This is a genomic window from Thalassotalea mangrovi (assembly GCF_005116735.1).
Classification (GTDB): domain Bacteria; phylum Pseudomonadota; class Gammaproteobacteria; order Enterobacterales; family Alteromonadaceae; genus Thalassotalea_A; species Thalassotalea_A mangrovi.
Map to the genome: position 1 here is coordinate 57,672 of NZ_SWDB01000001.1, position 46,420 is coordinate 104,091.

The 46,420-nt window shown below is 47.1% G+C and carries 46 protein-coding genes and 1 other RNA gene (1 of these 47 running past the window's edge); 24 read left to right on the forward strand and 23 right to left on the reverse strand.

Annotation, left to right across the window (positions count from 1 at the left end):
* The 5 genes from rng to E8M12_RS00285 form a co-directional block, all read left to right on the forward strand.
* A protein-coding gene (gene rng, locus E8M12_RS00265; protein ID WP_136734065.1) for a ribonuclease G crosses the window boundary here: on the forward strand, positions 1–728 show its final stretch. The gene continues 739 nt to the left of window position 1, outside the view; the window shows 728 of its 1,467 coding nt (coding positions 740–1,467); its start codon lies off the left edge, out of view; it ends in the stop codon at positions 726–728.
* On the forward strand, positions 728–4,669 hold the full coding sequence (locus tag E8M12_RS00270; protein WP_136734066.1) for a YhdP family protein: 3,942 nt from the start codon (positions 728–730) through the stop codon (positions 4,667–4,669). Before rng ends, E8M12_RS00270 begins: the two co-directional genes overlap by 1 nt.
* Positions 4,669–5,523: a carbon-nitrogen hydrolase family protein gene (locus E8M12_RS00275; RefSeq protein WP_306416203.1), complete on the forward strand. Its 855-nt coding sequence runs from the start codon at positions 4,669–4,671 to the stop codon at positions 5,521–5,523. Before E8M12_RS00270 ends, E8M12_RS00275 begins: the two co-directional genes overlap by 1 nt.
* Positions 5,524–5,730: 207 nt before the next feature.
* Positions 5,731–7,170, forward strand: coding sequence for a metalloprotease TldD (gene tldD, locus E8M12_RS00280; RefSeq protein WP_136734068.1), 1,440 nt, complete (start codon positions 5,731–5,733; stop codon positions 7,168–7,170).
* A gap of 430 nt (positions 7,171–7,600) precedes the next feature.
* Entirely contained in the window at positions 7,601–7,930 is a 330-nt protein-coding gene (locus tag E8M12_RS00285) for a hypothetical protein (RefSeq protein ID WP_136734069.1), read from the forward strand.
* Between the two features lie 22 nt (positions 7,931–7,952).
* Here E8M12_RS00285 and yjgA read toward each other — a convergent pair whose 3' ends face one another.
* Positions 7,953–8,477, reverse strand: coding sequence for a ribosome biogenesis factor YjgA (gene yjgA, locus E8M12_RS00290; protein WP_136734070.1), 525 nt, complete (start codon positions 8,475–8,477; stop codon positions 7,953–7,955).
* A 124-nt stretch (positions 8,478–8,601) separates the two neighbouring features.
* Here yjgA and pmbA point away from each other — a divergent pair, with 124 nt between their 5' ends.
* Positions 8,602–9,945 carry a metalloprotease PmbA gene (gene pmbA, locus E8M12_RS00295; protein ID WP_136734071.1) on the forward strand — a complete coding sequence of 448 codons (1,344 nt, stop codon included), beginning with the start codon at positions 8,602–8,604 and terminating at the stop codon, positions 9,943–9,945.
* 107 nt (positions 9,946–10,052) lie between these two features.
* Here pmbA and E8M12_RS00300 read toward each other — a convergent pair whose 3' ends face one another.
* The 13 genes from E8M12_RS00300 to E8M12_RS00360 form a co-directional block, all read right to left on the reverse strand.
* On the reverse strand, positions 10,053–10,316 hold the full coding sequence (locus E8M12_RS00300) for a hypothetical protein (RefSeq protein ID WP_136734072.1): 264 nt from the start codon (positions 10,314–10,316) through the stop codon (positions 10,053–10,055).
* 17 nt (positions 10,317–10,333) lie between these two features.
* A complete protein-coding gene (gene mgtE / locus E8M12_RS00305) occupies positions 10,334–11,695 on the reverse strand; it encodes a magnesium transporter (RefSeq protein ID WP_136734073.1) in 1,362 nt (453 codons plus the stop codon).
* A 166-nt stretch (positions 11,696–11,861) separates the two neighbouring features.
* Complete coding sequence (locus E8M12_RS00310) at positions 11,862–12,137, reverse strand: HPr family phosphocarrier protein (protein ID WP_136734074.1); 276 nt, start codon at positions 12,135–12,137, stop codon at positions 11,862–11,864.
* On the reverse strand, positions 12,134–12,982 hold the full coding sequence (rapZ, locus tag E8M12_RS00315) for an RNase adapter RapZ (protein ID WP_136734075.1): 849 nt from the start codon (positions 12,980–12,982) through the stop codon (positions 12,134–12,136). Before rapZ ends, E8M12_RS00310 begins: the two co-directional genes overlap by 4 nt.
* Positions 12,983–12,990: 8 nt before the next feature.
* Entirely contained in the window at positions 12,991–13,446 is a 456-nt protein-coding gene (gene ptsN / locus E8M12_RS00320) for a PTS IIA-like nitrogen regulatory protein PtsN (protein WP_136734076.1), read from the reverse strand.
* Between the two features lie 13 nt (positions 13,447–13,459).
* The gene (hpf, locus tag E8M12_RS00325; RefSeq protein ID WP_136734077.1) at positions 13,460–13,747 is read right to left on the reverse strand and encodes a ribosome hibernation promoting factor; all 288 of its coding nucleotides are present in this window, start codon (positions 13,745–13,747) and stop codon (positions 13,460–13,462) included.
* Between the two features lie 25 nt (positions 13,748–13,772).
* A complete protein-coding gene (locus tag E8M12_RS00330; protein ID WP_136734078.1) occupies positions 13,773–15,251 on the reverse strand; it encodes an RNA polymerase factor sigma-54 in 1,479 nt (492 codons plus the stop codon).
* 49 nt (positions 15,252–15,300) lie between these two features.
* Positions 15,301–16,029 (reverse strand): LPS export ABC transporter ATP-binding protein, encoded by a 729-nt coding sequence (gene lptB / locus E8M12_RS00335; protein WP_136734079.1) that lies wholly within the window; start codon positions 16,027–16,029, stop codon positions 15,301–15,303.
* 1 nt (position 16,030) lies between these two features.
* Entirely contained in the window at positions 16,031–16,606 is a 576-nt protein-coding gene (gene lptA / locus E8M12_RS00340) for a lipopolysaccharide transport periplasmic protein LptA (RefSeq protein ID WP_169302992.1), read from the reverse strand.
* A complete protein-coding gene (lptC, locus tag E8M12_RS00345) occupies positions 16,578–17,138 on the reverse strand; it encodes an LPS export ABC transporter periplasmic protein LptC (RefSeq protein WP_136734081.1) in 561 nt (186 codons plus the stop codon). Before lptC ends, lptA begins: the two co-directional genes overlap by 29 nt.
* Positions 17,135–17,695, reverse strand: a complete 561-nt coding sequence (kdsC, locus tag E8M12_RS00350; protein ID WP_136734082.1) for a 3-deoxy-manno-octulosonate-8-phosphatase KdsC — start codon at positions 17,693–17,695, stop codon at positions 17,135–17,137. Before kdsC ends, lptC begins: the two co-directional genes overlap by 4 nt.
* A 2-nt stretch (positions 17,696–17,697) precedes the next feature.
* On the reverse strand, positions 17,698–18,672 hold the full coding sequence (locus E8M12_RS00355) for a KpsF/GutQ family sugar-phosphate isomerase (protein ID WP_136734083.1): 975 nt from the start codon (positions 18,670–18,672) through the stop codon (positions 17,698–17,700).
* A 25-nt stretch (positions 18,673–18,697) separates the two neighbouring features.
* Positions 18,698–19,675, reverse strand: a complete 978-nt coding sequence (locus E8M12_RS00360) for a calcium/sodium antiporter (protein WP_136734084.1) — start codon at positions 19,673–19,675, stop codon at positions 18,698–18,700.
* Between the two features lie 466 nt (positions 19,676–20,141).
* Here E8M12_RS00360 and E8M12_RS00365 point away from each other — a divergent pair, with 466 nt between their 5' ends.
* From E8M12_RS00365 to murA, 8 genes are all read left to right on the forward strand, one after another.
* The gene (locus tag E8M12_RS00365; protein WP_136734085.1) at positions 20,142–20,903 is read left to right on the forward strand and encodes an outer membrane protein OmpK; all 762 of its coding nucleotides are present in this window, start codon (positions 20,142–20,144) and stop codon (positions 20,901–20,903) included.
* 230 nt (positions 20,904–21,133) lie between these two features.
* Positions 21,134–21,934, forward strand: coding sequence for an ATP-binding cassette domain-containing protein (locus E8M12_RS00370; RefSeq protein WP_136734086.1), 801 nt, complete (start codon positions 21,134–21,136; stop codon positions 21,932–21,934).
* Entirely contained in the window at positions 21,934–22,713 is a 780-nt protein-coding gene (gene mlaE / locus E8M12_RS00375) for a lipid asymmetry maintenance ABC transporter permease subunit MlaE (RefSeq protein ID WP_136734087.1), read from the forward strand. Before E8M12_RS00370 ends, mlaE begins: the two co-directional genes overlap by 1 nt.
* 59 nt (positions 22,714–22,772) lie before the next feature.
* Positions 22,773–23,249, forward strand: coding sequence for an outer membrane lipid asymmetry maintenance protein MlaD (gene mlaD, locus E8M12_RS00380; protein ID WP_136734088.1), 477 nt, complete (start codon positions 22,773–22,775; stop codon positions 23,247–23,249).
* 9 nt (positions 23,250–23,258) lie between these two features.
* A complete protein-coding gene (locus E8M12_RS00385) occupies positions 23,259–23,936 on the forward strand; it encodes an ABC transporter substrate-binding protein (RefSeq protein ID WP_136734089.1) in 678 nt (225 codons plus the stop codon).
* The gene (locus E8M12_RS00390; RefSeq protein WP_136734090.1) at positions 23,936–24,247 is read left to right on the forward strand and encodes an STAS domain-containing protein; all 312 of its coding nucleotides are present in this window, start codon (positions 23,936–23,938) and stop codon (positions 24,245–24,247) included. Before E8M12_RS00385 ends, E8M12_RS00390 begins: the two co-directional genes overlap by 1 nt.
* Positions 24,248–24,262: 15 nt before the next feature.
* Positions 24,263–24,520, forward strand: a complete 258-nt coding sequence (locus tag E8M12_RS00395) for a BolA family protein (protein WP_136734091.1) — start codon at positions 24,263–24,265, stop codon at positions 24,518–24,520.
* 24 nt (positions 24,521–24,544) lie between these two features.
* Positions 24,545–25,804 carry a UDP-N-acetylglucosamine 1-carboxyvinyltransferase gene (gene murA, locus E8M12_RS00400; protein WP_136734092.1) on the forward strand — a complete coding sequence of 420 codons (1,260 nt, stop codon included), beginning with the start codon at positions 24,545–24,547 and terminating at the stop codon, positions 25,802–25,804.
* Between the two features lie 82 nt (positions 25,805–25,886).
* On the opposite strand, the gene E8M12_RS00405 is transcribed toward murA, so the two are convergent.
* The 3 genes from E8M12_RS00405 to E8M12_RS00415 all read right to left on the reverse strand — a co-directional run bounded on the left by E8M12_RS00405 (position 25,887) and on the right by E8M12_RS00415 (position 29,094).
* A complete protein-coding gene (locus tag E8M12_RS00405) occupies positions 25,887–26,948 on the reverse strand; it encodes a trypsin-like peptidase domain-containing protein (RefSeq protein ID WP_136734093.1) in 1,062 nt (353 codons plus the stop codon).
* A gap of 134 nt (positions 26,949–27,082) precedes the next feature.
* Positions 27,083–28,435, reverse strand: a complete 1,353-nt coding sequence (locus E8M12_RS00410) for a Do family serine endopeptidase (protein WP_136734094.1) — start codon at positions 28,433–28,435, stop codon at positions 27,083–27,085.
* Between the two features lie 242 nt (positions 28,436–28,677).
* A complete protein-coding gene (locus tag E8M12_RS00415) occupies positions 28,678–29,094 on the reverse strand; it encodes a Z-ring associated ZapG family protein (protein ID WP_136734095.1) in 417 nt (138 codons plus the stop codon).
* Between the two features lie 156 nt (positions 29,095–29,250).
* Here E8M12_RS00415 and zapE point away from each other — a divergent pair, with 156 nt between their 5' ends.
* The 8 genes from zapE (at position 29,251) to E8M12_RS00455 (ending at position 35,887) form a co-directional block, all read left to right on the forward strand.
* Positions 29,251–30,366 (forward strand): cell division protein ZapE, encoded by a 1,116-nt coding sequence (gene zapE, locus E8M12_RS00420; protein ID WP_136734096.1) that lies wholly within the window; start codon positions 29,251–29,253, stop codon positions 30,364–30,366.
* A gap of 285 nt (positions 30,367–30,651) precedes the next feature.
* Positions 30,652–31,080, forward strand: a complete 429-nt coding sequence (gene rplM / locus E8M12_RS00425) for a 50S ribosomal protein L13 (RefSeq protein WP_136734097.1) — start codon at positions 30,652–30,654, stop codon at positions 31,078–31,080.
* A gap of 3 nt (positions 31,081–31,083) precedes the next feature.
* Positions 31,084–31,476: a 30S ribosomal protein S9 gene (gene rpsI, locus E8M12_RS00430; RefSeq protein ID WP_136734098.1), complete on the forward strand. Its 393-nt coding sequence runs from the start codon at positions 31,084–31,086 to the stop codon at positions 31,474–31,476.
* Positions 31,477–32,076: 600 nt separating this feature from the next.
* Positions 32,077–32,667, forward strand: coding sequence for a ubiquinol-cytochrome c reductase iron-sulfur subunit (petA, locus tag E8M12_RS00435; protein ID WP_136734099.1), 591 nt, complete (start codon positions 32,077–32,079; stop codon positions 32,665–32,667).
* Positions 32,667–33,929: a cytochrome b gene (locus tag E8M12_RS00440; RefSeq protein WP_136734100.1), complete on the forward strand. Its 1,263-nt coding sequence runs from the start codon at positions 32,667–32,669 to the stop codon at positions 33,927–33,929. Before petA ends, E8M12_RS00440 begins: the two co-directional genes overlap by 1 nt.
* A gap of 2 nt (positions 33,930–33,931) precedes the next feature.
* Positions 33,932–34,687, forward strand: coding sequence for a cytochrome c1 (locus E8M12_RS00445; RefSeq protein ID WP_136734101.1), 756 nt, complete (start codon positions 33,932–33,934; stop codon positions 34,685–34,687).
* A gap of 136 nt (positions 34,688–34,823) precedes the next feature.
* Positions 34,824–35,465: a stringent starvation protein SspA gene (gene sspA / locus E8M12_RS00450; RefSeq protein WP_136734102.1), complete on the forward strand. Its 642-nt coding sequence runs from the start codon at positions 34,824–34,826 to the stop codon at positions 35,463–35,465.
* A 23-nt stretch (positions 35,466–35,488) separates the two neighbouring features.
* Entirely contained in the window at positions 35,489–35,887 is a 399-nt protein-coding gene (locus E8M12_RS00455) for a ClpXP protease specificity-enhancing factor (RefSeq protein WP_136734103.1), read from the forward strand.
* An 80-nt stretch (positions 35,888–35,967) separates the two neighbouring features.
* On the opposite strand, the gene E8M12_RS00460 is transcribed toward E8M12_RS00455, so the two are convergent.
* From E8M12_RS00460 to E8M12_RS00475, 4 genes are read right to left on the reverse strand one after another with little or no spacing between them, the layout of a single operon-like run.
* Positions 35,968–36,534, reverse strand: a complete 567-nt coding sequence (locus tag E8M12_RS00460) for a BON domain-containing protein (protein ID WP_136734104.1) — start codon at positions 36,532–36,534, stop codon at positions 35,968–35,970.
* 52 nt (positions 36,535–36,586) lie between these two features.
* On the reverse strand, positions 36,587–37,177 hold the full coding sequence (locus tag E8M12_RS00465) for a phosphoheptose isomerase (protein ID WP_136734105.1): 591 nt from the start codon (positions 37,175–37,177) through the stop codon (positions 36,587–36,589).
* Positions 37,178–37,179: 2 nt separating this feature from the next.
* The gene (locus E8M12_RS00470) at positions 37,180–37,584 is read right to left on the reverse strand and encodes a YraN family protein (RefSeq protein WP_136734106.1); all 405 of its coding nucleotides are present in this window, start codon (positions 37,582–37,584) and stop codon (positions 37,180–37,182) included.
* Positions 37,547–39,382, reverse strand: coding sequence for a penicillin-binding protein activator (locus E8M12_RS00475; protein ID WP_136734107.1), 1,836 nt, complete (start codon positions 39,380–39,382; stop codon positions 37,547–37,549). The genes E8M12_RS00470 and E8M12_RS00475 overlap by 38 nt, the downstream gene beginning before the upstream one ends.
* A gap of 226 nt (positions 39,383–39,608) precedes the next feature.
* Here E8M12_RS00475 and rsmI point away from each other — a divergent pair, with 226 nt between their 5' ends.
* Positions 39,609–40,463, forward strand: a complete 855-nt coding sequence (gene rsmI, locus E8M12_RS00480) for a 16S rRNA (cytidine(1402)-2'-O)-methyltransferase (protein ID WP_136734108.1) — start codon at positions 39,609–39,611, stop codon at positions 40,461–40,463.
* An 86-nt stretch (positions 40,464–40,549) separates the two neighbouring features.
* Positions 40,550–40,921, forward strand: an RNA gene (gene rnpB / locus E8M12_RS00485) — RNase P RNA component class A.
* Between the two features lie 74 nt (positions 40,922–40,995).
* On the opposite strand, the gene E8M12_RS00490 is transcribed toward rnpB, so the two are convergent.
* Together E8M12_RS00490 and E8M12_RS00495 are read right to left on the reverse strand one after the other, a co-directional pair.
* Positions 40,996–46,080, reverse strand: coding sequence for a PAS domain S-box protein (locus tag E8M12_RS00490; RefSeq protein ID WP_136734109.1), 5,085 nt, complete (start codon positions 46,078–46,080; stop codon positions 40,996–40,998).
* 142 nt (positions 46,081–46,222) lie between these two features.
* Positions 46,223–46,420, reverse strand: a 198-nt coding sequence (locus tag E8M12_RS00495; protein ID WP_497583344.1) for a phosphoglucose isomerase-related protein, incomplete at its 5' end; no start/stop codon positions are given.

Here is a 46,420-nt window from a genome sequence, read left to right on the forward strand (position 1 = left end):
AATTCGTGCCCGAGATGTCGTCGATCATTGAGTACTATCCGGGGGAACGGCCGATCTTTGATCTGTTCGATGTGGAAAACGAAATTCAGCGCGCTTTGCAGCGCAAAGTCGAGCTTAAATCCGGTGGCTATCTAATCATCGACCAGACTGAGGCGATGACCACCATCGATATCAACACCGGTGCATTTGTCGGCCACCGTAATCTCGAACAAACCATTTTTAATACCAATATTGAGGCGACGCAGGCAATTGCCAGGCAGTTAAGGTTAAGAAACCTGGGCGGGATTATTATTGTCGATTTCATCGATATGTCGAACCCGGAACATAAAAAGCGGGTATTGAACAGTTTAGAACTGGCCATGTCTAAGGATAAGGTAAAGTATTCGGTTAGCGGGTTTTCGTCGTTAGGTCTAGTGGAAATGACTCGCAAGCGTACCAGGGAAAGTCTTGAACATGTGTTATGTTCACAATGCCCGGTATGTGACGGCCGTGGTAATATGAAAACCGTTGAGACGGTCTGTTTTGAAATACTCCGGGAGATCGTCCGGGTGAATCGTGCCTACGATGCGGATAAATTTATTGTGTATGCCTCGCCTGCGGTCAGCGAATCTTTGAATGAAGATGAGTATCATCATCTGGCGGAACTGGAAGTGTTTATCGGTAAACAGATAAAGGTGAAATCAGAAGCCCTGTATAACCAGGAACAATTTGACGTGGTAATGATGTAGTGAAAGGCGTTAAACGTTGGCTCAGTATCTGGCTCAACCGCCTGTATAAAACACTGGCAGTATTGCTGGTATTGTTCGCCGTGCTATTTAGTGCAGCGCGCATCTTTTTGCCTTACGCTCATACTTATAAAGCCAGCCTTGAACGCTATGCTAATGAACTTTATGAGGGCGAGATTGCTATCGGTGAGCTCTCTGCCGGTTGGAAAAATTTCGGCCCGGCGCTGGTGATCCGAGACGTCAATGTTTCTCAGGATAGCGCATTGGATCTTCACATCGAACAGATTGATGTATCCCTCGATATTATTAACAGTATCCGCCTGCGATCCCTGATTGCCAGTAATTTCAACCTCGACGGTGCACAACTGCAGGTAAATCCGCAACAACTGGTGGCGAAAAAACCGGCCCAGGCAAACACCGACATTCAAACCATCCTTGATCTGTTTTTACAAAAAACCAGTCGCTTTACTGTCGAGAATAGCCAGTTTATTGTCGATAAAGGCGAGCAACAGCACACCTTTGAAATATCCAAAATGGCTTGGCTGAATGAGGGGCGGGAGCATCGCGGCGTTGGTGACATTCATTTACAGGGGTTCACCGACAACTCCGCTAAGCTACTGATAAAGTTGCGTTCTGGTACCGATAAAGGGTTAGCTGGCAATATGTATTTGCAGGCCAGTAACCTTGATATTACGCCGTTTTTAGATTCATTCCTGGGGGAGCGCGGTAGTGAGCTGGACTCGAATATTAATTTTCAGTCCTGGTTTGAGCTGGCACATGGTCAGATAAGTGCAATGCGACTGGTCTTTGGTGAAAATACCCTGCAATGGCAACATCCGAAAACACCAATGACAATGACGCTGAATCAGGGGCAAATTGACTGGCAACGCCTGGGCACGGGCACCAGTTTCCGATTGCGGACATCGGACTTAGTATTAAATGTCGATGAACAGCCATTTGATCCAGTACAGGTTTTGATGTTGCAGCAACAGGGCGTTCAGCACACTTACATTCCCCACCTATCGGTCTTACAGTGGAGCCAGTTATTGCCGCTGACTGAAGGCTTATTTGAACAGTATGAACTTGTCCAGGCATTGCAACTCAAAGGCGATATTGAACAGATTCATCTTCAGACGCGTCCCAATTATCAGCTGGCATCGCTTAAGGCGCAGGACGTTAGCTGGAAAAATGCCGGTTCGATCCCGGGTATTGAAAATTTTCATGGTGCGGTGTCGCGGGTTAACGAGCGCTGGTTTGCTTCCGTAACCAGCAGCGATAGCGAATTGAATTTCGGCGGCCATTTTGCCAGGCCAATCCCGATCACTGAATTCAGTGCGGATGCTGAATTCGTTATGGCTGAAGATCGCTGGCAGTTACAGGCTAATACCCTGCAATTGCGTTCGGATGAAATTGATCTGCAAGGGAAAATGACCCTGGGGAACCTGGCCCAGCCTGAACTGGGAATGAACCTGGCAGTAAAAGTTAACAGTGGTGATGTGAGTCGAGCAAAGTATTACCTGCCTCTGCAGGTCACGTCTGCGCCGCTGGTCAACTATCTTAATCAAGCGATTTATTACGGCAACCTCAGCGATGCCTCGGTGTTATTTAACGGCGCGTTTAAGGACTTTCCTTTTACCGATAATTCTGGTGTGTTTGTTGTAGATGCTGACATTCAGCAGAGTAAATACCAGTTTCATCAAGACTGGCCAGCCATCGAAAATTTAACCGCGAACCTCAATTTCACCAATAATTCCATGTTGATCACTGCTCTCGATGGTGAACTGGCGGGCATTAAAACCCATGATGTGCAAGTGGCGATTCCCCAGTTGAAGAGCGAAGCGTCAATGTTAACGGTGCGTACGCCAGTGACTGCCAGTGGCCAGCAACTCACTGAATTAATGGAACAAAGCCCGTTAAGTGGTAGCGTCGGCGAAACCTTGTCATTTATAAACCCTAGGGGGCATGTAAGTGGTCACTTCTCCCTGGACCTGCCACTTACTGATACCAGCAAAGCAGTAGCGAAAGGCGATATTAGTTTTAGCGATTTACAGGCTAAACTGAATGCACCGGATATGGACTTTCGCAATATTCGCGGTCGCCTCAGTTTTGAAAACTCTGCGATCAAAGCACAGCAGTTGCAGCTTGACTGGCGAGACTTGCCGATGACCCTGGATGTCGACGGCCGCATCGAAGATAACTTTTATCAGGTAGATATTGGCCTTGCTGGTAACTGGCAGGCTGAACACTATCAAAAGGAAATTCCACAAGCGTTACAGCAATACCTAAACGGTCCTCTTAACTGGCAAGGGGACTTATCCCTGTTTATGCCCGAACAAGGGCAGTTTAGTTACAAGCTCAACATAAGCTCAGATTTACAGCAGGCTGATTTACGCTTGCCGCAGCCTTATCGTAAACGTGTTGGCACGTCACTGCCTCTGACGGCCAAGGCGAGTGGCCGGGTAACTAACTCAAATATCGAGCTTCAGGTTGGCGATGAGCTTAACTTCTTTGGTGAGTTATTGCATGAACAGGTACGTTTCAAGCGAGCTCATTTGATCCTCGGTCGGGAAAAAATGTTTCTTCCGCTGGAAGGATTTCATATCACCACCGACTTGCAACAGATCGAGTTGCAGCCCTGGTATGCCCTGGTTAACGATATCCTGACCAGTATTCCAGATGGTTCGGGTGATACCACGGCTCCAAGTTTTATTCAGGCCCCGGAACGGATTCGCGGCAATATCGGCAAGCTTTCACTGTTTCGCCAGACACTTAATGATGTGTCATTCAACCTGGTTGACAAAGAATCCTGGTGGCTGTTGCAACTGAATTCTGACGAAGCCCGAAGTCGGGTAAGATTCCATCATGATTTTGCTCGCCAGGGGCTGGAAATTGACGCCGACTTTATTCATCTGCTTGAGAACACACCGGAAACGGAAGAGCAACTGCAACGGGAAATCGCGGTGTTAGAAGAAGCTGTCAGTGAGATCAGTTTGTTACCGGCGGATCTACCTAAAATCCTGTTCAAATGTAGTAGTTGCCAGTACCAGAACCTGGATCTGGGACAGGTTAACTTTTCCCTGAACAAGGGAGGCACTAATGTCGCCACACTGGAGTCGTTCACTGCACAGCGCAAGGGCTTTAGGGTAGACCTGTCAGGACAATGGCTGGTCAATGACGAAAGTAACATCACCAATATCGATGGCAAGGTGAGCGCCAACGACCTCGGAGCCGAGATGAAACGCCTTGGATTTGGATCAGAAATCCGTGACAGTGGCATTGATAGTAGTTTTAGTTTCAACTGGCAGGGTGGCCCGCAAAACTTTTCTGTGGAAAACCTCAACGGTAAAATTGGTGCCCGTCTCGATGATGGTTACCTGGCTGACGTGGATGATAAAGGCGCGCGCCTGCTGGCAATTTTCAGCATCCAGTCGCTGGTTCGTAAACTGGCCCTGGACTTTCGGGATGTATTCTCCAAAGGGATGTTTTATAACGAGATTAAGGGTGACTTTGTTCTTAGTGATGGTGTGATATTTACCGATAACCTGCGTATGGATGGGGTTGCCGGCAATGTATCAATTCGCGGTAACACGAATTTATTGAACGAGTCTCTGGATTACCGGATGTCGTTTGCACCGAAAATCACCTCGTCTATCCCGATTATTCTGGCTTTTGCCATTAATCCAGCAGCCGGTTTCGGTGCCATGGTTGTTGACGAAGTTCTGCAAAAATCAGAAGTGATATCGGTAATAAATTTTGAATTGACCGGGACGATTGAAGAACCGGTGTTTAAAGAAGTGGAGCGAAAAAGCCGGCGTTTGAAGGTCGAAAAACAGCCTGTGGATGGAGCAGCCTCATCACCAAAAATATCATCAAAGTCCGAGAGCAACCCGGCTGAGGATAAGAGACAACTGACTGAACAGCCGCATCAGGGTGATGGTGGATAATGTATTTGTCAGCACTGCAAATGACATCGGTTCCTGATGTCGATGCGAACTTTGCCAGTATCGATCGATTATTAACGGCAGCAACCGCTAATGTTCCGCAAGGAGAGCCCCATTTAGTGGTGTTACCTGAGTGCTGTTTGTTTTTCGGCGGTGCTGAGAAAGCCCAATTACAGCTGGCTGAACCTTTGGGCGAGTTTAGTTTGGGGTCGATGCAATATCGCCTTGCTCAACTCGCTAGAAAACATCGTTGTAATCTGCTGGCCGGTTCGGTGCCGACCATTGCCAATAATGGCGAGCGTTTTCATGCCTCGAGCCTGTTATTTTCTGATCAAGGTATCTTGCTAGGTGACTATCAAAAACTGCATTTATTTGATGTTCAGGTCAACGACAATACCAAAAGTTATCTGGAGTCTCGTTATACCGAGCCCGGCAACAAGATCACCGTCATCGACATTGGTGGTGTTAAGGTTGGCCTGGCGATTTGTTATGACGTAAGATTTCCTGAACTATTTCGCGCCCTGCGACAGCAGGGAGCACAGGTTATCTGCCTACCCAGTGCTTTTACCCAGGTGACAGGTGAGGCTCACTGGCAACCATTATTGCAAGCCAGGGCGATAGAGAATCAGGTTTACATGGTTGCTGCGGCGCAGCAGGGGGAGCATGTCAATGGCCGGCGAACGCACGGTCATGCGATGGTGGTCGACCCATGGGGCGAGTGCCAGGTTATCAAACCGGACGCTGACGGCCATGGACTGGTAACACACAGGTATGATCAACAATTGCTTAGTCAGGTTCGCGAAAGTATTCCGGTTGCGCAACATAATCGATTCAGTCTTACATTTAACCCAAAATAACCGGCGCTGGTTCGGAGCATTCCAATATCCCCCATTACGATATGGTGGCGGATACTTTATCCACCTAGTCTATGAGTAAAGTCTTATTAAAGCGGTTTGGGCCTGCAACGACCAACGGGTCCAAATAAACTCAGCGAAACCTTGTCAGAAAGTGTAAGATACGCGTTATAAGCTGACTTTAGATAACTATGCGATTAATCCAATTATATGAACCTCGTTGAACAAGAATTGCTGCAAAGCAGTGAATTGACTCCGGATGACTTACAATCCACGTTGAAATTTATTTGTCAAAAGCAAATTGATTATGCCGATTTGTATTTTCAGGCATCGAACCATGAGTCCTGGGTATTGGAAGATGGTATCGTAAAAGAAGGATCGTTTAACATTGAGCGCGGTGTTGGCGTTCGCGCCAATAGCGGCGAAAAGACCGGATTTGCTTATTCGGACGATATCAATCAAAGCGCATTGATGCGCGCGGCGGACGCGGCGCGTGGCATTACCCGTGAAAATCAGAGTTTTTCCGTTAATGCGTTTAAGCAACAGCAACTTCATAGCTTCTATTCACCAAATAATCCTCTGGGGACACTGACTCAACATCAGAAAATTGCCCTGTTGCATGACGTCGAAGCCTGTGCCCGTCAGCAGGACCAGCGCGTTAAGCAAGTGATCGTCAGTCTTTCTGGCGTCTATGAAAAAGTGCTTGTCGCCGGTAGTGACGGCACTTACGCAACGGATATTCGTCCGTTAATCCGGCTGAACTGTTCAGTCCTGGTGGAAGATAATGGTCGACGTGAGCGTGGCAGCAGCGGTGGCGGTGGACGTTATGGCTATGATTACTTTTTTGAAGCCTTTAATGGCGCACCCCGGTTCCACTTTTATGCCAAAGAAGCGGTCCGCCAGGCATTAGTTAATCTGCAGGCAGTCGATGCACCTGCCGGTACCTTGCCGGTCGTGCTGGGCGCTGGCTGGCCAGGCGTATTGCTGCATGAAGCGGTCGGTCATGGTCTTGAAGGAGATTTTAACCGCAAAGGTTCTTCGGCGTTTTCCGGAAAAGTAGGTCAACAGGTTGCTTCACCCTATTGTACGGTGGTCGATGACGGCACGATGGCGAATCGTCGTGGCTCGCTTACCATTGATGATGAGGGTACGCCTGGTCAGTACAATGTGTTGATTGAAGATGGTGTGTTAAAAGGTTATATGCAGGATAAGCAAAACGCACGATTAATGGGTGTAGAGCCGACAGGCAATGGTCGTCGTGAATCATACGCACATTTGCCAATGCCGCGAATGACCAATACCTATATGCTTAATGGCCCGCATAGCAAAGACGATATTATCGCCTCGGTTGAAAAAGGCATCTACGCACCAAACTTCGCCGGTGGGCAAGTGGACATTACCAGCGGCAAATTTGTCTTTACCACAGCCGAAGCCTACTTGATTGAAAATGGTAAAATCACCGCGCCAGTTAAAGGTGCTACCTTGATCGGGTCTGGCCCGGAAGCTATGAAAAAGGTCAGTATGGTGGCCAACGACTTGCAACTGGATAATGGCGTCGGTGTCTGTGGCAAAGACGGCCAGAGTGTGCCGGTCGGCGTCGGTCAGCCCACCCTTAAAGTCGATGAGTTAACCATTGGTGGTACCAATTAAAAGCACTTACCGCCACAACAATAGTTAATCAGGTCGTGTCCTCATTCATTGATGGCACGACCTTTTTTATGTCTCATCCCCCCATTTCAGCACAGGGAGATATTGATACCGCCAGTTAAAGTCGAGAACGGAGCTGGGTAAATGATCTGGTCCACATTCAAGATTCCAGAGTTGTATGCAACCGGGTATGGGTTGTTGCTTGAGCGTGCTGAAAACTGGGAGTCTGGTCTCGTTAATCAAACTGGTCTTACTTGCTCATTGATATTCAAGGAAAAACAGGATAATGTTTTAAAATTGGTAGTGCGGTGTTTTGACTGAGTGATTATTTCATCTCAGAGAAATGAACAACGACAGTGGTATTGAACGAGATTAATGAGTTCAGCCCGGGTGTGAAGGAGTAACCCGGGATGAAAATGGCAGGGAAACGGGGATGAAAAAGTTATTGCTGGGATTGATGATTGCAGCGATTGCGGTATTGGCCAAGATGAACGTCATCTTTGACTCGTCCACCCCTGAATTCCAGCGCTCTGCCGATACTGTGTTAACCGAAGCCATGACCGCAGTAAACCGCCTGTGCCTGGAGAAGGCTAATGGCTACAACGATAGTTTCGACTATTTTTCCTGTATAGACACGGCATCCGCCTTTGAAGACTTATGCCGTGAACGTATCTTGTCTGAAATTCCTGAGCAACTGACATCGCCTGGAGCGGTCTCATCGAATACGCTGCGGATGCAGAAATGTGTCGTACCTTCCAGTTAAGCCATAATCACAATCGACAGGGCTATGCGGTTATATGTTCAGCCAGGTATTTATAAAGCTCTTTAAAGCTCTTCCCCGGTTTACCCGATTTCACTTCTTTTCCGGCCTGGCGGGTTAACTGTCTGAGGCGCTGGCGTTCAAACCCCTGATGCTCGGCCAATAACGTTTCGACGATGTCGTTGCCCCCGGCAATTAATTCATCACGCAATTGTTCCAGCCTGGCGACTTTAAGGTGCTCCTGAGCATGCTTATTGGTAATTTTGTCGTAGGCGGCCTTCACCTCTTCTTCGTTATCACCATGTAACTGCTTGGCAATGAACTGAATGTTGCGATTAAACGCATCGTGCTTGTTGCGAATTTTATCTGCCAGTACCAGTGCTGCCCGAACCTCTTCATTAAGGGGAAGGAGACTGCGTTGCTTAGTATTTAACTGGGTAAGTTTGACACTGAACTCCTGCAACTCTTTCATATCCCGTTTCAGTTCAGATTTACTGACGTAAATGATTTCATCTTGTTGCTGGTCATCGATATCGTGTGGTTTGCTCATGACTTCATGCTTTATTGCCTATAATGGCAAAATTATACAACATTCAGCCGACATTATTCATCATCTGTTGCTCGGTGTGGTAAGCTTGCAGGCAGCAATTTTGGATTAATTTTTGGATGATATCATGTCAGATGCGAAAAACCTGACCGAACAAATGCAGCAGGTAAAACAACGACTGGCCGACGTTTTGGCGACTGCCAAATCCCTGGGAGCGGATGCTGTTGAAGCGTCAATGAGTAAGCAACAGGGGCTGAGTGTCGCGACACGATTTGGCGAAGTGGAAACGGTCGAGTTTACCAATGATGGGGCATTAGGGATTACCGTATACCAGCAGGGCCGTAAAGGTTCAGCCTCGACTGCCGATTTATCGGAGGCAGCGCTGAAACAAGCGGTGCAGGCCGCCATTGATATCGCTAAATATACATCTGTCGATCCTTGCTCCGGCCTCGCCGATGCTGAGCTGCTCGAGTATCAGCCAAAGGATCTCGATTTGTATCATCCGCAGCCAATTTCCTCAGAGCAGGCAATAGAAATAGCCAGAGAAACGGAAATGCTGGCATTGCAGTCTGATAGCCGTTTAACTAACTCCGATGGCGCGAATTTTGCCAGTTATGAAGGGTTTAAAGTTTACGGCAACAGCCATGGACAATTAGTTGCTTATCCCAGTTCACGACATTCATTAAGCTGTATGTTAATCGCGACTGATGGCGAGGAAATGCAGCGCGACTACGCCTATACCGTTAGTCGTGATTTTCAGCAGTTATGGAGTCCTGAGCGGGTAGCCCAGATGGCGGCAAATGAGACATTAAATCGACTCGGGACTCGTAAAATTGCCACCCAGAAGGTGCCGGTGATGTTTCGTGCTGATATTGCTAACGGTCTGTTTGGCCACCTCATCGCCGCAATTAGCGGTGGTAACCTGTATCGGAAATCGTCGTTTTTGCTGGATGCCCTCGGCCAGCAGATATTCCCTTCGCATGTTAATATCGTTGAGCGCCCACATATTCTTAAAGGCCTGGCAAGCAGTAGCTTTGACGCCGAAGGGGTGAAAACCTCCGATATGGACATTATTGATAACGGTGAATTACAGCACTTTCTGCTGACCAGTTATTCGGCCCGCAAGTTAAATCGACAAACCAATGGCCATGCCGGCGGTATTCATAACTGGCAGGTATCAGCTAACGGTGGCGATTTTGATGCCATGTTGAAACAGCTTGGTACCGGATTGCTGGTTACTGAGTTAATGGGGCAGGGGGTTAATATTGTTAATGGTGACTACTCCCGCGGCGCCGCCGGTTTCTGGGTGGAAAATGGTGAAATAGCCTATCCGGTTGCGGAAGTCACTATTGCTGGAAATCTGAAGGATATGTTCGCCAACCTGGTATTAACCGGTAGCGACTTTGATGAGCGAGGCAGTATTCGTACAGGTTCGGTGCTAATCGAACAAATGCAGGTGTCGGGTCAGTAGCCAACCCATTTCAAGCCTGTGCCTTTTAATGAGGGCACAGGCCGGGGTTACTTGTACCAATTCCACTAAGTGTTTTCCCTCTCAGTGAGAATTTAATGGAATTGGTATTAAAGCACCTCATTCGCCAGTATCAGTGCTCCTGTCAGTAACAGCAAGGCAATACCACCAAAAGTGAGCCTTGCTGGATATTGAGCCTCTCGCCAGTACAGCGCGCAATAGGCAATTGCTGGTAAAAATAAAAAATTCAGCCAGCCGAACAGATAGCGTTTTTTGCCCAGCGCATCAATAGCGCTGAATAATGCACCGACAATAACTAACATCAGGCCGATAGCACCTAAACACAAAACCGTCACCGATAACCACAATGCCACGATTAAAACCTCTTCAATTATTGGCCGAGTAACAATGTTGCGGTGCCGAGGAATGCAAAAATACCGACGACATCAGTTACTGTTGTTAAAATTACACTGCCGGCCAGAGCCGGGTCGATATTCATACGTTTTAGCAACAAGGGAACGCTAACCCCGGCGATGCCAGCAGCGGTCAGGTTCATCAACATGGCAAAGGCAATAATGCCACCGAGGAGTAAATCCTGTTTCCAGATGGCGACGATGCCGGCGACGAAAATAGCCCAAATCATGCCATTTAAAAAGCCTATCGCGAGCTCTTTGGTAAATATGCTGCGGGCATTGCTTTCGCCGATGTGACCAAGGGCCATACCACGAATAACCAGGGTCAGGGTTTGACCGCCGGCAACGCCCCCCATACTGGGCACCAGAGTATTCAATACCGCGAGAATGGCCATTTGCGCTAGGATACCTTCAAACATGGATGATACCGCGACGGCCATCAATGCGGTGACCAGGTTAACGCCAAGCCATACGGAGCGCTGCCGGGTACTGCGAAAAACCGGTGCAAAGGTATCCGCTTCATCATCGAGACCCGCCATACTTAGCATCGAGTGTTCAGCATCTTCACGAATAATATCAATGACATCATCGATGGTAATACGGCCGAGCAAATGGCCTTGTTCGTCGATTACCGGCGCCGAAAACCAGTCATAACGTTCAAACAGGGTTGCTACTTCGGTATCTGACATATGGACCTGAACCGGCACCGTGTTATGGTCGGTAATTTCGGCGATGGTCTGCTCAGGTCTGGCGGTCACCAGATTGGCAAGGGATACAGAACCGATAAATTTGTCATCCCGGTTTACCACATAAAATGAGTCGGTGGCTTCAGGTAGCTCACCTCTGAGGCGTAAATAACGAAGTACCACATCTACCGTGACGTCAGGGCGCAGGGTGATGGTATCGGTATTCATGATACCGCCGGCGGTATCTTCTTCGTAGGATAAAGCTTGTTCTACCCGTGCCCGATCCTGAATGTCCATCGAGCTGAGAACTTCCTGATAAACCGTATCGGGAAGGGTACGCAAGACCTCGGCGAGATCATCAATGTCCATGCCTTCGGCAACGGCGGCAACTTTCTCAGGATCCATGCTTTTAAGGATACCTTTACGAACTTCTTCAGAGAGTTCTTCGAGAATTTCGCCATGCAAATCCGGATCAATTAGTTGCCAAAGCAGGTTACGGGATTTCGGTGTTGATGACTCCAGCAGCAAGGCAATGTCATAAGCCGGCATGGTCTGAAACATTTTTCGGACATAAACAAACATACCGCTTTGCAAAGCGGTATTTATTTCCAAAAAGCGTTGTTGGCTTATTTCCTGCTCTGAAGTTTCTGGCATGCTTCACCCTGAGCGTTGGCGGTTACAGTTAGCGGGTCGGGCAACTTAAGGTGTTGTGACAATAACTGTAAGAATTTATTAATGTAATATTGGCAAGTTTATCGTATGTGCTGCAAATGTTCAGCTATTTTATCGGCTTATTCGAACACGCATTCGCCAGCCGATGTTATTCTGGCTCGTCAAAACGATTACTGAACAACTGGCATACGGCCTCCAGCGCCAGCCTTGCATCTTCACCCTCGGCAGAGACCAGTACCTCCTTACCCTGGCTACCGGTAAGTAACATCAGCGCCATGATCGAGTCGGCATTGGCATGCTTGTCGTCCAGCTGCAGGTGAATGGAGGCACTGAATTGCTGAGTCAGCTTAGCCAGTTTAGTTGCCGCCCGGGCGTGTAGCCCGAGTTTATTCGTGATGGTTACGCGCCGTTGTACTACCGTCATTTATCGGTCAGCTCCCGGTGACGAACTTTGACTTCATTTTCCTGTTTATCGAAGTGTCGCGCTAATGTCTCGGCAATGTAAACACTGCGATGCTGGCCACCAGTGCAGCCAATCGCGATGGTCAGGTAAGTACGATTATTACGCTCCAGGTGCGGTAACCAGGTCATCAGAAAGCTGTTGATCTGCCAGATAAACTTAGTAACTATTGGTTGGCTAGCAAAAAAATCGGCAACTTCCTGGTCGGTGCCATTCTTGTTTTTAAGTTCCTGCTCCCAAAACGGGTTTGGTAAGAAACGCGCGTCAAAGACGAAATCGGCATTACTCGGTACACCATGTTTAAAACCAAATGATTCAAAAACAATGACCATATTACCGGTCTTCGAACCGAGTACCCGCTCACGTACTATGTCGGCGAGCTGGTGTGGTGTTAGCATGGAGGTATCGATATACAAATCGGTGCGTTCAGCAACCGGCTCCAGTAACGTCTTTTCCAATTCGATTGCCTGGTCAAGCGCCATGTCTTTCCTGATCAGAGGGTGCAGCCGCCGTGTTTCACTATAACGTCGGATAAGCTCGTCATCGTCCGCATCCAGATACATCACATTCAACTCGACCGAGTTAGGCAGGTAATTGATAATTTCCCGGGCATCATCTGGGTTGTTCGGTAAGTTACGAACGTCCAGCGATACCGCTACCTTGTCATAATCATTGATTACGGTGTGAGTCAGAGCTGGTAGCAGGTTAACCGGAATATTGTCGACACAATAATAGCCCAGATCTTCAAGTACCCGTAATGCCACCGATTTACCGGAACCAGAGCGGCCACTGACAATTAATAATTTCATCCTCGCCCCTAATCCAGCTGATTGGTTGCCAGTTCAAATAACTGTTTGGAATTGGTGCATTTACGTAGGCGTCTGGCGTTATCTTTGTCGCCGAGAAAAGCGGCGATTGCCGCCAGGGTCTGTAAATGTTGGTGACAGTGATCTTCCGGGACAAACAAGGCGAAAAAAATATCGACTGGCTGATCATCAATAGCATCAAAGGAAACCGGGGTTTCAGTGGTGATTAATACGGCGATGATTTGCTGTGAATCAAGCAACCGTCCGTGGGGAATAGCAATACCCTTGCCGATTCCGGTACTGGAAAGTTTTTCCCGGGCGATCAGGGCATTGAGTAATTCTTTTTCTTTGGCAGTTTTGAACGCATTGGCCGCGATTCGACTAATTTGTTGTAGCACACCCTTTTTACTGGTTCCCGGTACTGCACAAACCGTGCAGTCCGGGGATAATAATTGTTCTAATTTCATTGATGCATGTTAGTTAATGTTGGGATATTTTCTCTTTATGCTTGATTACCTGGCGATCGAGTTTGTCGATCAGGCCGTCTATCGCTGCATACATGTCCTGGTGTTCTGAAGAAGCGTGTATTTCACCACCGTTAAGGTTTACAGTAGCTTCAGCAATCTGTTGAAGTTTTTCGACGGTCAGCACCACATAAACATTATTTATGTGATCAAAATGTCGTGATAATTTTTCAAATTTACTGTCAACAAATCCCTTTAGAGAGTCCGTAATTTCAACATGATGACCTGACAAATTAATTTGCATTTTCGGCTCCTCAGAATGTTGGCTGTTAAAGTAAGCTTTTCCTCTGGTTGGAGGGCGGGATAGCCAATGATTCCCGGTATTTGGCAATAGTACGACGAGCAACATTAATGCCCTGGTCGGCCAGTAGATCGGCAATTTTACTATCGCTAAGTGGCTTACTTGGTATTTCGGCATCCACCATTTTCTTGATCAGTGCCCGTATAGCAGTGGATGAACATTCTCCGCCATTGTCAGTACTGACGTGGCTGGAGAAAAAGTATTTCAATTCAAAGATACCGCGCGGAGTATGCATATATTTTTGCGTTGTTACCCGGGAAATAGTCGACTCATGCATATCAACAGCTTCGGCAATATCATTGAGCACCATCGGGCGCATCGCTTCCGGACCATATTCGAAAAATGCCTGTTGTTGCTGAACAATACAATTAGACACTTTCAACAAGGTATCATTGCGGCTTTCCAGGCTTTTGATAAACCATTTTGCTTCCTGCAGGTGGGAGCGAATAAACTGGCTGTCACTGGTCGATGAAGAACGAGCCAAAGCCGCATACTGGCTATTGATAGACAACTTTGGTGCACTGTCCGCATTTAGTTCAACTACCCAACGTCCGCCTTTCTTAAAGACGCTGACATCGGGGATCACATATTGATCATCGCTCTCGTTAATAACATCGCCGGGGCGCGGATTCAGGGAATGGATCAGGCGCATGACTTCTTTCAGCTGCGCTTCTTTGAGCTTGGTTTTACGCATGATTTGCCGGAAATCTCGAATGGCCAGCAAATCTATGTGGTTGAGTATCAATTGCTTGGCTTCACCAAGCAAAGGTGTGTCTTTGGCAAACTGGTTCAATTGAATGAGCAGGCATTCGGCAATGGAGCGAGCACCGACGCCGACCGGGTCAAACATATTGATACGTTTGAGCACAGCTTCCACTTCATCCAGTTCGACCTCATCATTGCCCAGGCTTTCCAGAACTTCCTCGCAGCTAATGGTGAGGTAGCCTTTATCATCAATCGCATCAATGATCGCGATGGCGATAGATTTGTCGGTATCGGTAAACGGGGTGAGTTCCATTTGCCACAACAGGTGATCCTGAATTGAGTCTTTGGTTTCTCCCTGGAATTGGTAATTTTCATCGGCCAGCTGGCCGGAGCCGGAGGAGACGGAAGCGCTGTAGGAGTCTTCCCAACTTGAATCGGTCGATAATTCTTCAGGAATATTATCGGTTTTCAACGCTTCACTGGTGGAAAGTTCATCACGAGAACTGTCGGCGGAACTATTGCTGCCTTGCTGTTCCAGGGCATCAAGGTTATTGCTGGCGCCCTCATCTGAGTCGCCATTTAGGCTGGGATCATCAATTTCCAGTAACGGATTACTGTCCAGAGCTTCCTGAATTTCCTGTTGTAAATCAAGCGTCGACAACTGCAAAAGCTTAATCGCCTGTTGCAGTTGCGGTGTCATGGTCAGGTGTTGCCCCATCCGGAGCTGAAGACTTGGTCGCATCTGAGTTTATTTACTTCCCGTTATCAAAAGTTGTGTCTTCCGTATTTAACTATAGCGTGAATTTCTCACCTAGATATACATCACGTACCTGCTGGTTACTCAATACCTGTTCGGCATTGCCTTCAGCAATTAATTCGCCCTTACTGACGATATAAGCGTGTTCACAGACATCGAGAGTTTCACGGACGTTGTGATCTGTAATCAGCACGCCAATTCCCCGTTGTTTAAGATGCAAAATGATTTTTTTGATATCTGAAACTGAGATTGGGTCAACGCCGGCAAAGGGCTCATCGAGCAGGATAAAGTGCGGATCGGCGGCTAACGCACGGGCGATTTCAACCCGGCGTCGTTCACCGCCTGATAAACTTTGCCCGGTATTTTCGACGATATGGCCGATATTAAATTCTTCAACCAGGCTCTCCAGTTTTTCTTCACGGCCGCGATTATCAAGATCTTTGCGGGTTTGCAAAATGGCCATAATATTGTCACGCACCGATAATTTGCGAAAGATCGAGGCTTCCTGCGGCAGATAACCGATGCCCTGGCGGGCGCGCTCATGCATAGGAAGCAATGTCAGATCCAGGTCGTCGAGGCTTACTGAGCCAGCATCACTTGGAACCAGACCTACAATCATATAAAACGAGGTGGTCTTTCCGGCACCGTTTGGACCAAGCAAGCCGACGATTTGTCCTGCATTAACGGCAAGGCTGACATCTTTGACCACTTTGCGGTTTTTATAAGATTTGGCCAGATTCCGGGCCTCAAGTCGGGTTGCCAAGTTACTGCTCCTTTTCCTGCTCGTTTTGTTGCTGTTGTTTTTCCGGTTGCTTGGCTTCGGTGTCTTTTGCTTGCTTTTTTTCCGGCTGTAAAATCGTGGTTACGGTATCGTCCAGACTCTCCGCAGTGAGTTGTTCGGTCAGCATGTTGTAGGTGATGATGTCGCCACGAACCATACTACCTTCCTGACTTACCCTGGCATCACCTTTGATCTGCAAGGTGTTATTGGCGGGTGTATAGGTGATTTCTTTCGCCTGTATTTCAATCAGTTTGCCATCATCCAGGCGTTGACTGAATTTTGCCGGATTACCTTTCGCCTGATAGCTTTTGCTTTCGGTGGCAGGATCATTGACTACCCGAACCACATCGGCGGTCATCGTCAGGGTACCCTGAGTGATTTTCACGTCATCCAGGTAACTGGCAACTTTATTTTTTAAATCGGTTGCCTGGCGTTTTGCCTGAATGACCACTTCCTGATCAAAATCGGATTGCGCCGCCTGACTCAATGGTGCAAATGCCAATAGGGTAAAAAGTAGTGGCCAGCTGCGGCTATTGAGTTTTATAGATGGTTTGTACATGCTCATTTATCGTCATCTTAGTGGTGTCGATATCGACAAAAAGCCCAGACCCATACATGGTAAAATCACGTCCTTTGATCATGATGGTTTGCTCTGAGCTAATGGTGTTGTTAATCAGGTCTAACTGTAACGCTTTTGAATGAATTTCGGAAATAAAGTTATCCTGTTGTTCCGCCACGGCCCTGACCCTGCGCTCTAAGATAAGCTCGCGATTGGCAATTAACTTACCGTTATTTGCGGAAATATTCCAAGGTGTCGTGCCATCATTGGGATATAAGGTGTAAGAAGGATACTGAAACAAGGTTTCTTCACTGTCCGCATAATGCTGCATCTGCTGGGCATAAATGGTGTGAGTCAGATTGCCATCGGCATCAAAACGACTGGTACGTAAATCACTGGCAATAAATTCCGGTAATTCTTCATCCGTTGCCATTAATGCATCCAGCGTATTGGCATTTTGCCATTGAATATACCCGTAAATAGCAAGTGCTACGGCAAAGATTACAGTGGAAATGGTATGCAGTCGGGTCATTGACTTTTTCCTATTACCGACGCCGTTACTCCTTTCGCTTGCATAATCAGGTCACATAACTCCCTGACGGCGCCATGTCCACCGGGCAAAAACGTGGTGTAATTGGCATCCCGAAGCACCAAAGGGTGAGCGTCTTGAACTGCAACCCCAAGAGCGACACGCTGAATGCAAGGCAAATCAGGTACATCATCACCGATAAATGCCACCTCATCCAAAGACACCCGGCATTCGGCCATAATGCGTTGCATGGCCGGGAGTTTGTCTTCTTCCCCCTGCACCAGGTGAGCAACACCAAGGGCAGTCATGCGGTTATGGACGATATTAGAACGTCGCCCGGTAATGACCGCCACTTCGACACCGGCTTTTTGCACGGCTTTTACGCCAAACCCATCTTTGGTATTGAAGGTTTTCAGTTCTTCACCGTCATTACCGAGATAAATTCGACCATCGGAAAATACGCCATCGACATCACACACCAGCAGTTTAATCTTGCTGGCGATTTCTAGTATTTCTGAATCGACTGGACCATATAACGTCTGTGTTTTTGTTGATGACATGGTTACAGTACTCCCGCTTTTAAAATATCATGCATATTCATCGCCCCGACGGGCCGGTGTTGTTGGTCGACAATAATCAGGCCATTAATGCTTTTATCTTCCATTAATTTTAAGGCTTCGGCAGCTAACATTTCTGCATGGGCAACGATAGGATCTCGGGTCATTACCGCTCCGATCAAACCCTGTTTAATGTCGACTTCTGAGTCAAATAAACGGCGCAAATCGCCGTCGGTAAATAATCCCGTCAGGACACCATCTGCATCCACGACAGCGGTCATTCCTAATCCTTTCGCTGACATTTCTAACAAAGCATCTTTGATACTCGCATTGCCAGTGACTACCGGTAAACGCTCGTCACTATGCATAATATCACCGAGGCGCAGTAGCAGGCGTCGTCCAAGGCTTCCTCCTGGGTGCGACAGGGCGAAATCATCGGCACTAAAGCCCCTGGCATTTAACAGGGCGACGGCGATAGCATCTCCCATCACCAGCGTAGCGGTGGTGCTCGAAGTTGGTGCCAACCCTAATGGACAGGCTTCCTGTTGCACGGCAATACAGATATGAACATCAGCCAGTTTCGCTAGTGTTGAATGCTCATCGGAAGTCATGGAAATTATCTGACAGCCGATACGTTTCAACACCGGCATAATGGCGAGAACTTCATCGGTCTGACCGGAATTGGAAATCGCCAGTACCACATCGCTACTGGTAATCATGCCTAAATCACCATGACTGGCTTCACCCGGGTGAACAAAAAACGCTGGAGTTCCGGTGCTGGCGAGGGTCGCGGCAATTTTACCGCCGATATGTCCGGATTTGCCCATGCCAATCACAATCACCCGTCCGGTTGTCGCAAAAATCATTTCGCAGGCGGCAACGAAATGGTCGTCGATATATTGCGCCAGGTTGGCGATCGCCTGCTGCTCGATATCGATAACCTGTTTGGCTAACGCTTTAAAGTCTTGAAAACCATTCATATATATTCCTTGCTCGCCTTATTCTCTATGCCATTTGGCTGAAAATCAAATATTGATAGAAAACAAAGCAGGCAAATAAGACGACACCTTTGGTGCGGCCGATATTGAACTTGCCACGCCAACTGAAACATAAGATTAGTAATAACAGGGTGATGGCCATCATAAAGGGCACATCCCGACTTGCTACCTGGGCATCAACCGCCCCTGGCGCCAATAAGCCAGGAATGGCCAGTACTGCCAGAATATTAAAAATATTCGAGCCGATAATATTTCCCAGGGCCAGATCATCTTCTTTTTTGACGATGCTAACGACGCTGGCTGCAAGCTCTGGCAGGCTGGTGCCAATAGCGATGATGGTCAGGCCGATGACCAGGTCACTGACACCAAACTGCCTGGCGATGACGGTTGCTGAGTCAACCAGATAGTTAGCGCTTAACGGCAACAGGATCATACCCACCAGCAACCACAGGGTTGCCGCCGATGTCTTTACATCTTGGGGAACCTCGGCGACGGATTCTGCCAGCATTGGGTCGAGCGCCTGTTCTTCTTTACTCTGACGCATTGACACCACTAGCAATACGGTAATAAAAACAATAAACCCGATAAGCAGGACCAAGCCTTCAATAAAACTTAACTGTAGGTTATAGAGCATAAAACTGGCGATAAAGGTGACCAGCAGTAATATCGGTAACTCACGCTTCAAGGTTGATGAAGAGACAACCAATGGCTTGCAGATCGCAGTAATACCAAGCACCAGAGCGATATTGGTAATATTAGAACCAATCGCATTACCGATTGCCGTGTCCGGAGCTCCCTGCAATGCAGCGGTGGCTGCCACGACCATTTCCGGCGCCGATGAGCCCATGGCAACAATCGTCAGACCAATTATCATTGGTGCGATACCAAGATTTCGTGCCAGTGAAGCGGCGCCAAAGACAAACTTGTCAGCACTCCATACCAGCAGGATTAGGGAAGTAATTAGTATTAGTATTTCGGTGAACATTCAGGACTCCATATTCGCTGCTTAAATTGTCGCTTGTCCAAGTCAAAATGAAAAGTCCTGGCGTGCAGATAATCGGAAAAATAATCCTCTGATCTCCAATCTGATTGATTTTTCTTCAATAACCGAACCCGCCAACAGGCAGCACGGCAATTTATGGCTCGAGCGTGTTGATCTTTGGGGGGCAATTTTGCAGCGAGTTGTTTGGGATATGGACAAGGATTTTTCTCTTTAGCGTACTCACTGTACGGTAAAGAGAAAAATCGCAGGCCAGATTCAAAACAAACGCTGTTCGTAGAATTCAATGGTACGTTTGATACAGTTTTCTTGTTTCTAGACTAAATGATTAGACCGATAATTGGCGATTATTGAACAAATTTCGTTCGGCAGAGGTCAACATGCTCTAATATAGTTATATGCGTGTTGTACCCGAAAAACGCATGTTAATTCACTCAACATAAGGTATGACATGCTTAGATTCATTACGTTTGTTATCTGTTTGCTGTGCAGCTTCCACAGTACTGCCGATTTTCAGTATGGTTTTGCTAATACCTATATCGATTACCTGTCATGGAATCAGGGAACCCAAGGCTATAACGGCATCGATGTCAGTGAAGATAGGGATGATCATGTAACCTGGGGCATCGAAGCTGGAGTAACCTTTGACTGGGGAGAAGCCTATGGATTTATGGAAGCAGAAAAGCTTGATAAGTCAGCAACTGTAAGATCCCAGGCCTTTAAAGCCAGTGCTCATTATCGCGTTGGCTCCGATATCAGCGTTTATGGCCAGGTCTATGATTATTCGGAGTCTGGGGGCTTCGTTGATGAACAAAATCGGGTACTCGGCTTTGGCTACCTGGGATGGCAACAAAAAGACTTCTGGTTTAAACCGTTTTTAGGCCTGCATCACGTCACCTCGCCGTTTAACGATCCTTTCGGCAAAAATATATCCGGGTTTAATGGCCTTATGCTGGGTTGGAACCTGGGCAGGGTGTTTACTCTGGGATCAAGTCAATTTATGCTGACCAACTGGAATGAGGTTGAATTTATCCGCAATGCCGAATATGCCGACTATCAGAACGGCGATGTCGGTCTCAATGGTGCCCTTGGGCTGTGGTACGATATCAACCGCTATATTTATGTTGGCCTGCAGTATCGTTACTTTTCCAATAAGCTTGGCGTTGACGATTATGGCGATGCTGTGATTTGGCGCATCGGGGTGCACTTTTAAAGGGGTACGGGATATATACCAAGGCAAAGATGAGTTGCGATATGAAGGTAATATATGTGAGTTCGTGTCGAAAGCTTGCAATAAAATATCGGGGCAAATGCGGATATATTCTATTTTTTCGAACTAAGTTATTAACAATTTATTACGAATTATAGCTGCATCCAATCCCTAGCTCAGGTAGAATCGCTGATGCGAAAATAACTGATAATGAGAATATATCTCAATACCTTATGACGGAAAATCTGGTAACTATCAATAACTTGTCTTTTTATCGGGAAGAGCGCTGTATTTATGATGGCATCAATCTCTCCATTCCCAAAGGCAAAGTAACGGCCATTATGGGGCCAAGTGGCATAGGGAAAACCACCTTGCTTAAGCTGATTGGCGGTCAGCTCAAGCCTGATCAGGGTAATATCGAAATTGCCGGTCAGGATATCAATCAACTTTCCCGTAACGAACTCTACGAATTGCGTAAGCGGATGAGCATGTTGTTTCAATCCGGGGCGCTGTTTACCGATATGTCAGTGTTTGACAATGTTGCATTTCCGATTCGTGAACACAGTAAACTTCCCGAAGATATTATTGCCAAAATGGTGATGATGAAGCTTGAGGTTGTTGGCCTGCGGGGGGCAATGCACCTTAAACCGTCCGAGCTTTCTGGCGGTATGGCTCGACGGGCGGCATTAGCACGCGCTATCGCCCTGGATCCGGAACTTATCATGTACGATGAACCCTTTGCCGGCCAGGATCCTATCTCGATGGGCGTAATTGTGCGCCTGATCCGCGATTTAAATGATGCCTTGGGTTTGACGTCTGTTGTCGTGTCGCACGATGTTAATGAAGTGATGAGTATTGCCGACTATATCTACATCATCGCCGAGCGAAAAATTATTGGTCAGGGGACCACTGACGAAATACGTAATCAAAAATCGCCACTGGTGCAGCAGTTTATCAAGGGAGAGGATGATGGTCCGGTACCGTTTCATTTTCCATCTAAGCCCTATGCAGAACAACTGCTAGGGAAGTCGTAATGCTAACGAACATTCAGAATTTGGGACATAATACCATCACCCTTATCGCTGGTCTTGGACGAGCGGTAATGATGTTATTATCTTCATTGCTACACTGGCCTTCACCTCGTAAAGGCATGCCGTTGTTACTGAATCAACTTTATTCCGTTGGCGTTTTATCTCTTATTATCATTCTCGTGTCTGGCACCTTTATTGGCATGGTGCTGGCGTTGCAGGGATATACCATTCTGGTTGGTTATGGTGCCGAGGCAAGCCTTGGGCCCATGGTGGCATTATCACTGTTACGCGAACTCGGACCGGTGGTAGCGGCGCTATTATTTGCCGGCCGGGCAGGTTCAGCATTAACCGCTGAAATTGGTTTGATGAAAGCCACGGAACAATTAAGCTCCCTGGAAATGATGGCCGTAGACCCCCTGCGTCAGGTGATTGCGCCGCGGTTCTGGGCAGGCTTTATCAGTTTACCTTTGCTGGCTGCGATATTTTCGGCGGTTGGCATTTTAGGAGCACACCTGGTGGGGGTTGACTGGCTGGGTGTAGATAGTGGCACATTCTGGTCGGTGATGCAGGCACAAGTCGATCTGAAAGAGGATATCCTGAACGGTGTTATCAAGTCCGTGGTGTTTGCATTTGTTGTAACCTGGATCGCCGTATATAAAGGATATGACTGTGTTCCAACGTCAGAAGGAATCAGCCGGGCAACGACCGCGACTGTCGTGCAGTCATCGCTATTGGTACTGGGGCTGGATTTTATCTTAACCGCACTTATGTTTACTAACTAGGCCGCATCACGATTATATCGTCGCATGCCGGTCTGATTTTGAGGAATTGGTGAATTGACATGGTGTCAAAGAAAGTAGAACTTATGGTAGGGGTATTCGTTGCAATTGGTATTGCTGCGATACTAATGTTGGCTCTAAAGGTTGCTGATGCCGGCATCCAGGGTAATGGTCAGGCGTATAATCTGTATGCTAAATTCGATAACATCGGTGGATTGAAGGTGCGTTCGCCGATTAAGGTCGGTGGTGTTATTGTCGGTCGAGTGGAAAAAATCGCCCTCGATCAGGATGATTTTATGCCTGTCGTGACCCTGAGTATTTATTCACAGTATGAAGGCTTCTCCGAATCTTCGTCATTGTCGATACTGACCGCTGGTCTGTTGGGTGAACAATATCTTGGTCTGGAACCTGGTTTTATCGACGAAGACCTGGGCATTGGTATATTACAACCCGGCGATTATATCGAAGATACCAAGTCTGCTTTGGTATTAGAAGAGATGATTGGGCAGTTTTTATTCAGTCAGGGAAGTGACGACTAAGAGGAAATTATGAGAACTATTGTTAAAAAAATTGCATGTTTGTGTTTATTGTTCGTGGGAGTCAACGCTACGGCTGAGGAAGTTGATAACCAAGACCCTTACCGGATGATTCAGCAAGTATCGCAAATTACTTTTGATCGTTTTGCTGTTGAAGAAAAAGCCATTAAAGCTAACCCAAACCTGTTAAAGGATATTGTCCGCGAAGAGTTAATGCCTTACATCTTTTATCAGTATGCGGCGCTTAAGGTTCTTGGTAGTTATCGTAAAGATGCAAGCTCCGACGAATTGAAAGAGTTCGTGGTTGCATTTCGTGAATATTTAATCACTTCTTATGCGCAGGTTTTTACCCTGTATGATAATCAGAAAATTGAGTTTGAGCCGGCACGGGATTTTGATAAAGAAAAAATCGTGATGGTTGGCGTTAATGTCATTGATGATCAACGCCCGCCAATCGATCTCAAGTTCAAAGTCAGAAAAAATACCAAAACCAATGAGTGGCAGGCGTTTGACCTGGTTGCTGAAGGGGTTAGCCTGCTTGATGCCAAGCAGAAAGAGCTACGCAGCATTCTGGCCCAGAATGGGGTTCCAAAAGTCACCGAAATGCTGCGCGAAAAAAGTGAGCGCGACATTGTCTTTAAGAAAAATGGCAGTGAAGAAGCGAAGCAGGAAATAGGAATTGAACAGTAATGACGGCAGCGATGCTCAACATTGAACGCTTAGATGCAGAAAATGTGCAGTTAACGGGCGAGCTGACCAGAAAATCGATTATTGGTAAGCAACAGCGAAACTTTCTGTCAATTCTGGCGTCAAACCGGCAAGGCGTTGATCTTAAAGCCTTAAAGAAGGTTGATACGGCGGGTCTTGGTTGGTTATTGGCGCTGACTGAACTGGCGAGCAAGAAACAAATTGAAATTAGCTATTCCAATCCCCCTGCGGAATTAGTTAAACTCGCCAGACTAAGTCGCGTCGAGCAGCTATTGCCGATCACAGAAAATTAATATTGGAGAAGGACAGTGCAAGCCGCCGATATCGAAAAGATTTTAAATGATGCTCTAAACCTGGATGAATTGCATGTGACGTTTGACGGTTCGCAATGCAGTATTATTGCTGTGGCTGATAGTTTTGCAGACATGAGCCGGGTCAAGAAACAGCAAACCGTCTATGCCCCCCTGACTGAGGCCATTAATCAAGGCCACATTCACGCCGTAAGTATTAAAACTTTTACCAACAGCCAGTGGCAACGGGAAAAGAAATTTATACTGCCTTCATAGTTTAACCGAAAGAAGATTTAACACGTGCAAGCATTTCGAATTCACAGTGGTAACGAATTACATGGGGACGTTACCATTTCAGGGGCGAAAAACGCCGCTTTACCCATCTTATTTGCCACCATTCTGGCCGAATCTCCGCTGCAGGTGAGCAATGTACCTCGCTTAAATGACATCAGCACAACTTTAAAGCTTCTGGCTGAACTGGGGGCGACCGTTGACTGGACGTCAGAAAACACGGTTGCGATCGATGCCAGCGCCATAAATAACTGTCTGGCTCCGTATGAGTTAGTGAAAACCATGCGCGCTTCGATTTTGGTGTTAGGACCCTTGCTGGCTCGCTTTGGTCACGCAGAAGTTTCTTTGCCTGGTGGTTGTGCTATTGGTGCACGCCCGGTTGACCTGCATATTCAGGGCCTGAAAGCGATGGGTGCGGATATTAGCGTTGAAAACGGCTACATCATTGCTCGTAAGGAAGGACGTCTGCAGGGTGCCACTATATTCATGGACGCGGTGAGCGTTACTGGAACCGAGAACCTGATGATGGCAGCGGCGTTAGCCGAAGGAACAACGGTGATTGAAAATGCCGCCCGTGAACCGGAAATTGTCGATCTGGCCAATTTCCTGAATTTGATGGGGGCAAAAGTGTCCGGCGCTGGTAGTGATACTTTAACCATTGAAGGGGTCGAGTCATTGAAAGGTGCTGATTATCCGGTGATGCCGGATCGCATCGAGACTGGTACCTTTTTGGTCGCGGCTGCGGTGACTGGCGGTAAAATCCGCTGTTTAAACACGGACCCAGGCGCCCTGGAGGCGGTGATCGCCAAACTTCAGGAAGCCGGTGCTAATGTTACCTATGGTGGCGACTGGATAGAACTGGAAATGACTCAGCGTCCCAAAGCGGTGAATATCCGTACGGCACCACATCCGGCGTTTCCTACCGATATGCAGGCCCAGTTTGTGACTTTAAATGCCATTGCTGAAGGCACCGCTACGACTACTGAAACGATATTTGAGAACCGCTTTATGCATGTTCCGGAGTTACAGCGCATGGGCGCAGACATGAAATTGGAAGGCAATACGGCGATATCGGTTGGTGTCGATACCTTAACCGGTGCACAGGTAATGGCTACTGATTTAAGAGCCTCTGCCAGTCTGGTTATTGCTGGTTTGGTGGCGCAAGGTGAAACCATAGTTGATCGTATTTACCACATTGATCGTGGCTATCAGCATATCGAAGATAAGCTGCAAAAACTGGGTGCTGACATTACGCGCTTTGATAAGTAAGCAGTCGTTAATGATAAAAAGGCGCATGGTAGCGCCTTTTTTTGTGCCTGTTGATCTAATGATGTAAAACGCTGAGTTGTTATCAGCGTTCCAGCTCAACGATCCTGACCGGTACCTGTATTGCTTTCTTATCACGAATTACAGCAAAGTTAAGGGTTGTACCCGGGCGCGTTTCGGCAACAATATCCAAAGCCTGGTTAATACTGCTGATGCTCTGTTCATTTATTTTATAAACTACATCATCGACTTGTAATCCAGCCAGGTGAGCAGGGCTTCCCGTGGTGATGCCATCGATAACGAAACCTTTAAGCTGATAGTTATAGCGCTGTGAACTGATCCCCAGCCAGCCTCTTACCACCCGGCCATTACTGATTAGCTCCAGCATCACCTTTTTGGCAAGTTTGTAAGGAATGGCGAAAAAGATCCCCTGGATATTCAGTTGCGGATTTAACCGTTTAAACTGTGCCGTGGTAATACCTACCAAATCGCCATTGGAATTGACCAGAGCGCCGCCGGAATTACCATCATTGATTGCTGCATCCATTTGCAAAAACTCTCGATAACTGGTGCTGCTAAGGCCACTCCGACCGGTGGCGGATATGATCCCCTGAGTAATGGTTTGTCCAAGATTTAAAGGGTTGCCGATAGCTAAAACTACATCACCGACAAATGGCGTCAGGTTATCGTCGGTGGGGATGACCGGAAGGTTGTTTGCCTGTACTTTTAATACAGCTAAGTCGGTTAACTCGTCACTGCCGATTACTTCCGCGGTTAACTCGGTTTGGTTTTGCAATACCACCGTAATTAAATCTGCGTTCAGAACAACGTGATAATTGGTGAGAATATAACCGCGGCTATCCATGATGACCCCGGAACCGAGTTTAATCCGCTGTAATGAGCGGCTCCGATACCTAGGGTTTGTTTCAATACTCTCACTATAAATATTTACTACCGCCGGCGCGGCTTTGGCAACGGCACTGGCAAAAGATACAGGTTCCGGTTTTTCATTTACCGGTTTGAAAATATTAAAAGAGGAGGAACTGCCTGAACGAAGATCTGGCACCAGGATCAGCAGAACAACGGCGGCCAGCAATCCATAACTGGTTGCACGCAGAATATATGTAAGTGCAGGTACGATTTTCAAAAGATTTCAGTGAGTTGTTATTGGTATAAACTACAGAGTAGCATTTTAGCCAGACAGTGTCAGTGCTCTGTTAAAAATAGTAAGGCCAGCTAAGTGGTTATACTCAGCCAGCCTTATTGTGGTGTCTGTCGGGGTTAACGAATCATTAGGTATAACTCGGTATTGCCACGAATTACATTTAGGGCAATAACCCCTTTCACTCCTTCCAGTGCACCGCGCAACTGAGCAAGGTTATCAACTTTTTTACGGTTCACGCCAATGATGGTGTCACCTTTTCGCAAGCCAATTGCCTGTGCCCGGGAGTTTGCCTCTAATTCGGTCACTTTAACGCCCTGATTATTGTCGGCACTGCTAAACTGGGCACCTTGTAGCATAGGGTGCAGGTTAGCCGCCGCTATGTTGGCGTCTGAAGCTGGTTTTAGCTTAGCGGTTACGTCTTTTTGGCGACCGTCTCTTAACAGGGTAAGTTCGACTTCCTTTCCGGCGCCGATGGAGCCAATTTTACCGCGCAGTTCGTTAAAGGTTTTCACTTTTTTACCGTTTACCGCGATAATAATATCGCCTGCTTTAATGCCGGCTTCGTCGGCTGCAGAATCGGGCGCCACCTGGCTGATGAAACCGCCCTGGTTGGTATCCAGGTCCATCGCTTTTGCTAATTCGGCATTAATACTGTTTCCGGTTACCCCAAGTACGCCTCGGCGAACTTCACCAAACTCGATGATTTGATTGGTAAGGTTACGCATCATATTGGAAGGGATGGCGAAGCCGATTCCAACATTACCACCGTTTGGTCCGAGAATAGCGGTATTGATGCCGATCAGTTCTCCTTTCAGGTTAACCAGGGCACCGCCTGAATTACCGGAGTTTATGGCCGCATCGGTCTGAATAAAATCTTCGAAATTTTCGATGTTAAGGCCGCTGCGACCAAGGGCTGAAACGATGCCTGAGGTGACGGTTTGTCCGAGACCGAAAGGACTACCGATGGCCACCGCGAAATCTCCAACACGAATGTTATCGGAATCGGCGATTTTAATTTCAGTTAGATCGTCGGCTTTGATTTGCAATAAGGCAATGTCGCTTTCTGCATCGCTGCCAATTTTTTTAGCTTCAAACTGACGACCGTCTTTCAGGTTCACCTGTATTTCATCGGCTTCATCCACCACGTGATTATTGGTGACGATATAACCTTTATCGGCATCGATGATTACCCCGGAGCCGAGCCCGCGAAATGGTCGTTCCTGGGGTTGTTGACCTCGTCGCTGACCAAAGAAAAATTTAAACGCATCGGGGATTTGCTGTTGCACTTCCTGGGTACCGGCGACGGAAATACTGACCACGGCTGGTGTCGTTGTTTCCAGCATGGGTGCCAGGCTCGGCATAGGTTCATCTTCGAAGAATTGTGGTAAGGCGGCGTAACCGCTTGGGGCTGACAATGCCAGGGTGCCGACAATCAGTGCCATTGACGTAATAGAAGAGAGTTTTTTCATAGGTTTAGAGACTCCAAAATTTACTGCAAACTTACAAAAATGCCGTATCAGATGAGAGTGATTCATCCTGCTACTTAGTTATATTTGTGTTAATAAGTAAAACTCAAGGGTAGTGAGTAATATCCAATCAGACTTATGTGGCAATGTTGGCACTGACAGACTGGAACCCCTTGTTCAGATAAAGACTCCGGGCTTGATTTAAAGTTCCAAATCAAGCCGAACCTAAATGTAACGAATTGTTTTTATTTGTCAAACAAGCCACTCGGATCCGCAGAATAATCGCGTGGTGGCTCAGTAAGGTTTTCCGGGTTTTTCTTACGACGTTGCATTTTTGCCATGGCTTGCAGTTGCGCTTCGGTTTCCGCACCAAAAAACGGCATGCCGTTGGTTTCCTGATTGACCTTATTTAGTAACTCAGTACTTTTTTCCATTTGCAGCATGGCGCTATTGCAAGCATCATTCATCTGCGCCAGCAGATCCATCGAACTTTGCAGATGCGCAGCGACATCCTGTTGATAGGTTTTAAATGATGAACGGCTTTCAGCTACTTCTTTTTCAAGGCGCTGATTTTCCTGATTTGCTGTGGACAATAAACGCGTGGCAACGATGCCGATAACTAAACCTGCGACAAAGATACTTAGCGAAATAATGATATCCATATTTTACCCTTATAATAGCGAGAGGTCGTGTGGCAGAACATGATGAAAACAACTATGCCACTTGTTATTGTATTCTTTTATAATAGCCGCAATTGAACTTCAGTACATTAACAATTTGACTTTGCCAGGCTGGTAACACCAGCTTAGAAACTGATTATGCTAAAGCTTACGCCGATACAAAAATACCAACAGGATATACAACGACCTGATTTTGCTCATGATGCAGCCCAGGAAAATGCGATTCGCCACCTGCAACGTCTGTACGATGATTTGATGGTACAGCCGATCGCGGTTCGTGGATTTAAAAAAATCTGGTCCGGTTGGAAAAAGGTCTACCAAAAATCGTCATCAGTCCCGGTCAAAGGTTTGTACTTTTGGGGCGGTGTTGGCCGTGGCAAGACCTACCTGGTGGATACTTTTTACGATTGCCTGCCGTTCGAAAATAAAATGCGGGTGCATTTTCATCGTTTTATGCATCGGGTGCATCAGGAGATGAAAGAGTTATCTGGACAGGCGGATCCATTGAAAATCATTGCCGACAAGTTTGCCTCGCAAACCCGAATCATTTGTTTCGATGAGTTTTTTGTCTCTGACATTACCGATGCGATGATTCTCGGCAGGTTATTCGAATATCTGTTTGCTAACAACGTCACCCTGGTCGCTACATCGAATATCATTCCCGATGAGCTGTACCGCAATGGCTTGCAGCGGGCACGGTTTTTACCGGCAATTGCCTTAATTAACGAGCACACCGAGGTGGTGAATGTCGATAGCGGTGTTGATTACCGGCTGCGAACCCTGCAGCAGGCCAACCTCTACCATTACCCGTTAAACGATAACGCTAAAACCAGCCTGGCGCAGTATTTTCAGCAATTGGCTCCAGAGCCGGGGCAGGTGGGGAAAGTCATTGAGATAAACAATCGGGCGTTAACTACCATTGAAGAAGCAGACGGTGTGGTACATTTTAGTTTTCACGAGTTATGTGAAACGGCGCGGAGCCAGGCCGACTACATGGAACTTTCCCGACTGTATCAAACCGTCATTGTTGCTGACGTGAAAGTGATGGGGCAGGCTAATGATGATGCCGCCCGTCGGTTTATCGCCCTGGTGGATGAATTTTATGAGCGTAAGGTGAAATTGATTATCTCCGCCGAAGCGACAATGGATGAACTATACGGTGAGGGGAGCCTCAATTTTGAATTTAAACGCTGCCTGAGCCGTTTACAAGAAATGCAGTCACTGGATTATCTGGCGGCGGAGCATTTACCGTAGCTTTCGTCATTTCCGAAGCTACAAGCGGCAGGCGACAAGCTGCAGGTTGTTGGTAACTTACCTCTTACAGCCTGTCGCTTACCGCTTAAAGCCGCTTTTTTTCCATTTGTTTGAAATTTATACGTGATCTTTTCGATAAATTTCTCTATAATTCGCGGCTCCCAACGTTACAACGCCTGTTTTCAGGCATCAGACTCGATACTCGAAGGGGTAATAGCGTAGTCTTTATTAACCGGCAGATAATTTCTGCTTTTTAATGTAACTTTTTTAAATATGGGTTTTTTAATGAAAACTTTTGTAGCTAAGCCAGAGAGCGTTCAACGCGAATGGTTTGTAGTGGACGCTGAAGGTAAAACTTTAGGTCGTATCGCTACTGAGATTGCTCGTCGTTTACGTGGTAAGCACAAGCCAGAATATACTCCTCACGCTGACACCGGCGATTACATCGTTGTCGTTAACGCTGAGAAGGTTCATGTAACTGGTAACAAAGCGAAAGGTAAAATTTACTACTCGCACACTGAATTCCCAGGTGGTTTGAAGCAAATTAGCTTTGAAAAGCTAATTGAGAAAGCGCCTGAGCGTGCAATTGAGTTTGCAGTAAAGGGCATGTTACCAAAAGGTCCACTAGGCCGTGACATGTATCGTAAATTAAAAGTGTATGCTGGTCCTGAGCACAAGCATGCGGCACAACAACCTAAAGTTTTGGAGCTTTAAGCAATGGCTGATAATCAATATTACGGTACTGGTCGTCGCAAGAGCTCTACTGCTCGTGTGTTCTTGAAAGCTGGTAACGGTACCATCACTATTAACAAGAAAGACATCTCTGAGTATTTTGGTCGTGAAACGGCTCGTATGGTTGTTCGTCAGCCACTTGAGTTAGTTGACATGATCGAGAAGTTTGACCTGAACATCACTGTTGTTGGTGGTGGTATTTCTGGCCAGGCTGGTGCAATCCGTCACGGTATCACTCGTGCACTGATGCAATTCGACGAAAGTTTGCGTAGTGACCTGCGTAAAGCTGGATTCGTTACTCGTGATGCTCGTAAAGTTGAACGTAAGAAAGTTGGTTTACACAAAGCGCGTAAACGTCCTCAATTCTCAAAACGTTAATTTTACTTATCGATTGGAAAAAAGCCGGCTATGCCGGCTTTTTTTATACATGGATGTATTTATCCTCACGAGCCATGGATGGTGTTAGTGAGGGTTTTTGCACATGGACGTGCTTAGTCGAGATTTAGCCATCCATGATATCTCGACATTCCGTAAATCCCTTTACATTGTCGAGATTTAGCCATCCATGATATCTCGACATTCCGTAAATCCCTTTACATTGTCGAGATATACCTCCCTGATAATCCGACATTCCGTAAATCTTTTTACATTTTTGAGATCTTACCTTCCCGATATCCCGGCATTTCGTGAGCCAAGGTATCTAGCCCTGAAATACCCCGTTTAAAACCTTCGCTTGTGCACATTCGATTAAAACTTATCCGAACGCTTTAACACTCGCTTCCTAATCGATTTTTAATCCCATACTTTTTTTGCGGCTTAGCGGCTGTGCTGATTGTTTTACCTTGTAAAAATAAGGCTATTTCATTATCATAGGCAAAATTTTTTTATCTCTGAATTGATGTTCGCGTTGTTCCTTTTCTCGCCACATTCAGGGAGCAAACTTTTAATATATTGTCTAATTAATAATGGAGAGATGGAATGAGCAATGCGCCCGTGAATAACGGCCGTCGACGCTTTCTGACTGTCGCTACTTCGGTAGTGGGCGGAGCAGGTGTTGTTGGTGCAGCTGTGCCTTTCATTGCTTCCTGGAATCCGAGCGCAAAAGCGAAAGCTGCCGGTGCCCCTGTGGAAGTTAATATCAGTAAAATTGCTACTGGCCAGTTGGTTCGTACAAACTATCGCGGTAAGCCGATTTACATTGTACGTCGTAGCCAGGATGTCATTGATGCGCTAGGTGGTCATGAAGACCAGCTCAATGACCCGCAATCCAATGAAGCGCAGCAACCAGCTTATGCGCAGAACCAATATCGCTCCATTAAACCAGAGTATCTGGTAGCGGAAGGGGTTTGTACTCACCTGGGTTGTGCGCCAACATACCGAAAAGGTGATTTTGCTGAGCAGGTTGAAGGCGTTGATTACGGTTTCTTCTGTCCGTGTCATGGTTCCAAATTTGACATGGCTGGCCGGGTGTTCTCCGGTGTACCGGCACCATTAAACCTAGTGGTTCCTGAACATTCATTCTTAGATGACAACACCTTGATTATCGGTGTTGGTAAGGGAGATGCATAATGTTCGAAAACTTTATGGCTTGGATTGACAAGCGTTTGCCTGTTACTGAAGCGTGGAACAAACACGTTGGTCAGTATCCGGCTCCTAAAAACTTTAACTTCTGGTACTTCTTTGGTTCCTTAGCCATGTTAGTACTGGTTAACCAAATTGTTACTGGTATCTGGTTAACGATGAACTACGAACCTTCCGGTGACGGCGCATTTGCCTCCGTTGAGTACATCATGCGTGATGTTGATTACGGTTGGTTGTTGCGTTACATGCACTCTACCGGTGCTTCTGCGTTCTTTATCGTTGTTTACCTGCATATGTTCCGTGGCCTGATGTATGGTTCTTACCAAAAACCTCGTGAACTGCTATGGATCTTCGGTATGCTGATCTTCTTAGTATTGATGGCTGAAGCGTTCATGGGTTACTTATTACCTTGGGGTAACATGTCGTACTGGGGCGCACAGGTAATTATCTCCCTGTTTGGTGCGATTCCGGTCATCGGTGATGATTTAACCACCTGGATTCGAGGTGACTACGTAATTTCCGGTGCTACCTTGAACCGTTTCTTTGCCCTACACGTTATAGCCCTGCCACTGGTATTAGTTGTGTTGGTATTCCTGCACATTCTTGCTCTGCATGAAGTTGGCTCTAACAATCCGGAAGGTACCGATATTAAGAAGCCGAAAGGCAGTATTCCTGAATCCGAGCAAAGTCCGTTTAAGTATCACGAAAGCTATACCAAGAAGTATGACATCGTCGACGCGGTACCATTCCACCCGTACTACTCTGTAAAAGACATCATGGGTGTGGTTGGCTTCCTGTTACTGTTCTGTTGGGTTATGTTCTTTGCACCGGAAGGTGGCGGGTACTTCCTCGAAGCACCTAACTTTGAACCGGCAAATGCCCTGAAGACGCCTGAGCACATTGTTCCGGTTTGGTACTTTGGTCCTTTCTACACCATCCTGCGTGTAATTCCGGATAAATTACTGGGTATGCTGGGGATGTTCGCCGCTATCGGTATGCTGTTTGCGCTGCCTTGGTTCGATCGTGGCACCGTGCGTTCAATTCGCTACCGTAGTAAGTGGCACTTACTGAACCTGACCCAGTTTGCCATCTGCTTTGTTATCCTGGGTATTTTGGGAACCATGCCTGCTTCGGATCTAGCGAACCTGATTGGTCGTATCGCAACACTGGGATATTTTGGTTTCTTTATTGCGCTTTGGTTCTACTCGAAAAACGAAGATACCAAGCCAGTTCCGGAAAGGATGTCTTAATAATGAAAAAAGTTCTCGTTACCCTGCTTTGTATGTTTCCGGCCCTGGCTATTGCAGCCGGTGCCTCGGCGCCATTAGACAAAGCCAATAATGACCTGACTGATAAAGCCTCGCTGCGCAGTGGCGCTGAGACTTTTATGAATAATTGTTTAGGATGTCACTCTCTCAAGTACCAGCGATACAATCGTATGTTTGCCGACTTAGGTATCGATGAGAAAGAAGGTGTTGCTACCCTGATGTACACCGGTGAGAAGCCTGGTGATCACATCACTAATACCATGCCAGCGGCGGAAGCGGCGGCCTGGTTTGGTGCTGCGCCACCAGACCTGACCCTGGTTGCTCGTGCCCGTAAAGGCGGTGCAGACTGGATATACACCTATCTGCGTGGTTTCTACGTCGATCCGGAGCGTCCGTTCGGCGTTAACAATGTCGTGTTTAAAGACGTTGGTATGCCGCACGTCTTTCAAAACCTGCAGGGTGTACAGGAGTTGACTGATGAAGCGAAAGCGATGCTGCAAAAACCGGCCAAAGAACAACGTGCACTGTCCACCGACGACCTGGTATTAGTTCAGGAAGGCACGATGACTCCGGCAGAGTATGACAAAATGATCCGCGATCTTGCCAACTTCCTCGAGTACACCGGTGAACCTGGTAAGGTTGAGCGTAAGCGCCTGGGTTACTGGGTCATGGGATTCCTGGTGATTCTGTTTATTCTCAGCTACCTGCTGAAGAAAGAATACTGGCGTGACGTTCACTAGATTAAATCGCCCGGACAATAAACGTTTCGGGTAATATTTAGGGGCTATACTAATGGAATATTAGTATTGGCCCCTTTGTCGTATCAGGTCTGTTTTTAACCGATACTATTTAATAAGAATATTTTTTGGAGGATATATGGCTGTAGCCGCAAACAAACGCTCTGTCATGACTTTGTTTTCACATGCCGATGATATGTACAGTCATCAAACTCGTATTGTATTGGCTGAAAAAGGTGTCGGTGTTGATATCCACTTGGTCGATATGGATAACCTGCCGGAAGATTTGATTGATTTAAATCCTTACGGCACGGTGCCAACGCTGATTGATCGCGAGCTTGCGCTTTATGAAGCAAAAATCATTATGGAATACCTGGATGAACGATTCCCACATCCACCATTAATGCCAGTGTATCCGGTATCTCGCGGTCGCAGCCGTCTGATGATGCACCGCATTGAAAGTGACTGGTATTCATTAGCGGATAAAATCATGAAAGGATCTGCTGATGAAGCGGAATCTGCCCGCAATGAGCTGCGTGAAAGCTTGTTGTCTATCGCGCCGATCCTTAATGAAGCGCCGTATTTCATGAGCGAAGAATTCAGCCTGGTTGACTGTTATCTGGCTCCACTGTTGTGGCGTCTACCTGCTTTTGGTATTGAACTTTCGGGGCAGGGCAGTAAAGAGTTGAAATCTTACATGCTACGTCTATTTGATCGCGAATCCTTCCAGGCGTCACTGACCGAAGCGGAACGTGAATTGCGATTTGGTCATCCAGCGTAATATCGTCTGTTATGAATATTGAAATGACATCAAATAAGCCCTATTTGCTCAGGGCTTTTTTTGACTGGATTGTCGATAATCAGCTAACGCCATATATTTCAGTTGATGCCTTGTATCCCGGTGTCAACGTACCGCAGGCCTATGTGACCGACGGGCAAATCGTATTGAACATTGCACCGGTGAGCGTCGGTGGCTTTGCCATGGGCCAGGAACAGATCGAGTTTAACGCCAGGTTTGGCGGGAAGCTTGAACACCTGATTATCCCTAACGAAGCGGTCGCGGCTATTTATGCCCGTGAAAATGGTGTTGGAACCTCGTTTGAGGTCAATTATCCGGAACTTGCCGAGGCTGAGGAGTCAACGACCGAAAGCCAGCAAAAACCGCCGAAAAAAGGCAAACCCAGTTTATCGATTGTGAAATAAAAAAACGGGCGAATGCCCGTTTTTTAATATTTGAAACTAGAAACCAGAGGCGAGAAACGAGAAATGTTTCTTCGATTCTCTTACTGGTATTCAAATGCTCGGTAGACTTTTGCTACGCCCGGTACATTGCGTACGATATCAACGGCAATGGTACTTTCCTGCTGATTCACCAGCCCCATCAAAAATACTTCTGAGTCTTCCGTTACTACTTTGATGGCTGTGGACTTTATACGGTCATCCATCATTAGCTCAGTTTTCACTTTGGTGGTTAACCAGGAGTCCGCCCCTTTGCTTGTCAGTGACAGCATTTTGCCAACACGAATCTGATTATGAAGTTTACGCACCCCAGGAATATCGCTTATCAGGCGAATTACCTGATCTTTAAGCGCTTGCGTCGGTGCCTGACCGACGACTAGCAGATGGCCATTTACGCTGATAAATTTAACATTCGTTGCTTCATCTAATAGCGGCTCACTGCTGACCCGGCCATAGGCTTTTACTTCAATAGCCTGGTCGTCGACCTGGGCACCTAACGTGCGTCGGTCATTGTATGACATCGCGCCACCGGCGGCAGCGCCAACCAACGCGACGGCGCAGCCCTGCAGTGAGCTGGCTATGGCTGTAATCAAAATAAGCTGCTTAAACATAATATTCTTCTTCTTTGACTGTGGCATTTAACGCGGCAGCATTGCCGCGAGATTAATTTTCCGCTTGTGGAAATAACGTCGTATCAATAATTTCGCACAAACAGTGGATGGCAAGCAAGTGAACTTCCTGGATTCTCGCTGTGCGGCTCGAAGGGACGCGTATTTCCACATCATTTTCACCAAGAAGCCCGGCAATTTCACCGCCATCTTTACCGGTTAAAGCAATAATCTTCATATCGCGGGCAACCGCCGCTTCAATGGCTTTAATCACATTTTTCGAGTTTCCAGAGGTGGAGATGGCTAACAAAATGTCGCCAGCATTGCCCAGGGCTCGCACCTGCTTGGAGAATACTTCTTCATAGCTGTAATCATTGGCAATTGAGGTTAGCGTTGAACTGTCGGTGGTTAATGCGATTGCCGGCAGGCTCGGACGTTCGGTTTCATAGCGGTTGAGAAGTTCTGATGAAAAGTGCTGCGCGTCACCCGCTGAGCCGCCATTTCCGCAGGACAGTATTTTTTGTCCTGCTAACAGACACTCAACCATCACCATGCCGGCTTTTTCAATCGCAACCGGCAAGGCTTCACTTGACGCAATCTTAGTTTCGATACTCTCGCGGAAGTTATCTTTGACTCGTTCTAACATATTCAAGCTCCAAAAAAGGCATTTTTCAGCCATGAAATTCTAGGTCTGATGGCTAAGCCGTCAAGGCTTATGACATCGAAACGATACTTGGTATTGTACTCGTTCAGCCCCTGCTTTTGCAGAAAAAATTGGGCGCTGCGAATCATTTTACCTTGTTTGCTAAGTCCAACCTGAGCCGCTGCATCACCATGACTGGCGCGCGACCGGTACTTAACTTCAACGAACACCAGGCAGTCGTTGTCTTTAAAAATTAAGTCTAATTCACCAAAGCGGCAGGCGTAGTTGGCACCGATAAATGTCAGTCCCTGTGCCACTAAATAGCGCCTGGCTCTTAGCTCCATCAAAACCGATAAAGGTTTTGTCGCGATGCTAAGGCATGCTAATCGCCGATACTCGTCGAAATCCATATTTACCCCAGGACAGGGAACGGCTTATGATGCGCTCCGAATCCATTTGCAACGTGCCGGTCTCGCCTGCGTGGTGCATGGCCGGCGTTCGTTGCATTTTTTCAGCCTTGTCAACCAGGTTCATGGTATCTATGCCCATCGCATACAAACGCTGCATACCGCTGGATGTGTTGGGCCATAATTGTCGTGCCTGCTGCCATAGTTCAGCCTGTCGCGCCTGATTGGGAAGCAACCAGGGCATTTCGGTAAAGGTCAGGCCGTTTAAATCGCGGCTGGTATTGTTGTCGCGATTAATATTATGGCTTCTTGAGCTGGCAAATATGGGTATCGCTTTGGCAAACGGGCTGATATTCACATCAACATACGGCTTTAATAAGCGCGCGTCATCGGCACTGGCGAAGATGTATATCATGTCGATATCGCGACGGTTACGGGGCTCCGCCTTAAGGTTCTCATTCATTCGATTGCGCATTAAAAAGATTCGTTCTTTCGACAGGTTAACATCGAGTGCGGTTTTTACTGCCTGTTCCATTTCTTTGCTGGTGTGATAATAGATCACCTGTGGCGTGTTACCACTTTGTTGTCGCCACTGGTGTTCAAATGTATCAGCAAGGCGTTTTCCTAAACTCGAGTCCTGGCTGAGGATCACCGGTTGTTGATAGCCTTGTTGGAATAACGTGAAGGCGGCCTGTTTTGCTTCATCCTCCGGACGCATGGAAAATACAAAGTGTTGACTTCCCGGTTGTTGTTGCTCTGGTAAATTTAACAGCAGGCTGGGCCAGGTATGTGGCATAAGCTGTTGTTCGGTGGCGATGTAAGCGTCGACATTTTGTTTCAATAAGGGACCGACAACGAAATCCGGTGGAGTCATCATCAATTCCTGAACAATATCCGTCATTGGCCGAGCATTGCTGTCGATAAAGGTTAGTGGCCGGCTATCCTGGTTATGCTGGTAAGCCGCGAGCATGCCGTGCTGAATCGCTTCACCTAAACTGGCTTCACGACCGGATAGGGGAATAATTACGGCGATACGTTCAATTGGTCTTTGCTGGGCATCAGTACTCGCTAATTGGGCTATTTTATCTTCCACCAGTGGTTGTGCCATGTGTGCCGGGTATTGGCGTTGCCATGATATCAGAGCTTTTTGATAGCGCCCGTTATCGGAAATATCGGTTTGCAATTCGGCTAGTGCCAACCAGGGGGACAACGCCGGAGCGTGGCTATTTTGCAAATAATTAAGTTGCCAAGGCATCAACTGGCCAATCAGGTTTTCCAGGGCCTGCAACTGCGTTAAGTCGCTGGCAGGGTAGGCATCATACAGGTGTAAATAGGCGCTGATTGCTTCAGGAACCTTACCTTCAGCCAACAATGCATCAGCCTGTAGCCGCAACTGTCGTTTGCCTGGCTGTTCGCTGTCAATTTGAGCTAGCAGGGCCTGGCTTAATTGCGGTTCCTTTAACTGCAACGCCGCTTCTGCCATGTTTAGCCGATTATAGTTAAGTTGTTGCTGGTTGAGTGGCAGGTTTGCCAGTTGTTGCGATAAAAACAAAGATTTTTGCGGTTGTTGCTGGCCCAGAAGTTTTTGTCCGGCCTGCAACAGTAATACGATAGTCTCTTCACTGTTTTCACCACGAGCCTGTTCTAACAGTTCTTCAACACTTGCCGGTTGTAGCTCTTCATCATCGATCGGCTGCTGAGTCACTGGCGTCGCCGGCGCAGGCTTTTTAGTTTCTGGCGTGGCACAACCATATAGAAAAAGTATGACAATGCTAACAGACAGCAGGAATTTCACATTCATAGAATCGGTTTTCGCTTTAGCGTAAGGGGGCTAGGATTATTATTATCATATGCTGTGCTATCAGCAGATCGCAACCAGAGAAAAAAGCTGGAATGGTAAGCTGTAACAAGCAGATAATTATTGTAATTCGCTTTATAATAAACCGCCCGGCCGTAGCAGGGCAACCCAATGATGTTACAAGGTGTAATCAAGCGGGCTAATTATTAATTAGATCAACAGGTAAAGTATGAGTCAGACTATTGTTCAACCGGGCAGTTTATATGTGGTTGCCACTCCTATCGGTAATCTTATGGATATCACCCAGCGTGCTATCGACGTCCTTAAGCAGGTTGATGTGATTGCCTGTGAAGATACCCGCCATACCGGGCGCTTATTACAACATTTTAATATTACCAATCGAACCATATCTGTTCATGACCATAATGAAAGACAGCGTCAGCAACAAATCAGTGAGTGGCTTAATTCCGGGCAATCGGTGGCGTTGGTTAGCGATGCCGGCACGCCGCTTATCTCTGATCCTGGGTTCCATCTGGTGCGTCATTGTCGTATTGAAAACCTTAATGTTATTCCTGTACCCGGAGCCTGTGCCGCAATTGCGGCGCTGAGTGTCGCCGGACTGGCTACTGACAGGTTTACCTTTGAAGGGTTTTTACCGTCGAAACAAGGGGCGCGAGTCAATACCTTAACCTCGCTGCAGGATGAAACCCGAACCATGGTGTTTTATGATGCTCCCCGTCGCATTATTGATACGGTTCAGGACATCATTACCTGTCTCGGTGCTGAGCGCTACGTTGTGATAGCCCGCGAAGTGACTAAAACATTCGAAACGATTCACGGTGATAGCGCCAAAAATTTGTTGCTCTGGTTGCAACAGGATCCTAACCAGGAAAAAGGTGAGCTGGTGCTGATGATCGAAGGGAAAAAGGCCCTGAGTGAGGAAATCCCGCCACTGGCTCGTAAAACACTGGCGTTATTGTTAAAAGAAATGAAACCAAAAAAAGCCTGTGCTGTGACCGCCGAAATCTTTGATTTGAAAAAGAATGACCTCTACGCGTTAACGTTGGCGGAAAAGGGGCAATAGTTCACTTAGACTGTTAAATTGCTTAATTAATGCGTGGCGCAGGTATAAAGATTGCCTTGCCCTGAGGCAATCGGTACAATGCCGGTCGAGTTGACCAGACAATCGCTGCTGCTTAGCCTAGGTTAAGCAGGGGAGGAAAGTCCGGGCTCCACAGAGCAGGGTGCCAGATAACGTCTGGGGGGCGCAAGCCTACGACAAGTGCAGCAGAGAGAAGACCGCCTAAGCACCGATTAGGTGCCGGTAAGGGTGAAAGGGTGCGGTAAGAGCGCACCGGGCCGCTGGTAACAGTTGGCAGCAGGGTAAACTCCACCCGGAGCAAGACCAAATAGGGTTCCTTATGGCGTGGCTCGCGTTGGAACCGGGTAGGTTGCTTGAGCCCTGGAGCGATCCAGGGCCTAGACGAATGATTGTCGCTCTTTTTAAGAGAACAGAACCCGGCTTATCGGTCAACTCAACTCATTATCCAAACCCGGTGTGTTCAGGCACACCGGGTTTTCTTTTGTGGTCATGAATAAACGCCGAAATGTTTTTTCTATTCAGTGGGAGCGCGGTTTTCGAGTTCTTGCAGCGCTGATTCATAATCATATCGCTCGACCGCTCGCAGCAAGCGCGTGTAAACATTGGCGCCCAGCTCTGCATGTAATTTGGCCTTATGTTTTTCAATATAGTCGGCTGTCGCCGTATCATAGGCTGTCAACATCGTCTGCAATTCAATAATACATTGTGCCAACGGTGTTGATTGCTCGGTCAAGTCGCTAGTGTCGGGCTCAGTTTCTGGCAAGGCTGGTACCTTCACATTTATTTCGTGAATCGCCATCTCTAAAGGCCGGGAAACCGCCTGTAATGAGTTTAACGATAGCTCACCGGCATGAGCTTGCTGTTCCAGTTGCTGAGCCTTGTCCTGAACTTCTTCGGCACCAATGTTACCGGCAAGCCCTTTCAATGTGTGCGCCAGATAAACAGCCTTGTCAATATCGTTTTGCTCGATGGCGGCGCGGAATTTATCTTTAAAATCCTGCTGACTCTTGCTGAAATTCAAAAGCAATTTTTGATACAAAGGGCGGTTGTGCATTGCCCTGCGTAGTCCATCACTGATATTGATGGTAATCATTTTATCCGGCAGTGACGATTGGCGATGTTCGTACTGTGCAATCGATGACGGGGCTTTGGACTGGCCCTGTGCTGGTTTGTTGATCCAGTTCGCCATGATTTGAAACATGGTCTCGACATTGATTGGTTTGGCGATATGATCATTCATCCCTGCCTGCAGTGCTTTTTCTTTGTCGCCGGCCATGGCATTTGCCGTCATCGCTAAAATCGGCAGGTCCGCAAACTGCTCTTGTTCGCGGATTTTCTTACTTGCGGTGTAGCCATCCATTACTGGCATCTGGCAATCCATTAACACCCCGTCATACGCTTGTTTTTTTAACATATCCAGGGCAATCAGACCATTTTCGGCAATGTCACACTCAATACCGTTTTTGCTAAGCAGGGCACTGATTAACTGCTGGTTTACCTCGTTATCCTCCACCGCCAGAATATGTGCACCCTGCAATTGTTCAATGGCGGCCTGCATTTTTAATTTTGGTGAGCTAATGGCTCTGGTTGAAATACCCTGATCGCTGCCAACCTGCAGGATGGCTTGCTGAAGTTTACCGCGAGTGACGGGTTTAGTGAGAATATCATCAACCTCCAGGTCATCAAGCTGCAATGTTAATTCTTCACGGCCAAAAGCGGTAACCATAAACACCAGCGGAGGGTTTTGTAACTTCAGTTCGGTGATGACAATTCTGGCCATGGCAACACCGTCGAGAACCGGCATTTGCCAGTCTATCAGCAGTAACTGAAATGGATCTTCTTTATCATGTCGGTTAAGCAATGCCAGCGCATCTTTAGCGTTGGCCGCTACTTTGTATCGATACCCCATGGAGTCGAGTATCCGGGCAAAAATATCGCGCGCGTGGGCGTTATCGTCAACCACCAGAATATTATCAATCTTTTCAACTTTAGGTGCCGTTTTGCGGCTAACGTTTAATTGCCGTTTGAATTTGATCGTGAATGAAAACGTACTTCCTTTGCCTAACTTACTCTGTACATTGATTTGTCCGCCCATCAGGTCAATCAGTTTTTTAGTGATCGCCAGCCCTAAACCGGTACCGCCATGAACCCGGGTGGTCGATGCATCGGCCTGGGTAAAAGGCTGGAATAGTTCCCGTTGCTGCTCTTCACTCATGCCGATACCGGTATCCTTTACGGCAAAGTTGATTTCCACTTCATTAGTGGTCGTACGCAATGATGAGACCTGCAATAGTACTTCACCTTCCTGAGTAAACTTAACCGCATTGTTGGTCAGGTTGATTAACACCTGAGTTAATCGCAGCGAATCACCAACTAATTGCATCGGCAAATCATTCTGAATATCAAACAACAATTCCAGATGCTTTTCTTCCGCTTTTATGCCAATAAAGTTAATCAGGTCTTCAAGCACTTCACCAAGGTCAAAGTTACTGTATTCTACGTCCAGTTTACCGGCTTCAATTTTTGAAAAATCGAGGATGTCATTAATGATGCCGAGCAGGGATTCAGCCGACCTGTGCACCTTATCGATATATCCCCGCTGCTGCGGAGTAAGTTCCGTATTCAGCGCCAGGTGAGACATACCGATGATGGCGTTCATTGGCGTGCGGATCTCATGGGACATATTGGCAAGGAAGTCGGATTTGGCCCGGTTGGCATTTTCGGCCACTTCTTTCGCTGACTCGTAATCCAGTTCCAGTTTTTTACGCTCGTCGATGTCGATGTGTACGCCGGATATCCGGGTCGGAACATTTTGATTGTCGGTTTCAATCACCCGCCCCATAGACAGTACCCACTTATAACTGCCGTCTTTGCACCTAAGGCGGATTTCGCGGCTGTGTTCAATGACCTTTTGAGTCAGGTAGTCGCGCACCAGTTGCTTTATCACGGCCTGGTCTTCGGGGATGAATAACTCCATCCAGGTATCATAGCCACCTTTTAGCTTTGACCATTTACTGTCAGTTTCGAGAATATCAAGCGGTTCATAGCCGAGCATGGTCGCCCAGACGGAATTGATTAATGCGTGTCCTTTTTGCGGATACAATTCCCACAGGCCAATTTTGGCCCCATAGGTTGCACTGTCGAGGCGTTCTTCACTTTCAATCAAGCGTTGTTGCTGGCGGTTGCGCTCAGTGATATCCCGTAAAATACCAATAAAGACTTTCTGATGATCCAGAACCGCTTCCCTGACCGCGATTTCCATCGGAAATAATTCTTTGTTTTTGCGCTGGGCGGTCAGTTGCCGGACATGATTGACCACATCGGATTCTTTACGGCTTTGATAGTGAGCGAGGAAAATATTATGGGTATCTCCCATGGCATCCGGTTGTAATATTGATACCTGCTTACCTACCACTTCATTACGGTCATAACCAAAGATAGCCTCTGCCGAACGACTAAAGTTTTGAATGGTCCCCTTGCGATCGATGACAACTACGCCATCGGCAACGCTATCGAGAATGGTGGCAAAGCGGTTTTCACTTTCTTTTAATTCTTCTTTCAGACTCTCTTGCTGACTGATATCGATCAACGTGCCATCTAAGTAGGTTTTTTGATTATATTCGTCCTTGACGCCGCTAACTCGCAACTGCACAGTCTTAATCATTCCTGACTTGTCGTGCATATGGTAGGTGGTCATCACTGTCGAAAAGTTGGTTGCCGCGCTTTTCAGTTTGTTTTTAATCGCTTGTCGCTCTTTTTCAATAATCAGGTCGGTTAGCCTCAGGGGGTTAGGACCATTTAAAAACTCTTCTTTCGGATAACCGGTTAAGTCTTTTATTTTGTCACTGAGAAAATTTAAGTGTCTGTCTTCGTGCCAGTCACCATCATTAACAAAGCGAAATACCGCTCCGGGCAAGTTACCGACAATTGAGCGAATTTGTTGTTCATTCGCCGCTACTTTACGCAGGGCTTCGATACGACCGCTAATGTCCAGTAACGACAGGCGAATCTCATGATTTTCTTTAGTAAAGGTTGCCGAGGCCGATACCTGCTTTTCTTTACCGTGGTAATCGATGATGGTTAAATTGACGTCTTTTTGTGGATTTTTCTGAGCATTGATTAGTAGGTCTTTGCCCTCCTGATTATCTTTTCCTCCTGGCAGTAACTCCCATAATGTCAGGGAATCAAAAGCGCGCCTGGAGTAGCCGGTTAATTCGGCAAAAACCTGGTTATGTTTATCAAAGTGGCCACTGGGGTCAATGGTGGCGTAAGCGACGGGTGAGTGTTCATAGATATCAAACAAGCGTCGCTCGCGATCGGTGAGATCCCGGGTCCGTTCTTCTACCCTCTGTTCGAGGCGCATATTGGCTTCATTGAGGCGAACATTCATGGTGCGCACGATTCGCACTGAAAAGTTTGCCAGCAGGGCAAACAACACCAGAATACTGATAAATACTGCACTGACGGTATTGCGCAGGGCGACATGACCGGCCTGTATTTCCGCATAGTCTATCTCAGAAATGATCCCAAGATTTAATTCTTCATTCCAGTCCCAGGCGCCAATTACCTGCTGGCCGCGGTAATCCCGGTAACCCTGAATGGAATAGCCCTGTTGTTTTTGTAATGCCTGTTGCGCACTGTAAGTAGGCAGCAGATCATCGTTGAGCATATCAAAGGGCTGGCTCTTGCTGAGCTCGCGCCCAGGATCGAGCACTTTTAAATTAAGGATACTTGCCTGGCCCTGTTGAATGACATTTAAATCTGCCAGTTGCTTTTCAAAACGTGAGTTGGAAACTAACGTAGCTCGACTATCGATCAGGTAGGTTTCACCGGTGGATCCCAGGTAACCTATCTGGGTAATGGATAATAATTCTTTAAAGGGATCAAGACGCAGTGCCAGGGCGGCAATGATATCCCCCTCACTGTTAAAAATCGGTGCGGCGACAAACATGGTGGTGTTATGGGATCCGGCACCGCGCTGCTCTTTGTGTAGCGGTACATCCGATAGCATCGGCGGGATCAGCACGGTCTGCCCCTGGAATACCCGGTTCAGGTATTCTGGCCGCTGTTTGTAGATTATATTTTCCTGGCCAAGATTTTCATTGCGCAGTGTCGCATAATTGATGTAGTCCTTGGAAATGACAAAAAAACCAAGCGAACCGTAATAGTCATTGGGGAGGTTACGATAGAACTCGCGAATGGTTTTTAGTGGCGCACTTCCTTGCAGGTAATTAACTTCAAGATTTAATAACCGCTCAGTCTGGCGCACCATTTCCGGATTATCCGCCATGTAACGCAATAAGGTTTTACGGCCATCGTACCAGTTTTCCAGCGCCGTTTCGGTAGTCTCAACCATGGCCTGCAGGGCTTTACCCACCTGCTCATTGGTCTGCATCCGGATTCGCTGCAGGCCAAACACAATTATGACAATAATGATGACGGCGAAAATAGTCAGGGCACCGAGTACCAGTCGACGTGAATGGCTATCTTCCCAAATTGGCTTGTTTTGTCGTTTTACCTGGTTACGAAGGCTATTAATCACCAGCGCTAATATGGCAATCAAGAGAACGATGAGGGCGATAAGTGATTCGGTCAACATGGGTAGCCAGAAGGTTGATAACTGCTATTAATAATAGCAGTTTGACATACAGATGATGCTTCTGGCCAGAATTACATGGTGTTGAATTAAAATGAAAAGCCCGGAATTACCGGGCTTTTTTGCCGTGCTGTAATGCGGATAGTTAACCGTTTTTGTTACGGTTGTAGTAGCGAATCAACGAGGCCGTTGAACAGTCATGATGGTCACTGACCTGATTGGCGCTAAACTCACTGTGGATTTGATTCGCCAGTCCCTTGCCGAGCTCTACACCCCATTGGTCGAAGGAGCAGATGTCAAGCAGAATGCCCTGGGTAAAGATCTTGTGTTCATACAAGGCAAT

Bases quoted from the DNA above. Each gene is read 5' to 3' on its own strand.
- E8M12_RS00470 (WP_136734106.1), bottom strand. From the start codon at position 37,584: ATGGATTTCGACGAGTATCGGCGATTAGCATGCCTTAGCATCGCGACA.
- pmbA (WP_136734071.1), top strand. From the start codon at position 8,602: ATGTCAGATGCGAAAAACCTGACCGAACAAATGCAGCAGGTAAAACAA.
- E8M12_RS00460 (WP_136734104.1), bottom strand. From the start codon at position 36,534: ATGTTTAAGCAGCTTATTTTGATTACAGCCATAGCCAGCTCACTGCAG.
- E8M12_RS00490 (WP_136734109.1), bottom strand. From the start codon at position 46,080: ATGTTGACCGAATCACTTATCGCCCTCATCGTTCTCTTGATTGCCATA.
- rplM (WP_136734097.1), top strand. From the start codon at position 30,652: ATGAAAACTTTTGTAGCTAAGCCAGAGAGCGTTCAACGCGAATGGTTT.
- E8M12_RS00330 (WP_136734078.1), bottom strand. From the start codon at position 15,251: ATGCGACCAAGTCTTCAGCTCCGGATGGGGCAACACCTGACCATGACA.
- yjgA (WP_136734070.1), bottom strand. From the start codon at position 8,477: ATGAGCAAACCACACGATATCGATGACCAGCAACAAGATGAAATCATT.
- tldD (WP_136734068.1), top strand. From the start codon at position 5,731: ATGAACCTCGTTGAACAAGAATTGCTGCAAAGCAGTGAATTGACTCCG.
- E8M12_RS00365 (WP_136734085.1), top strand. From the start codon at position 20,142: ATGCTTAGATTCATTACGTTTGTTATCTGTTTGCTGTGCAGCTTCCAC.
- E8M12_RS00475 (WP_136734107.1), bottom strand. From the start codon at position 39,382: ATGAATGTGAAATTCCTGCTGTCTGTTAGCATTGTCATACTTTTTCTA.
- E8M12_RS00385 (WP_136734089.1), top strand. From the start codon at position 23,259: ATGAGAACTATTGTTAAAAAAATTGCATGTTTGTGTTTATTGTTCGTG.
- sspA (WP_136734102.1), top strand. From the start codon at position 34,824: ATGGCTGTAGCCGCAAACAAACGCTCTGTCATGACTTTGTTTTCACAT.
- kdsC (WP_136734082.1), bottom strand. From the start codon at position 17,695: ATGTCATCAACAAAAACACAGACGTTATATGGTCCAGTCGATTCAGAA.
- E8M12_RS00390 (WP_136734090.1), top strand. From the start codon at position 23,936: ATGACGGCAGCGATGCTCAACATTGAACGCTTAGATGCAGAAAATGTG.
- E8M12_RS00415 (WP_136734095.1), bottom strand. From the start codon at position 29,094: ATGGATATCATTATTTCGCTAAGTATCTTTGTCGCAGGTTTAGTTATC.
- E8M12_RS00285 (WP_136734069.1), top strand. From the start codon at position 7,601: ATGAAAAAGTTATTGCTGGGATTGATGATTGCAGCGATTGCGGTATTG.
- E8M12_RS00440 (WP_136734100.1), top strand. From the start codon at position 32,667: ATGTTCGAAAACTTTATGGCTTGGATTGACAAGCGTTTGCCTGTTACT.
- E8M12_RS00465 (WP_136734105.1), bottom strand. From the start codon at position 37,177: ATGTTAGAACGAGTCAAAGATAACTTCCGCGAGAGTATCGAAACTAAG.
- rapZ (WP_136734075.1), bottom strand. From the start codon at position 12,982: ATGAAATTATTAATTGTCAGTGGCCGCTCTGGTTCCGGTAAATCGGTG.
- zapE (WP_136734096.1), top strand. From the start codon at position 29,251: ATGCTAAAGCTTACGCCGATACAAAAATACCAACAGGATATACAACGA.
- E8M12_RS00370 (WP_136734086.1), top strand. From the start codon at position 21,134: ATGACGGAAAATCTGGTAACTATCAATAACTTGTCTTTTTATCGGGAA.
- mlaD (WP_136734088.1), top strand. From the start codon at position 22,773: ATGGTGTCAAAGAAAGTAGAACTTATGGTAGGGGTATTCGTTGCAATT.
- petA (WP_136734099.1), top strand. From the start codon at position 32,077: ATGAGCAATGCGCCCGTGAATAACGGCCGTCGACGCTTTCTGACTGTC.
- E8M12_RS00275 (WP_306416203.1), top strand. From the start codon at position 4,669: ATGTATTTGTCAGCACTGCAAATGACATCGGTTCCTGATGTCGATGCG.
- mgtE (WP_136734073.1), bottom strand. From the start codon at position 11,695: ATGCCAGAAACTTCAGAGCAGGAAATAAGCCAACAACGCTTTTTGGAA.
- mlaE (WP_136734087.1), top strand. From the start codon at position 21,934: ATGCTAACGAACATTCAGAATTTGGGACATAATACCATCACCCTTATC.
- E8M12_RS00445 (WP_136734101.1), top strand. From the start codon at position 33,932: ATGAAAAAAGTTCTCGTTACCCTGCTTTGTATGTTTCCGGCCCTGGCT.
- E8M12_RS00310 (WP_136734074.1), bottom strand. From the start codon at position 12,137: ATGACGGTAGTACAACGGCGCGTAACCATCACGAATAAACTCGGGCTA.
- rsmI (WP_136734108.1), top strand. From the start codon at position 39,609: ATGAGTCAGACTATTGTTCAACCGGGCAGTTTATATGTGGTTGCCACT.
- ptsN (WP_136734076.1), bottom strand. From the start codon at position 13,446: ATGAAATTAGAACAATTATTATCCCCGGACTGCACGGTTTGTGCAGTA.
- rpsI (WP_136734098.1), top strand. From the start codon at position 31,084: ATGGCTGATAATCAATATTACGGTACTGGTCGTCGCAAGAGCTCTACT.
- lptA (WP_169302992.1), bottom strand. From the start codon at position 16,606: ATGTACAAACCATCTATAAAACTCAATAGCCGCAGCTGGCCACTACTT.
- E8M12_RS00410 (WP_136734094.1), bottom strand. From the start codon at position 28,435: ATGAAAAAACTCTCTTCTATTACGTCAATGGCACTGATTGTCGGCACC.
- lptC (WP_136734081.1), bottom strand. From the start codon at position 17,138: ATGACCCGACTGCATACCATTTCCACTGTAATCTTTGCCGTAGCACTT.
- E8M12_RS00360 (WP_136734084.1), bottom strand. From the start codon at position 19,675: ATGTTCACCGAAATACTAATACTAATTACTTCCCTAATCCTGCTGGTA.
- hpf (WP_136734077.1), bottom strand. From the start codon at position 13,747: ATGCAAATTAATTTGTCAGGTCATCATGTTGAAATTACGGACTCTCTA.
- E8M12_RS00455 (WP_136734103.1), top strand. From the start codon at position 35,489: ATGACATCAAATAAGCCCTATTTGCTCAGGGCTTTTTTTGACTGGATT.
- E8M12_RS00355 (WP_136734083.1), bottom strand. From the start codon at position 18,672: ATGAATGGTTTTCAAGACTTTAAAGCGTTAGCCAAACAGGTTATCGAT.